Source organism: Microbacterium sp. Y356 (assembly GCF_059445355.1).
The window spans coordinates 279,294-335,549 of sequence record NZ_JCAIUE010000001.1; the positions used below are offsets into that span (position 1 = coordinate 279,294).

A 56,256-nucleotide genomic window follows, 5' to 3' on the forward strand; every position below is an offset into this window, starting at 1 on the left:
AATCTTGATTCGCACGGTGTACCTCGAGAACGGGCAATTGCGCGTCCCCGTCGGCGCGACGCTTGTTCGCCACTCCGATCCGCACGGTGAAGTCAGCGAGACGCATGGCAAGGCCGCCGGCGTGCTCGGGGCCATCGGCGCGATCGCCCATGACAGTGTCGCCGAGACGAAAGTCGACGGTGACGAGCCCGCGACGAAGACTTCGCTCGCTGACGACCCCGAAGTCGCCGAGTTGCTCGCCTCCCGGAATACGCGTCTCGCCGAGTTCTGGCTGAACCCGCAGGAAGACGGTACGACCGGCCCCTTCGCCGGCCGCAGCGCGCTCGTCATTGATGCCGAGGATCGGTTCACGACGATGCTCGCCCATCAGCTGCGTCATCTGGGGCTCGACGCGGAGATCATCCCGTGGGACAAGGTCACCGACGCAGATCTGGATGCCACAGAGCTGCTCGTCGCTGGCCCCGGCCCCGGCGATCCGCGTGACACCGCGATAACTCGAATCGCTCGGATGCGAGAGATTGTGGCGCGCCGACTGGAGCAGGGCGCCCCTCTGCTCGCTGTGTGCCTGAGTCACCAGATCCTCGCTGACCGATTCGGCATCGAACTGGCTCCGCTGGATACGCCGCACCAGGGCCTGCAGAAAGTCGTTCCGGTGTTCGGCGAAGACGCTTCGATCGGCTTCTACAACACGTTCACCGCACGAGTCTCCCCCGGCACAACCGCCGCCGGTTCCGCCGAGATCTCAGCGGATACGACCAATGGCGACGTCTATGCGCTCCGTGGTCCTGGCTTCGCCAGCGTGCAGGGACACCTGGAGTCGATCCTGTCCCGCGACGGCATCCACACGCTCGAGCGGCTGATCAGTTCAGCATTCGCCTGAGAATTACTCATCGCTGGCGCGATTGCTTTGACATGGAGTCAAAGCGTGCGAGCGCTCGAAGTCCGATGATCATCGCAAACGGCTTCACCAGAACGATTTCACCGAAGCGATAGTCCTCTGCGCGTCTGAGGCGCTCAGCAAGGTCAGGCCTCTGCTCCCACAGGTATGCGCGCCCCTTTTCGGCGTGCAAAGAGTTCGAGACGATCTTGATCGAGTCTGACGCTTCGATGTGAGGAATCGCGTTCTGAATGTTCTCCCACGTCGTCGCGCTTTCCACGTCACGTCGGATTTCGCCCGTGAACCCTCGCTCCCGTGCATAGGTAGCCATGAGCTCCGCCTCCGGTGTCATGCCGCGCACGCAGCCACCGCACAGAACGAGCACCTGTTCGCCGACGCCGGGATCGAACGATCGCAGACCTGCACGGACGCGGTAGCGATTGAGATAGTTGGCACGACGACTGCGGTTTCGGTATCCGAGGACGACGACCGTCTCCGAGTCCGGTGGGTCGATATCCAATCGCCCCAATCGCCGACCCGCCGCACGCGCATGCACAGATTCCGAGCAGATGAGCACACTCAAGGCAATTGCACTGGTGAGAACAAAGGTGTGCGCTCGCATCCGGCAAGCGTACCGACTTCGGGATTCTGTGTCGGGTGCGCCGCTACAGCTCCTCGCTCACCACGTGTTCCATGCGGTGTCGCGTTGGTGGCCGCGTTCGGTGTTGATGGCTTCGTCGATGGCGGTGTAGTTGTGGTGTGGTGATCGCCAGCGGGCGTAGGGGTCCCACCAGTGGGGGCCGCGGATTTCGGGCATGCCGTTGCGCATGCGGATGAGCCAGATGTTCTCGTCGAGGGTGCGGTGGTGGTGCCAGCACAGGGGTACCCCGTTGCTGGTGTGAGTCGGCCCACCCAGGGCGTGTTCGGTCACGTGGTGGATTTCGCACCATTCTGCACGGATGTCGCACCCGGGGATGAGGCATTGTCGGTCTCGGAGCACGATCGCCCGGCGTTGGCGGGCGTTGAAGATCCGCGCGGTGGTGCTGATCCCCACGATCGCACCGTGTTCATCGAACAGCACGCGTTCGATGCCGCCTGCGCATGCGGTGTGGTCGGCGGCGCCGAGGGGCACGTCGTATCCGGCGCCCTCGACCGTCGCGCGGCCGGTGCGGTGGGTGTAGTCGGCGGCGTTGACTGAGACGACGAGGGTTGGTGCGGCACCACCGAGGGTGGGCATGCCATCGGATGCCGCTGCGACCATGATGATGCTCGCGAACGCGTCGTGCCGTTTCTGCGCATGCGTGCGAAGATCAGCCGTCCCCGACGCGGGTGACGCGGCTTTGTGAGCAGGGAGACCGTCGGCACGGCCAGAGAGACCATCACTCTCACTCGCGGGCGCAGTTCCGGGTGCCGTGCTGTACTTGGCGGCAAAGCGATCACGGTCAGCAGTGGAACCCCCGTCGTCAGCACCGTCGCCGTCGACACTGTCGTCGCCGGCGTCGCCCCGGTCGCCCCCGTCGTCGTCGGAACCCCGGTCGTCGGCACGGTCGTCGGAACCCCCGCGGCCGGAACCCCCGTCGTCAGCACCGTCACCGTCGTCGTCGTCGCCGTCGTCGTCGTCGTCGGACGGACGGAATCGCACCGCGCCTCCCGCACTGGCCTCGTCATCGACTTTGGGGTTCATCAGACTATCGAAGAGTTTCTGCAACTGCGCCGCGACTTCCGGGAGGAGCTCACCACGCACAGGCACGGACCCGTCCCGGAGCCGCCCGATCGTGAAGAACCGGCGGCGCTTACCTGCCCGGTCTTTCGGCTCCGCACCATCCGGATCCAGGCGATCGATGATGTGCGCGGTCAGTCCCGCCAGCTCATCCGTTGTGGGAGCGGGTGCCCGCTCATCATCGGCGCCGTCAGTCGCCACATCATCGGCGGCATCCACCCCATCCAACGGCAGCCCACGCGCGAACCGTGCGAGCACGGCATCCGCAGCCAACCGATCCGCCGCCCCGAGGCGTCTGGCCTTCAGCAACGGTGATGTGCAGGCCAGGAACCCACTCAACGACATCACCCCATCGGCCAGCGCGGCCGACAACTCCGGGAACGCCGCCGGCAGCAACTCACCCGAGGTGATGTCCAGATCCCGGTGCACCGCCGCCACCGCCGAGACGTACCGCCGGGCGGCATGCCCATCCACCAGCAGTGTGCGTCGGAGAAGTTCGGCAGCGTCCCGGCATCCGAGTTGTGTCGTCAACCTCGCGTCACGTTCGCACTGATCCCGCTCAACCACACGGTCAGTGGCTTCAACGATCGCACCATCCACCCGACGTTGAATACTCCCGAGCGCCTGAACGATGCCCAAAAGCTCACCATCGCCGACGAACCGCACCCCACCGCGTGCCGCAGAAGCAGACATCGCATCGGCCAACTGCCGATCGATGCTCTCCAACTCCTGCACAAGCGATGTCATACCTCCATTCAACCGCAGGCCACAGACATTCCTCCACCAGATAAAACCCAGATCAGACGCTATTCACGAACCGTGGATAACTCCACAAAACGCCAAACCTGTGCAGAACAAGTGCCCCGTCTGAGACGCGAGCATTCGTCGGGTCAGCCAGCTGCCTTGCGGATATGCGCCGCGATAGTTTTCTCGGTCTCGGGCGTCAATGCGACGACAGCGAACGACGTAACCCAGAGGTCGCCGTCATCGAGCTTTGCTGATTCCTCGAACCCGAGAGTTGCATAGCGAGTGGTGAACTTCGAGGCAGCCTTGAAGAACACGACGATCTTGCCATCCTCATCGGCGTACGACGGGAACCCGTACCAGGTCTTCGGAACGAGTTGCGGGGCGACCTGGGAGACGATCCGATCGATTCCCTCGGCCAGAGCCCGATCATCATCCGGCATCGCGGCGATCGCCTCGCGGACCGCCTTCTCCCCAGCGGCTCGGGACTTTCCTGCCTTTTCCTGCGCACGCAATTCTGCGGCACGCTGCTTGACGGCGTCGCGCTCGTCCTTGGACAGTCCAGCGGTCTTCTCAGCCATGTCGTGCTCCTTATCGATGTGCGGCGGCCGTTTTCCGGGCCTACGACCACGATACGACTCACCATCCCGGCGCACTTCTCGATTCCTGATCGATGCCGCCAAGGCCCCGTCCTCGGCCCCTCACCACGGGAATCCCGCCTCGCCACGGCGCATCCCCGCCGCGGCACGGCATCCCGTCACGGCACGGCGCCGTCCAATTACTATTGGAAGAGGTTCACCGGGTTCACGACGTCGGCGACCATCAGCAGGGCGCCCATGGCGATCAGCACCACTGCGACGACCACGGTCAGCGGCACGAGACGCGTCGCGTCGACCGGTGCAGGCGGCGGACGCCGGAAGAGCTTTGCCCACGCTCGTCGGATGCCATCCCACAGCGCCACCGCGATGTGACCACCGTCCAGCGGAAGCAGTGGAATGAGGTTGAAGACGAAAAGGGCGATGTTCAGCGACCCCAGCAGGCTCAGTAGCACGACAAACCGGTTCAGCACCGGAGCATCCGTTGCTGCGACCTCACCGGCGAGCCGGCCGACGCCGACGACACTGAGTGGACCATTCGGGTCGCGCTCAGTCCCCGTCACCAGCGATACGCCGACATCCCAAAGCTTCACCGGCAACTGCACGATCAGATTCGCGACCCGCGCGGTGTTCTCACCTGCCATCTCGATACCGGTGCCGATCGGTTGCGGCACAAACCCCATCTGGGCCCCCATACCGACGTAACCGACCTCGGCGATGACCTGCTCACCCTCGGCATCGAGCAGCGGTTGTCCTGACGCATCAGTGAGCGCTCGCTCGGCCGCGATCGGCGTGATCGTCAGTGCGACATCTTCACCATCACGTGACACGACCATCTCGAGAGTTTCGCCCGGTGCTGCCTGCACGATCGAGGTCGCCTCCGCGAAATTCGATACCGACGTCCCGTCGATCGACACCAGCACATCGCCGGGAAGAATCCCTGCCTCTGCGGCGGGCGATGCCGGATCCGACGGCTCGCACTCGGTCTGCGTCGTACCGGCGGGAAGCACACACTCGGTGACGGATGCGATCGTCGTCGTACCCTGCTGTAGGCCGATACCCGACGCCAGCACCGTGAAGATGATGATCGCAAGGATCAGGTTCATCAGCGGGCCGCCGAGCATAACGATGATGCGCTTCCATACCGGCAGCTTGTAGAAGACTCGATCCTCTGCGCCGCCAGCAATCGTCTCGTCGTTCACGGATCGGGCATCCTGCACGAGAGTGCGGAACAGGCCACGCACCTGCTTGCCCTCGGATGCCGGATACATCCCCGACATTGATATGAAGCCGCCGACGGGCAGCACTTTGAACCCGTATTCAGTTTCACCGATCCGCTTCGACCACAGCCGCGGACCGAAGCCGATCATGTACTGTCCCACGCGTACGCCGAAGAGTTTTGCGGGCACGAGATGCCCGATCTCGTGCAGCCCGATCGACAGACCTAGGCCCACCAGCATGAACAGGATGCCAGCGACGTACAACAGGATTTCCACGTGCCCACGCTACTGCGCTAGAACTAGGAATCCGCCGCATAAGCTGAAGCTGTGAATTCTCGGCAGCTGCGACTCGTGCGTGGAGCCGCCGCCTCGTCGGTCGCCACGGTCATCGCCGCTGTCTCCCACACGATCGGAGGCGGCGCACTCCCGCACCCTCTGCTGGTGATCGCGCTGAGCATTTTCCTCACTCCCGTCGCAGCACTGCTGGTGGGACGAACCCTGAGCGCCAGCAAGCTGAGCGTCACGGTGGTGCTCTCGCAGACCATCTTCCACGTGCTGTTCGTCGCGCTGGGCGCGACCCTCACGACCACTGGCCTCACAGGGCATCAGCACGTCATGACGTTGGGTCCGCTGACGACGACGGTAGCTCCGGATGCCGGGATGCTCGGCGCCCACGTCCTCGCTGCAGCCTTGACGATCGTCCTGCTGTGGCGTGGCGAGCGGATGCTGCGCGGCATCGCGCGCTGGATGCGCGCTGTGCTCCGAACACGACTAACGCGCCCCCTGCACAGCAACTGGCCGGTTCCCGCATCCGTCCCGGACACAGCACGCGTCTTCATTGCCACGATCCGCACGAGCGACGTCTCCCGACGTGGCCCTCCGGTGTTCTCCTGCGGCTGAGGGCCGCACACGTCGACACATCCTCTCGCGGTTCCGCGCGCCATCGGCGCGCCCGCACACACACTGGAGAACACCCATGACCTCAACATCGAAATCCCGATTCACCCGACGCGGCGCCACCATCGCTGCCCTCGCAGCGGGGCTTGTCCTGATTGCGCCAGCTGCGGCGCAGGCACACGTAGGCGTCAGCCCCGACACTGTTCAGCCCGACGGCTCCGCCGTGATCACCTTCTCGTTCACGCACGGTTGCGACAACTCCCCCACGACGGCGCTGCGCATCACGATGCCAGAGGGGCTGAGTTCCGTCTCCCCCACGGTGGATGCGTCGTGGGACATCGCCGTCGAGCGGGCAGACAACGGCCTCGTCTCAGCGGTCACCTACACCGCTGTCGCTCCCATCCCCGGTGATCTACGGGGCGCTGCGAGCATGGCTATCCGCGTGGGAGAAAACGCTCCTGAATCACTCGCGTTTCCGGTGGAGCAGCAGTGCGAGGTCGGAGTCGCGGAATGGACGGAGATCGCCGAAGACGGCGCCGACCCGCACGATCTCGACGCCCCGGCACCCGTCGTGACCGTGACAGCGGATGATCAGAGCACAGCGGATGCCACCCACGGTGACCACGGCGACACACAATCTGCCAATACACAGGAGAACGGCGCCCAGGAGAACGACGCGGTCCTGGCAGAAGATTCTGCCGCTGGCTCGCTCGGTACGATCCTCGGCGCTGGCGGGCTGCTCGCCGGCGTTGCGGCACTGGTGGTCGCGGTACTCGCGTACCGCCGCGCTGCGTCGCGCTGAAGAACCTAGCGCTCAGGAGTCCTGTCAGGGGCGCGCCCGCCGCGTGTGCGAGCACGTCCCTGACAGCGGCTCATGAGATCATTAGGGTGCTATGTCGACCACTCAGCCCAGCCTTCCTCCCGTGCTCCGTCCCGTCGCTCCGCCACAGCGGGCACTGACGGAGCTCGCCTCGCGCTTTGCCACCGCCACCCGCGGTGAGATCGCCGATATCACCCTGACCGGAATCACTCTCGCCACCGCTGATCTGCGGGCCGGCGAAGCGTTCGTCGCCATCCAGGGAGTCAATAAACACGGCGCCGAGTTCGCCGTAGCCGCAGCAGAGAAGGGCGCCGTAGCGGTCATCACCGATGAAGCCGGCGCTGATATCGCCGCAGCGGCCGGACTTCCGATCGTGATCGTCGATGACCCACGCGGAATTCTGGGCGCGCTGAGCGCCTGGGTCTACGGCACCGGCGCGGATGATGACCTGCCATTGCTGTTCGCCACCACCGGCACGAACGGCAAGACCAGCGTCTCGCATCTACTCGAAGGCATCCTCGGCCAGCTTGACGTCGTGACCGGCTTGTCCTCCACAGCAGAGCGCCACATCGCGGGCGAGGTCATCGTCTCCAGGCTCACCACGCCAGAGGCATCCGAGATGCATGCACTGCTCGCGCTGATGCGCGAGCGCGACGTCGAAGCTGTCGCCGTAGAGGTCAGTGCACAGGCGCTTTCACGTCAGCGCGTGGACGGCATCGTCTTCGATGTCGCCGGCTTCACGAACCTCAGTCACGATCACCTCGACGACTACGTCGATATGCAGGAATACTTCGAAGCGAAGCTGCCACTGTTCCGACCAGACCGCGCACGTCGCGCGGTCATCTGCCTTGACTCAGCCTCCGGCGTCGACGTCGTGGTCGCCGCGGAGATCCCCGTGGTGACGGTCGGCACGCCGTCTATAGCCGCTGACGCCGACAGTGCGGCGCGAGCCGACTGGGTCGTCACGATCGATGAGGAGCGCCAGCGCGGTACCCGCTTCACGATGGTCGGTCCCGAAGGTCGCACACTCACCACGGTCGTTCCGGTCATCGGCCCCCACATGGCAGCCAACGCTGCCCTCGCGATCGTGATGCTGCTGGAAGGCGGCTATGCCTGGGAGCGGATCACCGCGGCGCTCGAGCGCGATGGCCGCATCAACGCGTACTTGCCTGGACGCACCGAGCTCGTCTCGGGTGACACAGGCCCCGCAGTGTTCGTCGACTTCGGGCATTCTCCCGACGCGTTCGAGAAGACACTCGCCGCCATCCGTCGTGTGACCCCCGGTCGCACCGTGATGCTGTTCGGCGCCGATGGAGACCGCGACGCGACGAAGCGCCACGACATGGGCCGCACTGCGGTCGAAGGCAGCGACATCCTCGTGGTGACCGATCACCATCCTCGTTTCGAGAATCCGGAATCGATCCGCGCAACCCTGATCGAGGGCGCTCGTCTGGCGCAACCGGATGCGGAGATCCACGAGTTCTCACCGCCCGAGAGAGCGATCATCGCCGCAGTCGGCATGGTCGGCGAGGGGGATGCGATCCTGTGGGCGGGTCCAGGGCACCAGGATTACCGCGACATCCGCGGGATGCGCACGCCGTACTCGGCCCGTGAGCTTGCTCGTCGTGCGCTCCGCGACGCCGGCTGGCCGGTGCCAGAGCCGCACTGGCCTGTGCCATACCCCGACTGAGCGTCAGCTCGCGGCGATCAGCTGATCTGCTGTCGCCCTGGCCCAGGCCTCAGCCTCGGCAAGAGACTCGACAGTCAGCTGGTCCGGTGAGTCGTGCGCATCGACCACTCGTGCGATCGTGTCAACGATGCCAAGGAACGGTAGCCGACCTTCGTGGAACGCGTCGACGGCCTGCTCGTTGGCCGCGTTGAACACCGCGGGGAACGTGCGGCCGGCACGACCAACACTCTTCGCAAGCGTAACGGCAGGGAATGCCTCGTCGTCAAGCGGCTCGAAGTCCCAGCTGCTCGCCTGAGTCCAATCCAGCGGCCGTCCGACGCCGCCGATGCGATGCGGCCAGTCCAGCGCGAGCGAGATCGGCAGTCGCATGTCGGGAGGTGAAGCCTGCGCGATCGTCGATCCGTCGATGAACTCAACCATCGAGTGCACGATCGACTGCGGGTGGACGACGACCTGGATGTCGTCATAGTCGACGTCGAACAGCAGGTGCGCTTCGATGACCTCGAGCCCTTTGTTCACGAGCGTCGCCGAATTCGTCGTGACGACGCGGCCCATGTCCCACGTCGGGTGCGCGAGCGCCTCAGCAGGTGTAACGGACGCCATCTGCTCACGGGTGCGTCCGCGGAATGGGCCACCGGATGCCGTGACGACGAGTCGACGGATCTCATCGTGCGTACCGGAGCGCAGCGCCTGCGCGAGCGCCGAGTGTTCGGAGTCAACGGGAACGATTTGCCCCTCGGCTGCTGCCGCGGTGACGAGAGCACCGCCGACGATCAGTGACTCCTTGTTAGCGAGGGCGAGCGTGCGTCCTGCCTTCAGCGCTGCCAGTGTCGAGCCGAGCCCGATCGATCCGGTGATCGCATTGAGAACGACATCTGCTTCCACATCCCGAACGAGTTGTTCTGCCTGCTCGGCCCCGAGCGCAGTGTCATCGACCTGGAACTGCTCGGCCTGCTGACTCAGGAGTTCTGCATTGCTGCCAGCGGCCAATCCCACCAGCTCGAAGCGACGAGGATTGGCACGGATGACGTCAAGCGCCTGGGTGCCGATGGAGCCGGTGGAGCCGAGAACAATGATGCGACGCATGTCGCCAGCCTATGCCCCGGCCCCGTCGCTCGACGTGCGGCGAACCTATTATCCGGCCACCGGGTGCATGGTCGCGAGGATGTCGATCACGAAGACGAGAGTCTGACCCTTCAGGTCAGCGTCGTTGACTTCGCCCTCGCCGTAACCCAGTGCCGGGGGGATGACGACGAGCACCTGCGAGCCGACCTTCTGCCCTGCGAGTGCCTGGACGAAGCCAGGAACGTAGCCGTTGCCTTCGCTCGAGATCGGCGCACCATTGGCCCAGGAGGAGTCGAAGACCTCGCCGCTGTCCCAGCCGACGCCGTGGTACTGGAGCAGAGTGGTGTCGCCGTCTTCAACGGCAATACCATCACCCTCCTTGAGTACAGCGATCTGCAGTTCGGCGGGGGCATCAGCATCGGGGATCTCGACGGTCGGAGCGCCATCCTCGTCGAGCGTGACGATCGGCATGCCGTCCACCGGCGCCTGCTCCTCACCCCATGCTGCAGAGACGATGTCGAGAACATCGAGGACGTAGAACTGTGCGGCTGCGTCCTCGGACGTGGGGAACACGATGGAGAGGCGCGAGCCAACGCTCGCGCAACCGATGAGCTGACCCAGCGGAGCATCCGCCGTCAACGCGGCGGGAAGGAGCTCGCCACCGACGTAGCCGGCATCGCCGATGCGCTCCCCGGTGTCACCGTCGAAGGCGCTCAACGCATAGCTGACGAAGTCGCCGTCGGCGATCGTGGCGCCATCGCCCTCGCTGAGCACGGTGCGCTGGGCTTCGTCAACCTGCTGCCCGAGTTCGAAAGTGGCGGTCGATGCAGTGCCGAAGTCACCATCGATGGTGACCTCCTCGGCTGCTGTACCCGACTCGACCGTTGATGAGCAGAGATCAGTCGCCTTGGGATCGGCTTCGTCTCCCGTCACGCCTTCGGTGCCAGCGCATCCAGCCAGAAGCAGGATTGCGGCGGCGATGGTGGACAGAGCGATAAGCGAGCGGTTGCGCACAGTGAGACCTCAAGATCGTAGGGAGAGACAACTCATGTTCTCGCATTCGCCTTTGCCCCTGCTGAGAGGCACCATTGATCGACATGGATGTCGGCGGCTGTTTGTCCATGCCATCGATGGCATGGATCGCGGAGTAGCCTAATCTGATGACCTCTGAGCAGTCCGGCACTCCCGAGCCGACCCCTGAGACGACTACGGAGCCGGAAGCAGAGGAGACCGACGTAGCGGAATCCGACGCAGAGGAGACCGCACCGCCACGCCATCCAGGGACAATCTATGCTTCAGGCCGCGCTCTGGCTCGCATCATGTACCGCCCGCACGTCGAGGGTCGCAGCAAGGTCCCGACAAATGGCCCCGTGATCTTCGCGAGCAACCATCTGTCTTTCATCGACTCGATCGCGATCCCGGTCGCCGCACCCCGCCCTGTGCATTTCCTAGCGAAGTCGACGTACTTCGAAGGAACCGGGTTCCGCGGCACGATGATGCGCAAGTTCTTCCAGTCCATCGGTGCCATCCCTGTTCGCCGCGGCGCGGGTCAGGCAGCGCTCAACGCGTTGGACCAGCAGCGACAGCTGCTGGATGAAGGGCTCGCCGTGGCGCTTTACCCGGAGGGCACCCGCTCCTCCGATGGGCGTCTGTACAAAGGACGCACCGGAGTGGCGTTCCTCGCTCTGCAGACGGGAGCCCCCGTCGTTCCGGTCGGCCTCATCGACACTGACACTGTGATGCCGAAGGATGCCAAGATGCCCTCGATGAAGAAGCGAGTCACCGTCCGATTCGGTGACCCGATCGATGTGTCAGTGCACGGACCTGCCACGAGCGGCAAAGCTCGCCGCCTCGCCACCGACGAGATCATGACAGCGATCCATGCCCTCAGCGGTCAGGAACTCGCCGGCGTCTACAACGAGCCTCCTGCACAGGGCGCGATCGAGAAGATCAAGCAGGCCCTGCCGCACGAGCGACGCTGACCTACGCGGCCGCCGTGACCGTCGCCTCGTGACGAACCGGAAAGTTCACTGAGTTCGCGATGAAGCACATGCGGTGTGCATCTTCGTGTGCGCGCTCTGCAGCCTCGATCATCGACGCATCTGCGACAACAACCTCTGGTCGGAGCAGAACGTCGGTGAAAGCGCCGCCGCTTCTGCCGTCTTCGGTCATCACACCGCTTGCATCGTCGCGGTACGAGACCACGACTACACCGGCAGTCACGCAGGCATGCAGGTAGGAAAGTAGGTGGCATTCCGAGAGCGCGGCCAACAGCAGATCCTCTGGGTTCCACCGCTCGGGATCGCCGCGAAACGGCTTGTCGGCAGATGCCAGCAGCTGCGGCTTGCCATCGACCTTGATGGTGACTTCTCGGGAATAGTCTCTGTACCCGCTGGTGCCGCTGCCGCGGTTGCCGTCCCACGTGGCTGTGAGTACGTAGTGGTGTTCACCGAGAGTCATGTCGTCAGTCTGACACGGAGCGCCGACACGGTGCCAGCGTCGTATGCCAACGCCGTGTGCCAACACGGTGCGCCAGACCGGTGGCGAAAGCCGACGGGGCTAGGCTTGTGAGGTGCTGGAGACTCTTACTGTCGCGGATGCTGTCGAACTTGCCGTCGTCGAACGAAGCGGATTCGTTGAATCCCGTCATTCGGGGGCGGCGATCGTGCTCTCCCCTGACGGAGAGGTCCTCCGAAAGCTCGGAAACCCCGATGCTCTGATCCTCCCCCGATCCAGCCTGAAGCCGTTGCAGGCCGTCGCATGCGTCACCGCGGGTGCAGATCTGGCCGGTGAGCAGCTCGCCCTCGCGACGGCAAGTCACGTCGGCACGGATCGGCATGCGGATGTCGTCCGTGACGTACTCATGGCCGGTGGACTCACTGAAGACGACCTGGCGTGCCCGTCGGCATGGCCCAGTGACAGCACCAGCCGCGACGAACTCGTCCGCGAACACGGCCAGCAGTCGCGCATCCGCATGAACTGCTCGGGCAAGCACGCCGCGATGCTACGTGCCTGCGTTGCAACCGGCTGGCCGGTCAAGGGATATCTCGACCCTTCGCACCCGTTGCAGTTGCACATCCGCGAAGTCATCGAGCGGCTGACCGGCGAGAAGATCGCACACACTTCCGTGGACGGCTGCGGTGCCCCAGTGCATGCCATGACGCTTTCTGGTCTCGCCCGTGGCATCCACCGCATCGGCACGGCATCAGAGCGTTCGCCATTTGCCCTGCACCGCGTTGCCGGCACCCTCGTTCGCGCTGTCAAAGAGAATCCGTGGACGATCGAAGGTCCTGGCAAGCCGGACACCGTCGCGATCGAGACCCTCGGGGTCTTCACCAAAGGCGGCGCCGAAGGAATCATGGTCATGGTCGCGCCGAACGGTGCCACCGTCGCATTGAAGATGCTCGACGGATCATCACGGGCATCAACGATCGTCGCGGCGACTCTGCTTGCACACGCCGGAGCTCTCAGCGACGCTGATGTGTCCGCCCTATCCAACGCACTTCCCCTCGCCGTACTCGGTGGCGGGAGCGACGTCGGGATGATCCGTCCCGGCGCCGCCATTTGATGCCCTGACCCAGGGCCATGATCCCCTCAAAGTCGAGGGTGGAGAGGAGCCACGATGAGGATCAGCGTCCCCGCCGAGGTGAAGAACAACGAGTACCGCGTCGCGCTGACGCCATCGGGTGTGCACGATCTGATCAGCGCAGGACACGAGGTGTTCGTGCAGTCCGGAGCAGGTGCGGGCTCATCTATGCCGGATGCGGAGTATGTCGAAGCTGGCGCGACGCTGGTGGATGAAGCGAGCGACGTCTGGGAACGCGCCGAGCTGCTCCTCAAAGTCAAAGAGCCGATCGCCTCGGAGTACGACTACTTCCGCGAGGATCTGACGCTCTTCACCTATCTGCACCTGGCAGCGAACCGCGCTCTGACCGAGCGGCTGATTGCCGATCGAGTCACCGCCATCGCCTATGAAACAGTGCAGCTACCTGGTGGCGGGCTGCCGCTGCTCGCCCCAATGAGTGAAGTCGCAGGACGCCTTGCTCCCCTGGTCGGCGCGAACACCCTGATGCGCTCTAACGGAGGACTCGGCCTGCTGATGTCTGGCGTGCCAGGGACGAGGCCTGCGACGGTTACCGTGATCGGCGGCGGCGTCGCCGGTGCGAATGCGGCCGTGATTGCCAGCGGCATGGGTGCAGACGTCACGATCTTCGACACGAACATCCCTCGCTTGCGGATGCTGGATGACCACTTCGGCGGACGAGTGAAGACTGCGGCATCCAACCCGCTGGACCTGCGAAGAGCCGTACTGGACTCCGATCTCGTCATCGGCTCTGTGCTCATCCCTGGTGCACGCGCACCCAAGCTCGTCACAAACGAAATGGTCGCGCAGATGCGGCCAGGCAGCGTTCTCGTCGACATCGCGGTTGATCAGGGCGGATGCTTCGAAGACACCACGCCCACCACGCACGATGACCCGACCTTCATTGTCCACGGCACGGTGTTCTACTGCGTGGCCAACATGCCAGGGGCCGTGCCCAACACGTCCACGTCCGCACTCACCAACGCGACCCTGCCGTACATCCGCCAGATTGCCGGTCGTGGGTGGAAGGATGCCCTGCGGGCGGATCCCGCGCTCGCTGCCGGTGTGAACACAGCGGGAGGAGCTGTGATCAACGCGGGCGTCGCAATGGCTCACGGGCTGGAGGCGCAGCCGCTCGCCGCCGCTCTCCAGTAACCGCCGCTCTCCAGTAGTCATCGCCGCCGAGAGTCATCGCCCACCGAGCCCTGGAACAATCACACGTTGTGGCGAGCCACCGTCGCGAAGCGACCAGGCACGCCCCATGTGCGTCTCAGCGTATGGCGGCAGCTCGCGGCAGCCGGCCAGGGACCGCAGTTCGCTCGGGCACTCGGCGAGGATCAGCATCTCCCCCTCAACGCGAATCCTTTGCCACAGAGTGAACTGCCGCTGCCAACTCTCGGCATCACCGACCAAGATCATCGGTGCTGCAGGTGATGAGAAAGTCAGGGTCGACGTCTGCTGCGCCGCCGCGGATGGATCCGGAGTGCGCTCGCCCACCGGCACCACTTCGCACTCTGGGAACGCGCTACGCAGCGCCTCGACGCTGCGACGAACCCCGGGCGCGATGACCCCGACGATGGCCGCGGCCGGCGCCCACGTGCGAGTGGCAGAATCTACTATTTCGCCGTTGACCACACTCATGTCATCCGCGCTCGTCGGGACAGATGTTGCGGCGTCCGCCTCGACCCACGCGATCTGCAGCTCGAGCTCGTCGATTCGCCCACGTCCTGCCGGACGATCACGACGGTAGCCATCGTTGTCGCCGCCAGCAGCAAGGTGCTCCATCTTGGTGCCCATCCTCAGCAGCATTCGCGCCGGCAGCGAGTCCACAACTCGAGCAATCTGTCCTGATGCACGCCCCGTTGTGATCACGACAGTGCATCCGCGCGCGGCGGCTGACCGCACCAATTTCTCGAAGCGATCGATGAACACCTGCGCGTGCTCGACCGGGAACGACGCTGTGAGCTGGTCGAGATCGTCACACAACACAAGATCTGCTCTCCCCTGGCCGCCCTCGGCCAACTCCGCCACAACATCCCAGGCGCGTTCCTGATCAGCAGGAATCAGAACCGCCCGGTCGCTCTGCGCCGCCAGCACCCGCAGCACGCTCGATCGGCCTGATCCACTGCCACCGATCACCGCTATGCCGCGGTCAACGCCGGGACGCAGCATTCTCAGCGTTTGACGCTGTCGATCCGGCTCGTCGACCAATCCGAGAAGCAATGCGTCCTCAAGGTCATGCGCGCTGCGCAGTTCGTTCAGGGTCACTAGGCCGGGAAGCGGTGGCATCCACGGGCTCAGGGGTTCCACTGAGCTTTCCCACCGTGACGCGGCTCCGCGCAGATCTGCCGCGCCCGTCAGCGCGATGCGAACGGCCACAGCTTCCGAGTCTTGCGGACGACGCACGAACGCGAGTCCACGTGAACCGGCGCCGCCCGGCAGATCTGCCGCATCATCCGATCCGATAACGAGACGGCTATCTGCCGCTTCCGTCACGCGCAGGCTCACTCGGAGCGGACAGTTCGCCGCCAGCGCGTCGCGGATCACGCCGGCTGCTCGCTGCGTGCCGAGGATCAGGTGCATACCCAGCGCTCGTCCCCGTGCCGCGATATCCGTGAACACGACCCCGAGATCAGAATGCTCCTGCAAGAGCGCGGCGAACTCATCGACCACGATCACGAGGCGTGGCAGCTGACCATTCGCTTCGGCGATGTTGCGGGCACCCAGGTCGGCGAGTACCGCCTCCCGCCGCCGCAGCTCGGCCGTGAGGCTCTGCACACCGCGCCTGGCACCCTCTTCATCAAGATCGGTCATCACCGCAGCGACATGCGGCAGCGCTCGCAACGGGTCGAAAGCCGTACCACCTTTGAAATCCGCGAGCACGAATGCCACTTCCTCCGGACCGTGTGACCTGGCCATCGCCGCGATCCACGTGACCAGAAGCTCGCTCTTTCCTGACCCCGTCATCCCGGTCACGATGGCGTGTGGGCCGTCCTCGACGAGATCGAGGAACACGTCCGCAGTCTCTGTGCGTCCGATCGCAGCACGAAGTCCCTGCGCGTCATCACTCGGAGTGGTCATCAGATCTGCCAGGGCGACGCTGTCCGGCAGCTGCGCGACATCACCCTCACGATCGACGCTGCTCGACGCGATGGCCACAGCCTGTGCACGTGAGAGGCACTCCATGACGATCTCCTCGACACCGGCGCTGGTTCGAAGCCGCGCATGCGTCGGATCAGTGCAGTCGACGACGGTCGTCACTCCCTCTGGCACATCACCATCACCGCGGCATACCCGCACCTGCGCCGAGGCATCCGAACCCTCATCTCCGTCGCCCATCACTACGGCGAGACGCCACGCACCACGACGAGGCCGGCCTGCATGCGGAAACCCACTCAGCCCCAGTGGTTCAAGCCCGTCACCCACCAGTGCGAGCTGCGCAGGGGCATGCCGCAGGCAGAGCTGCACGATGAGGGCGCGCGCAGCGGCCGCGGTTATCGGTGTCGGTCCACGGAAGCAGACACCTCGTCGCATCGGCACGATGATTGGAACATCAGTGACGTTCGCCGCGCGTTCCCGGAAGGTTCGGGCCCGTTCGCTCTCATCACCCGTCACCCGCAGTGCGCTGCGCTGAGATCCCGCGCCGATGACCAACGCTGTGGAGTCATCAATGGGCTGTAGATCGCGAAGCGGCGGATCTTGCACGCTCGCCGCGGCATCTGGATGGACCCGCCGCAACTCACGACGCTCGCGCTGGTGCCGCCGACGAAGCTCCTGCTCAGCACGACGCCATCCGGCAGACTCTTCCTCGGCCGCTACACGTCGATCTCGACGCTTGGTGCGCAGGCCATCCAGCAAGGAAGCGCCGATCATCAACGGGCCGAGAGCGGCGAAACACAGAGAGAAGATCGATCCGGTCACCAGCCACAACACCACACCCGCAGCGATAGGGACGACGGCAGCGAGCACAGGCACGGGCTGCTTGCGAGGTTCCGCGGCGACAACCGGAAGCGTGAGCGGTTCGAGGTCCATGCCCCTATTGCACGACGTCCGATATCGACGGATGCCGTTGTCCACAGCCCGATCGGACTATTGGTCAGTCTGCTCCGGTGTGGAGGAAGAGTCATCGACCGTGGAAATCACCGACGTGGCAACCGCGTCGGTGAGATGCGCTGTCCCGGTACGCTCAACCTTCAGGATGATCAGAGTCACGTTGTCACGCCCGCCGTTCTCCAACGCCGCCGCGAGCATCGCGTCCGCCGCTTTCGCTGGATCCGGCTGCTCCCGCAAAAAATGCTGGATGCCGTAATCGGTGAGTTCCTTGGTCAAACCGTCCGAGCAGATCACGAAACGGTCACCGTCGAGCACCTCAATACCGAGGTAATCAGGTGCGGTGAGCTCGCTGGCGCCCACCGCGCGAGTGATGACGTTGCTGTAGGGGTGGCTCTCTGCCTCTTCTGGGCTGAGCTTGCCGGAACTGATCAGCTCCTGAACCACGGAATGGTCTGTGGTGACCTGCACCAGACGCTCTTCGCGCAGTAGGTAAACCCGCGAGTCGCCGATGTTCAAAGACACCCACCGCGGTTCCTCGGTGGCCGTTTCAAGGAAAACACCGGTGAGCGTCGTTCCAGTGCCCTCATCGGTAGTCTCTGGATGAGCCGCAATGTCTTCGACTGCACGCTCGAGTGCGTTCTCGATTGCACCGGTCGTCACTGTGCCTGAATCGACGACTTCTTGCAGACGAGCGATGGTGTTCTGGCTGGCGATCTCGCCACCGGCATGCCCGCCCATGCCGTCCGCCACGACGAACAGCGGATACTGGGCGAGGAAAGCGTCCTGGTTGTTGTCACGGCGAAGGCCAGTGTCAGTAATACCGGCCCAGGTCAGAATGACGTCATCACCGTCGGCGACGACAACGCGTTGAGTCTGCGTGGTCGTGTCAGACAAAAGGGGCCTCCGGTGTGAATGCGGCGAATCGGGCAACCGCAGGGTACTCAGACATCGTAGTAGAACTGTGCGCGGTGTGCGCTAAGGCGCTGCGGCATGACCATGTGTCAACGCTATCGGAGTATGCGGGGCGACACGACGAAGGACCCCCGATCGAAATCGAGAGTCCTTCATCCAGCATGATGCCGAGTTCAGCTCATCACGCAGGCGGCTGCGTCGGGTCGACCGGCGGTGCGGGCGGAACCGGTGGTGCCGCGGGAGGAGCCGGGGGCGCCGTCGGTGCTGACGGAGGCGGTGTCACCGGGGGCACTGCCGGAGCTGCGGGCGCGGCGGGAGGCGTGGCCGGTCCAGCAGGCGGCTGGTAACCAGGCGCCGCAGGCTGCGGGTACCCGGGGGCTGCTGGCTGCTGGTATCCGGGTGCGGGCGGCTGATAGCCCTGCGGCGGAGCGTAGCCCTGCGGCGGGGCATAACCCTGAGGAGCTGCGCCGTAGCCGGGCGCTGCCTGCACCGAGGACTGAGCCGGAATCCCGTCCCAGACCGTGCGGTCGCCGAAGAACGCGTTGCCAGCCCACGGAGCGGGAGGAAGCTGGGTGTTCCAACGCGACTTGTCAAAGGCGTTGATGCCAAGCCAGATGATAGACAGGAAGATGTAGAGAACGACCCACGCGCCCTCCTTCTGAAGCTTCTGACCTACGCGGTATGCGGCGAGCACCATGAGCACACCAGCAGCAGCCGAGAACAGATAGCCGATGCCGATCCAGCTCAACAGGACCGCGCCACCGATGCTGTAGAGAATCAACCAGGGGCTCAGGTCACCGAGCTTGAGGAAGATCATTGAGTTGTAGACCGGAACCCACGCGCGCCATTTGCCCTGGACGCCAGCCTTTTCAAAGATCTTCATCAGGAACAGCGACGTCAGCACATAAGCGATGACCGCGAAAATAAAGCCGAACAGCAGCGCCACGATCAGTACGGCTGCCGCAGCGCCGCTGTCGTTATAGTAATAGTCCATTAGCCCCTCCATGGAATAAGCGACGCATTCCGCGTCGCGTGAAACACATTAGCGTGCCTGTGGGTCGACACACCATGCCAGCGTGCCGTGTCGAGTCACTGCTCCACGACAAGTTCGATCACGCCTGGCTGCTCACCCGGCCGAATGTCGATCCCTCGCGCACTCGCCCATTCCCGCAATGAGTTCACTCCCCGGACCCGCGGTCGGTCGTCAGACAGCGCACGTACCAACTCCCCTTTCGCCTTCTTATTGAAGTGATTGAGGGCGCGTCCGTGCTCGGTGACCACGCGCACATACGCAGACGGAACGGATGCCGGCAGCGGACCGAGCGCAACATAAGCCTCGCTGCGGAGGTCGAGAACGAAGGATGGAGCTTCCTGCGCGATAGCGGCGGATGTCGCATCCGCCCAGTGTCGGCGCAATGGCGCAACTCCTGGTAGCGATGCACCTGCGGCGAGCCGGTACGCGGGGATGCGGTCGAGCGCGCCGACCGGGCCGAACGGCGCCGAGTGGATCCACGCGTGCTGCCCGATCCATCGCCTTGCACTGGTACCAAGTTCGGCGGCATCCAGCGCGTCGTACAGCACTCCGGTGTAGCGATCGATCGCGGGCATCGTTGGCGCGGAGCGCAACGCCGCGTTGTGTTCGATGTCACCCAGCTGGCGATCACTCAGCTTGAGCACACGGCGCGCTTCGAGCGAATCCCCCGCCAAGGCGATGAGTGCGTCGACAACTGCCGTGCGCTGAGCGGCCAGCTCAGGTAAGGCGAGAGCGTCAAGGTCCAGCGGCCTTCCACGTCCGCCAACGCGCTTGGTCTCCGAAGGAGGAAGCAGAATCTTCATGGTCTCCACAGTGCCGACTCGGCTGAGCTGCGCCAGCAGGCGAGAACGCGCCCGCCCATCATCTCAAGGATGATGGGCGGACGCGTCCGCGATGAGTTGTTTCAGGCGATGAGCGCCGCGTTGCCCGCGACAACCGTCAGCTGGTTTCCCTCCATGGAGAGGAAACCATCCTGAGCGTTGGCAAGCACCTTGGTGCCGTCCAGCTGGGTGATGCGCACCTGGCCCTCAGCGAGGATGGCCAGGATCGGCTCGTGGCCGGTCATGATGCCGATTTCACCCTCGACGGTCTTCGCGACGACGAGAGTCGCTTGCCCCGTCCAGATCTCCGCGTCTGCAGAGACGAGGCTGACATTGAGCGCCATGATCAGCCGTTGTCCTTCTGGATCTGAGCCCACTTCTCTTCCACGTCGGAGAGACCACCGACGTTGAAGAAGGCCTGCTCAGCCACGTGGTCGAGGTCACCCTTGGCGATCGCGTCGAACGACTCGATGGTCTCCTTGAGCGGAACCGTCGAACCCTCGACACCGGTGAACTTCTTCGCCATGTAGGTGTTCTGCGAGAGGAACTGCTGGATGCGACGTGCACGAGACACGACGATCTTGTCTTCCTCGGAGAGCTCATCGACACCGAGGATGGCGATGATCTCCTGCAGTTCCTTGTTCTTCTGAAGGATCTGCTTGACCGTGGTTGCAACGCGGTAGTGGTCCTCGCCTAGGTAGCGGGGGTCCATAATGCGCGACGTCGAGGTCAGCGGGTCGATAGCGGGGTACAGACCCTTAGACGCGATCTCACGGCTGAGCTCGGTCGTCGCGTCAAGGTGCGCGAAGGTCGTAGCCGGAGCCGGGTCGGTGTAGTCGTCGGCCGGGACGTAGATCGCCTGCAGCGAGGTGATCGAGTGGCCACGCGTCGAGGTGATGCGCTCCTGGAGGAGGCCCATCTCGTCAGCGAGGTTCGGCTGGTAACCCACGGCGGAGGGCATGCGGCCGAGCAGCGTGGAAACCTCAGAGCCAGCCTGCGTGAAGCGGAAGATGTTGTCGATGAACAACAGCACGTCCTGCTTCTGCACGTCACGGAAGTACTCCGCCATCGTCAGAGCCGACAGGGCAACGCGCAGGCGCGTTCCCGGCGGCTCGTCCATCTGGCCGAAGACAAGGGCGGTCTTCTCGAAGACGCCTGCCTCTTCCATTTCGTGGATGAGGTCGTTGCCCTCACGGGTACGCTCACCGACACCGGCGAACACCGACACACCACCGTGGTCCTGCGCAACGCGCTGGATCATTTCCTGGATGAGGACGGTCTTGCCAACACCTGCACCGCCGAAGAGACCGATCTTTCCACCCAGCACGTAAGGCGTGAGAAGGTCGATCGACTTGATGCCGGTCTCGAACATCTGAGTCTTCGACTCAAGCTGGTCGAAGGGCGGGGCCTGCCGGTGGATCGGCCAGCGCTCGGTGATCTCGATCTGCTCGCCAGGCTCGGCGTTGAGCACCTCGCCGATCACGTTGAAGACCTTGCCCTTGGTGACGTCACCGACGGGAACCGAAATCGGCTCACCGGTGTCGCGCACCTCCTGGCCGCGGATGATGCCATCGGTGGGCTTCAGTGCGATGGCGCGGATCAGATCGTCACCGAGGTGCTGTGCAACCTCGAGGGTAATCTCGGTCGACTCCTCGCCGATGACGATGGTTGTCTTCAACGCGTTGTAGATGTCAGGAATCGAGTCGTGCGGGAACTCGATGTCGACGACCGGGCCCGTGACGCGTGCGACGCGCCCGACGACCGCGGTCCCAGCCTCAGCTGTGGCGGTGGGGGTCATATCTTCGTCTCTTTCTTGATGGTCTATTTGCTCGAGGAGAGGGCGTCGGCACCGCCGACGATCTCAGCGATCTGCTGCGTGATCTCCGCCTGACGCGCGTTGTTGCGCAGACGGGTGTAGTCGGTGATGAGCTTGTCAGCGTTATCGCTGGCAGACTTCATCGCCTTCTGCGTCGCGGCCTGCTTGGCGGCCGACGACTGCAACAGGGCGTTGAAGACCCTGCTCTGGATGTACACCGGCAGGATCGCGTCGAGCACCGTCTCGGCATCCGGTTCGAACTCGTAGAGCGGGTACACCGCTCCACTCGGTTCGGCCGCAGCCTCGTTCTCCACGATCTCCAGTGGAAGCAGGCGCACAGTCTCGGGCGTCTGCGTCATCATGCTGACGAAACGGTTATAGACGAGGTGAAGCTCGTCCACGCCGCCCTCGCCGCCGCCGCGGTTGAAAGCCTCGAGCAGCTTGGCCGAGATCTCCTCCGCCGTCTTGAACTTCGGGGTGTCGGTGTCGCCGGTCCACTCGGCATCCGCCTGGATGCCACGGAACTGGAAGTAACCGACAGCCTTGCGTCCGACGAGGAAGTACACCGGCTCGCTGCCCTGTGAGCGGATGAGCTCACCCAGTTCCATCGCCTCGCGAAGGATCTGCGAGTTGAAGGCACCGGCAAGGCCACGATCGGAGGAGAAGACGACGACGGCAGACCGCCTGATCGCCTCCGGCTCTCGCGTGAGCGGGTGGTCGACATTGGAGTACGTCGCGACGGCAGAGACAGCCTGAGTCACGGCGCGCGCGAAGGGCGACGACGCGCGTACACGCGCCATCGCCTTCTGAATACGCGAAGCCGCGATGAGTTCCATCGCCTTCGTGATCTTCTTGGTCGTCTGAGCAGAAGAGATCTTCTGCTTGTAGACCTTGAGTTGAGCGCCCATGTTTTTAGTTCCTCACGCGATTAAGCGCGACGACCCTTGACGATCTTCTCCTGATTGACGTCATCCACATCAGCAGAAGCGTGCTCCTCGTGGCCGACGGCACCGATGGACTGGCCCTTGCCACCCTGGAACTCAAGGATGAATGCGTCGACCTGCTTTTCGAGCTCGGCGACGGTGTCGTCAGTGAGAAGGTTCGTCTCGCGCAGGGTGTCGAGCACTGTGGAGTTACGACGCAGGTGGTCGAGTAGCTCGCGCTCGAACCGCAGCACGTCCGCGACCTCGATCGTGTCGAGCTTTCCGTTGGTGCCGGCCCAGATCGAGACGACCTGGTCCTCAACCGGGTACGGCGAGTACTGGGGCTGCTTGAGCAGCTCGGTCAGACGCGCACCGCGGTCGAGCTGACGACGCGAAGTCGCGTCGAGGTCGCTCGCGAACATTGCGAAGGCTTCGAGCGAGCGGTACTGCGCGAGCTCGAGCTTCAACGTTCCGGAGACCTTCTTGATCGACTTGACCTGAGCGTCACCGCCGACTCGCGAAACCGAGATTCCCACGTCGACCGCCGGACGCTGGTTCGAGTTGAAGAGGTCGGACTGCAGGAAGATCTGGCCGTCGGTGATCGAGATCACGTTGGTCGGGATGTACGCCGAGACGTCGTTCGCCTTGGTCTCGATGATGGGCAGGCCCGTCATCGAACCGGCGCCGAGCTCGTCGGACAGCTTCGCGCAACGCTCCAGCAGACGGGAGTGCAGGTAGAAGACGTCACCCGGGTATGCCTCGCGGCCCGGCGGACGACGCAGGAGAAGCGAAACGGCGCGGTAGGCCTCTGCCTGCTTCGACAGGTCATCGAAGATGATGAGGACGTGCTTGCCGCCGTACATCCAGTGCTGCCCGATGGCGGAACCTGTGTACGGAGCGATGTACTTGAAGCCGGCCGCGTCGGATGCCGGGGCAGCGACGATCGTCGTGTACTCCAGCGCACCGGCGTCCTCGAGCGCACCCTTGACGGAGGCGATCGTGGAGCCCTTCTGGCCGATTGCGACGTAGATGCAACGAACCTGCTTGTTCGTGTCGCCCGACTCCCAGTTGGCCTTCTGGTTGATGATCGTGTCGATCGCAATGGCCGTCTTGCCGGTCTGGCGGTCGCCGATGATCAGCTGGCGCTGACCACGACCAACGGGGATCATCGCGTCAATTGCCTTGATGCCGGTCTGCATCGGCTCGTGCACGCTCTTGCGCTGCATGACGCCTGGTGCCTGCAGTTCGAGCTCGCGACGACCTTCTGACGCGATGGTGCCGAGGCCGTCGATCGGGTTGCCGAGCGCATCGACGACGCGACCGAGGTAACCGTCACCGACGGGGACCGAGAGAACCTCGCCGGTACGGCGAACTTCCTGGCCTGCCTGGATACCGGAGAAGTCTCCGAGCACCACGGTACCGATCTGGTGTTCGTCAAGGTTCAGTGCGAGGCCCTGCGTGCCGTTGGCGAACGTGAGGAGCTCGTTCGCCATGACGCCGGGCAGGCCCTCGATGTGGGCGATGCCGTCAGCGGCATCCACGACTGTGCCGACCTCGGTCGCTGCGGCGCCTGAGGGCTCGTACGCAGCGGCGAAGTCCTTCAGCGCGTCGCGGATGACGTCGGGGCTGATCGATAGTTCTGCCATTGTCTTCCCTTTGTATTGAGAGAGTCTGCGCGGTTCCCCGCGCGAAATCGTATTAGCCCGCGAGCTTCTGTCGAAGTTCGGCGAGCCGCGCGGAGATGCTGCCGTCGATGACGTCGTCGGCGACCTGCACTCGCAGTCCGCCCACGACTGTGGGATCAATGACCTCGTTGATCGAGATCTGGCCGTCGTAGCGCTTCGCCAGCGACTCGCCGAGGCGAGTGCGCTGAGCAGCTGACAGCGGTGATGCGGTGTGCACAGTGGCAACGATGCGTCCACCCTGCGCCGAGACGATCTTCATCGCTCGGTTCAGGAGCTGACGCACGCGGCGGCCTCGTGGCTGGCGCACCAGCGATGAGACGATCAACGTGGTCGGTGCGCTCACCTTGCCACCGAGCAGCTTCTCTACGAGGCTGCCCTTCGCGGTGTCATCGCCTAGGCGTCCGCCGAGCGCGAGCTCGAGCTCTGCGTTGGCGGCGACAATGCGGAGGAAGGAGAACAGCTCCCCCTCGATGTCTGCCTTGGGCTCAGCGATGGCTGCAGCGCGAATCGCGAGCTCCTCGATGCCGGCGATGAGGCCGTCCTCATCGGACCACCTCTGACCGACAGCCGCGGTGACCAGCTGTCGCGTGACATCTGACGTGCCGCCGAATACCGACGTCACGACCTGCTCCCGAAGTCCTGCGGGAGCGGCCGGGTCCGCAAGCGCGCCGCTCAGCTGTCCGGATTCGCCCACCAGACGCGCCACAGTGAAAAGCTCACTGGCCGTGTCGAGGGTGACGCCCTTCGCCTGAGCGAGGGCCGCCATCGAAACCGCGAGAGCCTGAGTGGTCGCGCTGCCCATTACTTGGCCGCCTTTTCTGCTGCTTCGAGGTCAGCGAGGAAGCGGTCAACGACAGCAGTCGCACGAGCGTCGTCCGAGAGCGTTTCGCCGACCACGCCACCGGCGAGGTCGATGGCGAGCGTGCCTACCTCAGAGCGAAGCGCGACGAGCGTCGTCTGGCGCTCTGCTTCGATCTGCGCCTGAGCTGCGGCGGTGACGCGTGCAGCCTCGGTGGTCGCAGCATCCTTCGCCTCGGCGACGATCTTCTTGCTGTCCTCACGGGCAGCCTCACGGATCTCACCGGCCTCGGTGCGTGCCTCAGCGAGCTGACGGGTGTACTCCTCGAGAGCCGCCTCCGCCTGCTTCTGAGCTTCGTCAGCCTTGGCGATGTTGCCCTCGATCGCGGCGGACCGCTCGTCGAGCATCTTCGCTACGTTCGGAAGCGCGACCTTCCAGGCCACGACCAGGATGATGACGAAGCAGACCGCGGACCAGACGATGTCGTACATCGCCGGAAGAAGCGGGTTGTGCTCCGCTTCTTCGGCTGCGAGCGTGACAAGAGCGTTCAGCATCCTGTCTCCTTACGTGAGGTGGGAACGGATCAGTAGCCGAAGAGGAACGCTACGCCGATACCGACGAACGCGAGCGCCTCGGTGAAGGCGATACCGATCCACATGGTGCCCTGGAGCTTGCCGGACAGCTCAGGCTGGCGTGCGATGCCCTCGATCGTCTTGCCGACGACGATACCCACACCGATGGCCGGACCGATGGCCGCAAGACCATAACCGATGTTGGCGATCGAGCCGGTGATGTCGATGTTGATCTGGGCGAGAACAGAAACAGAATCCACGGATTCTTCCTTTCATTGAGGGGGCCGAAGCGCCCCGATATTAGTGTTCGTCCGCGACTGCGAGCTGAATGTAGACCGCGGTGAGGATGGTGAAGACGTATGCCTGGAGGAAAGCCACCAGGATCTCGAAGGCAGTGAAGGCGAAGCCGAAGGCGAGCGTGCCCGCACCCAGCACCGTCCAGAAGCCACCCATCGAGAAGATGAAGAACTGGGTCGCTGCGAAGAACAGCACCAGCATGAGGTGACCGACCATCATGTTCATCAGCAGTCGCAGCGTGAGTGTGACCGGTCGGACGATGAAGGTCGAGATGAACTCCAGCGGCGCGACGATGATGTACAGAGCCGGCGGAACTCCGGGCGGGAAGAGCGAGTTACGGATGAAGCCCATCGGGCTCTTGCGCAATCCGGCGTAGATGAATGTGACGTACGTGATCACCGCGAGCATCAGCGGCACTGCGATGATGCTCGTTCCCGCAATATTCAGGACCGGTATGACGCCCGTGATGTTGAAGAACAACACCATGAAGAAGATCGTCGTCAGCAGCGGCAGGAAGCGGTCGCCGTCCTTCTTGCCCATCATGTCGTGCGCAACGTTCACGCGAACAATGTCGAAGAGCATCTCGATGACACCCTGACCGCGGCCCGGGATCAGCTTGAGCTTGCGTGTGCCGAGCCAGAGGATGAGGACGACGGCAATGGTGGCAATGAACTGCACCACGTGGATGCGATGCACCGAGAGCGGGCCGATACTGAACAGGATCTCCGGGAAGAACTCTGCGATCGACGGTGGGTGGAATTCATCCGATGCGAATCGGACGAGGAGGCTCGTGGCGTGAGTCAACGTTGCTCCAGCTTCGGGGCGCCGATCAAGATCGAGGCGACGTTTGGGTGAGGAGGTCTAGCTGAGTCGGAGCATTCCGCACAACGCGAAAGCTTGCCCAGCGAACTCGTTTTTTAGACTATCAATATTTTTCCAGGCTCACGAATCGTTGCGGCCCTCGGGTGTGGCTTTGGGTCCCTCAGGTTCGGTTTCGGCATCCTCAGGGTTGGTCTCCGGCAGAGCAATGTCGGAAACGTAGGGCACCCGCAGCTTCGTGAAGGCGAACATATCGATCGCGAGGCTGACCACTACCCCCGCCATCAGCGAGAGGAAGATGATCAGCGGCACGACCCAGCTCTGCCCACGCAGGATCACAATCACGACGACGAACAGCACGAGCTTGAGCAGCCAGCCCCCCATCACGATGCCGAAGAACACCGTGGCGAACATCTCTTTGCCATACCAACGGTTGGCAATCAAGACGCTCAGCGGTGTGAGCGCAAGGAAGAAGATGGCGAGACCGACACCGGTCAGTCCGCTCCACAGGCCGTCTGTGCCAGCTGTGAGGTACCCGATACCGGCTCCGAGGATGACGAGCACGATCGCGGCAATCCCTGTCCAGATCAGGACCTTCCGCAGAATCGGATTGATCGCGGGGCTCTTGTGATCAGAATTGTCGCTGCTCATCGGGTCTCCAAGGAGGGTGTCGGCTCGGTGGGCGCGTTCTGCGCTCGGTGGGTGGGAAGAAGGGTGACAACGAGGCACGCGGCGATTCCGATCACGCCGAAGGCCACACCGGGTAGATACTGCCCCGGCCAGTCCTCGCTGGTGCCCACATACATCAGGAGGACAGCGAGCGAGATCACTGCAGTCCACGCGTAGAAGATAAGCACGGCGTCGCGGTCGCGGTGCCCGAGGTCGAGCATCCGATGATGCAGATGCTTACGGTCGGGCGAGAACGGTGATTTCCCCGCCCGCATGCGCCGGAACACCGCAAGCCCGAAGTCGAGCAGCGGCAGCATGACCACCACGAGCGGGAGCAGGATCGGGATGAAGGCTCCGAGCAGCTGCGAACGACCGAACTCCTCAGGATTCATCGCACTGGATGACATCTGACCGGTCAGCACGATCGCCGACGTCGCCATGAGCAGTCCCAGCACAAGTGCGCCTGAGTCGCCCATGAACAACTTCGCTGGGCTCCAGTTCAAGGGGAGGAACCCGATGCAGGCACCGATCACCACCGCGGCGAGGAATGTCGCCAGGTTGAAGTAGCTGCTCGCGCCGGTGTCACGGGTGAGGATGTACGAATAGGCGAAGAACACCCCGTTCGCGATCAGGCACACGCCCGCGACGAGACCGTCAAGTCCGTCGATGAAGTTGACCGCGTTCATGACGATCACGATCGCGAACATCGTGACTGCGATGCTCAGCCAGCTCGAGAAGATGATCATGTCACCCAGCGGAATCGCGAGGATCTGCAGACCTCCGACGACCGTGATGATGCCTGCGGCGAGGAACTGGGCGCCCAGCTTGATCATCCAGTCGAGATCCCACAGATCGTCGATCACACCGACGATGGCGATGAGCACCGCCGCGCCGAGCACGGCCCACATGGTCTGCGGCGGCACCCACATGATGCTGAAGAACGGGTTTGCTGCGGAGACAGCGATCGCGGCCGCGATGCCGAGCAGCATCGCCACACCGCCGAGTCGCGGCGTCGGCGTCGTGTGCACATCACGTTCCCGGATGCCTGGGTAGAGCTTGAAACGCAGACTAAGTTGCCAGACCACCCACGACATCACAAGCGTGACGGTCGCAGTGAAGATGATCGTGAAGAGGTACTGTTTCACGCCACGCCATCCGACGACGATTCCGACCTTGAAGCGGACTCGCCCTCCGGCTCCGGTGCAAGTTCCAGCAGATCGCCGAGGACTGCTTCCAGCTGCGGCCGGGAGATCGCACCCTCACGCAGCAGACGCACGCGCGGTTCGCCGGCGTCATCAGCACCACGACGAACGAGAGATGTCGCATCGATGATCGTCGAGGCGACGCCGGTCTCGCTGAAGCCCCCGTCGAGGTACACCGAGACACTGTCTTTCAGCATCGCTTCTGCGTCTGCAGCCGAGATCGCTGCAGCTTTGCCCGTAAGGTTCGCGCTCGAGACTGCCAGCGGGCCGGTCTCCTCGAGCAGCTCCAGCGCCAGCCGCAGATCCGGCATGCGCACCGCGACGGTGCCGAGCGTATCGCCAAGGTCCCACGACAGTGAGGGCTGGGCGGGCAGAATAATAGTGAGCCCGCCCGGCCAGAATTCGTCCACCAGACGCTGAACAGGCTCGGGAATCGACTCCACGAGGGCCGCCAACGCGGCCTGGTTAGCAACCAGCACTGGCGGCGGTTGATTGCGCCCGCGCCCCTTGGCCTCGAGCAGCCGCCGCACTGCCGCTGGCGCGAACGCATCCGCGGCGACACCGTAGACCGTGTCGGTGGGCATAACGATGAGCTCTCCCCGGGCGATCGCCTGACGAGCGTGGCGCATTCCGGCGAGAAGCTGTGCCTCATCGCGGCAATCAAAGACAGAGGACATGACCTCAACAGTCTACGTGCACGCGCGAGCGCGACACCGCTGAGCCATCAGGGACGCAGCGCCGTCGTCGCTCGATCCCGGCGGGTGAGGTCGGGGTGGGTGGTCGGAGCACGCCAGCCGTCAGTGGCGAGCAGGGTGCGGATGTCTTCGCCCTGCAACTCGCCATGCTCGATGACCAGAAGCCCGCCGGGGCGGAGCAGCCGCAGCGCCCTGGTGCTGAGCACACGCACGATGTCCAGGCCGTCCGGCCCGCCGTACAGCGCCACGGCCGGGTCGAACAGCCGTACCTCAGGGTCGCGTGGGATCGCCTCATCCGGAACATAGGGAGGGTTCGAAATCACGACTGCGGCCGTACCGTCGAGCTCTTCGAGGGTGTCCGCGAGATCACCGTGCACGAGCGTGAGATTCTCGGCATCCGCTGTGTTGCGTGCCGCCCATGCATGAGCGTCAGGGGAAAGTTCGACGGCGAAGATGCGCGAGTGCGGCACCTCGCTCGCCATCGCCAAGGCGATCGCTCCGCTTCCGGTACACAAGTCGACACCGATCGGCTCAGCATCAGGAGCGTTCAGCAGCGCATCGATCGCGAACTGCGCAACGATCTCGGTCTCTGGCCGCGGCACGAAGACGCCGGGGCCGACGGCCAGTTCAAGGTGGCGGAACGGAGCCACACCGGTGAGATGCTGCAGCGGCTCGCGCGCAGCGCGCCGAACGATCAGCACCTCAAGTGCCGCAGCATCCTGCTCCCCCATCGTGTCGCCGCGCACCACAGCGGCCTGCACTTCTCCACGACGCAGTCCACTCACGTGACCTGCGAGCAGTTCTGCGTCGACGAGTGGATCTGGCACACCGGATGCCGCAAGACGCTCTGCGGCAGAGCGCACGATGGCGGCGAGGGTCTGTTCGGGCATCCCTCCAGCGTAGGGTGTCTGCAAAGGCTCCGAGCGTCATAATGTCTCGCGTACGTATGCACTCCAATAGGCTTTGACACGCATCGCTCCCGAACGAAGGACCTGGAAAATGACCGGCATCCATTCCGACATCACCACAGCTTTCGGCAATACGCCGTTGGTTCGCCTGAACCACGTGACCGAGGGCCTTGGCGCCACGGTTCTGGCCAAGCTGGAGTCCTACAACCCGGCCGGCAGTGTGAAGGATCGCATTGGCATCGCCATGGTCAATGCCGCCGAGGCATCCGGTGAGCTGAAGCCGGGTGGAACGATCGTCGAATCCACCAGTGGAAATACCGGAATCGCACTCGCCATGGTCGGCGCCGCCCGCGGCTACAAGGTCATCCTGACCATGCCTGCGTCCATGTCGAAAGAGCGCCGCGTACTACTCAAGGCCTTCGGCGCGGAGATCGTGCTCACCGACCCGACCACGGGCATGAGTGGCGCCATCGAAGAGACCAAGAAGATCGTTGCTGCGACCCCGGGCGCTGTCTGGATCAAGCAGTTCGAGAACGCCGCGAACCCGCAGATCCACCGCGAGACCACCGCGCAGGAGATTCTGCGTGACACCGATGGCAATGTCGACATCTTCATCGCAGGCGTCGGCACTGGCGGCACCGTGACCGGCACCGGCCAGGCGCTCAAGGCAGCGAAGCCCGATGTGCAGGTCATCGCCGTCGAGCCCAAGGACTCCCCCGTCCTCACCGAGGGCCACCCCGGCCCGCACAAGATTCAGGGCATCGGCCCGAACTTCGTGCCCGCAGTGCTTGACCGTGAGGTTCTTGACGAGGTTATCGCTGTCGAATTCGACGAGTCGCTGCGTCTCGCTCGTGAACTTGCGGCGAAGGAAGGCCTGCTGGTCGGCATGTCGTCTGGAGCTGCACTTTCCGCTGCACTGCAGGTCGCCGCACGCCCCGAGAATGCAGGGAAGACGATCGTCGTGATCATGCCCGACACGGGTGAGCGTTACATCTCCACTGCCCTGTTCGAGGACCTGCGCGAGGTTTGAGCGCATGATCGGTCGAATGCGTGAGGACATTGCCGCCGCGCGCCTTCGCGACCCGGCAGCGCGCACCGGACTGGAAATCGGGCTGCTGTATCCCGGGATGCACGCCATTTGGGCGCATCGCGTCTCGCATGGGATGTGGCGGCGGAACCTGCGCTTCCTCGCACGCGCCAATTCACAGTTCGCGCGTTGGTTGACCGGAATCGAGATTCATCCTGGCGCCAAGATCGGCAGGCGCTTCTTCATCGACCACGGGATGGGCATCGTGATCGGCGAGACGGCAGAGATCGGTGATGACGTCATGCTTTATCACGGTGTCACGCTGGGTGGTCGCACGCAGGACGCCACCGGAAAGCGGCATCCGACGCTCGCCAATGGCGTAGTGGTGGGCTCGGGCGCGAAGGTGCTGGGGCCCATCCTGGTCGGACAAAACACGGTGATCGGGGCAAACGCTGTGGTCACGAAGGATGCACCAGAGGACAGCATCCTTGTCGGTGTGCCTGCGCGCGCGCGTCGACGCGATGGTCACGACGATTTCAGCGCTCTGCATCTCGCCGCCGACTACTCCATCTGAGACGCTCGGCGCGCTGCAACCTTAGGTGCTCAGCGCTTGGCGCGGCGCTCAGAGACCTTGCGCTTGAGGAAGATCAGCGGGAGCAGGATCGACCCGAGCGCTGTGATGATCCAGACGATGACCGCACCGAGAATCCATGCTGCGATGCCGCTGATGCGCAGACCGCCGATGGGGAGCAGTACGACCACGATCAGCGCGACGAGCGTCGAGAAGATGCCGATTCCACCCATCAGCACTGGCGCGTAACGGTCAGCAAGCTTGGCGATCCAAGGGCTGAGAACGCTCTGCAGCGCCGCGAAGATCACGATGCAGATAACGAATCCCCACCACTTGTCCCACTCGATCTGGAAGCCTTCGAGCACGAGGTCAGCGACGATGAGCCCAATCCCCGCCGAGACGAGGTAGGTGAGCGCGCGGAACAGAAGTGTGATCACGTCCTGAGCCTAGCGCTGCGGGCGCATCCGTTCAGGAAACAGAACCGATTGCGGCGAGCCGCGCCTCTTCGTCAGCCTGAATCGCGCTTTCGATGATCGGGTCGAGGGCCCCGTCCATCACCTGGTCGAGGTTGTACGACTTGAAACCGGTGCGATGATCCGCGATCCGGTTCTCCGGAAAGTTGTAAGTGCGGATGCGCTCAGAGCGATCCATGCCGCGGATCTGCGACTTGCGAGCATCGGATGCCGCGGCATCCAACTCCTCCTGCCGCTTGGCAAGGATGCGGGCGCGAAGCACTCGCATGCCTGCTTCACGGTTCTGCAGCTGCGACTTCTCGTTCTGCATCGACACGACGATGCCGGTCGGTAGGTGCGTGATGCGCACTGCTGAGTCCGTGGTGTTCACCGACTGACCACCGGGGCCGGACGAGCGGAACACGTCAATCTTCAGATCATTCGGACTGATCGAGACCTCTTCAGGCTCATCGACCTCAGGAAACACCAGCACACCGGTCGTTGAGGTGTGAATGCGGCCCTGCGACTCGGTCGCCGGCACCCGCTGCACTCGGTGCACGCCACCCTCATACTTCAAATGCGCCCAGACGCCCTGCGAGGGATCCGTAGATGACCCCTTGATAGCGATCTGAACATCCTTGTAGCCGCCGAGGTCGGACTCGTTGTGCTCCAGGAGCTCCGTCTTCCAGCCCTTGTGAGCCGCGTACTGGATGTACATGCGGAGCAGGTCAGCGGCGAAGAGTGCGCTCTCAGCGCCGCCCTCGCCGCCCTTGATCTCCAAAATCACGTCTCGAGCGTCGTCAGGGTCGCGCGGAATCAGCAGCCGACGCAGCTTCTCCTGAGATCGTGCGAGGCCTTCTTCCAGGACGGGTACCTCCGCAGCGAAGGCGTCGTCTTCCTTGGCGAATTCGCGCGCGGCAGCCAGATCGGCGGATGCTGCCGTCCACGCGTCGTACGCCGCCACAATCCGACTCAGCTCGGCGTAACGACGGTTGACACGCTTGGCGCGTGCTGCATCGGCGTGCACCGCCGGGTCAGAGAGTTCCTCCTGAACCTGGCGGTGTTCGTCGATCAGCGCTTGAACAGACTCGAACACGCCTATGCTCCGATCAGTGTCAGATCAGCGGATGTTGTTCTCATGGCTGTGGCTGGAGCCACCGGCCGCGGGAGCAGGCATCGACTTCTGCATCTGCACGAGGAACTCAACGTTCGACTGCGTCTCCTTGAGCTTGCCCAGCACGACCTCAAGGGCCTGCTGCTGGTCAAGGCCCGCGAGTGCGCGGCGAAGCTTCCAGGTGATCTTGACCTCATCGGCCGAGAGCAGCATCTCTTCACGGCGAGTCGACGACGCGTTGATGTCGACGGCCGGGAAGATGCGCTTGTCCGCGAGCTGACGCGACAGACGCAGCTCGCTGTTTCCGGTGCCCTTGAACTCCTCGAAGATGACGTCGTCCATCTTAGAACCGGTCTCCACAAGAGCCGTGGCCAGGATCGTGAGCGATCCACCGTTCTCGATGTTGCGAGCGGCACCGAAGAAGCGCTTCGGCGGGTACAGCGCCGCTGCGTCCACTCCACCGCTGAGAACACGCCCAGAAGTGGGCGTGGCGATGTTGTAGGCACGGCCGAGGCGGGTGATCGAGTCGAGCAGCACGACAACGTCGCGGCCCAGCTCGACGAGGCGCTTGGCACGCTCGATGGCGAGCTCCGCAACCGTGACGTGGTCTTCGGCCGGGCGATCGAAGGTCGAGGCGATGACCTCGCCCTTCACCGTACGCTCCATGTCGGTGACCTCTTCCGGGCGCTCATCGACAAGAACGACCATGAGGTGAACCTCAGGGTTGTTCTGCGCGATGGCGTTGGCGATCTGTTGCAGGACGATCGTCTTGCCTGCCTTGGGCGGCGCGACGATGAGGCCACGCTGGCCCTTGCCGATCGGGGCGACCAGGTCGATGATCCGCTGCGTCAGCTTCTCGGGTGCGGTCTCCAGGCGCAGGCGCTCCTGCGGGTACAGCGGTGTGAGCTCTCCGAACTCGACACGAGTGGCGGCGTCGTCAACAGACAGACCGTTGATCGAGTCGACCTTGACCAGGGCGTTGTACTTCTGACGACCCTGCTGCTCGTTCTCGCGCGGCTGCTTGATGGCGCCCACGATCGCGTCGCCCTTGCGCAGGTTGTACTTCTTCACCTGGCCGAGTGAGACGTAAACGTCGCTCGCGCCGGCGAGGTAGCCGGTGGTGCGCACGAACGCGTAGTTGTCGAGCACATCGAGGATGCCGGCGATCGGGATGAGGACGTCGTCCTCGCCGAACTCGGTGTCAAACTCGTCAGATGCTCCGCCCGTGCGGCGCTTGTTGTTGTTGTTGGTGCGCTGGCGGCCCCGGCCATTGCCGTTCTCATCATCGGCAGTGTTCTGCGGGGTGTCCTGGCCACCGTTCTGACTACGTCCCCGGTTGCGGTTGCGGTTACGGTTGCGGCTGCGGCTGGAGCCCTCTTCGCCGTCGTTCGAGTCGGCACCGTTATCGCCAGCGTCAGACTTCTCAGGCGTCGTGGTGTCGGCCTGCTTCGCGTCGGACGAGTCCGACTGCTCAGCCCTGGGCGTCTGCGCGCCCCTCCGGCCACGTCCAGACCTCTCGGCGGGCGCGTTGCCGACGGGCTTTTCAGCGACGGGCTTGTCGCCCGAGGCGCCTTCATTCGGCGCGCTGTCGGTTGACGCGCTGTCGGCGGACTTCTCGTCGGCCTTGTCTGCGGCCGGCGCAGTCTCAGCGGCGGGTTCTGCCTTCTTGCGACGACCGCGAGCAGGCGCCTTCGTCGCTACCGCGGCGGGTGCTTCGGCCGCGCTGTCGGATGTCGCGTTGTCGGCTGTCGGCTTTTCAGATGCCGCGCTGTCGGCTGTCGGCTTGTCGGATACCGGAGCGTTGGGTGCCGAGAGCGAAGCGTCAGCGTCGGCCGCAGGTGCGGCGTCAACCTTCTTCGCCCGACTGCGTCGTGGTGCCTTCGCCTTCGGCGCCGCTTCAGCAGCCGAAGCCGGAGCATCGGCGGGCGCGGCTGCGGCAGCCGGTGCCTCGGTCGTCGCCTGCTCGGCCTTGGCCGCGGCGCTGGCGGTCGTAGCACGGCGCGGAGCGCGCTTGCGTGCCGGTGCAGCAGTGGTCTCAGCGGCTGCGGATGCAGCGGCCGGAGCAGTAGTGGGGGCCTCGGCTGCGGTTGCTGCCTGGTCGTTCTGGGTCTCGGAGAAATTCTCCACGAGTACTCCCTTATATGTCGTGGGAAATGAGCATGTACCGCGCACAACGGGTGCTGCGCGCGATCGCACGGGCAGACACTCGGTGCCTGACAGCCAGAACAAGAAAAACGGTTCTGGGGATTCCGTGCGGATCTCGCAGAATTGCGATGGGGGCCAGATTCACGAAATTACGTGGAGCCCTCCGCTCGATCCCTTACTGTACCACCACGCACGTCAACGGCCAGCATGAGCGCCTCCCACGGGGTGTCCGTTACGGAATCGGCAAGTTCCACTGCGTGCTGACGATTGCCTGGCCCATCCGCGAGGACGAGAACGCTGGGGCCCGCCCCCGAGACGACCGCAGCGAACCCGGCAGCGCGCAACGCCGTGACCAGTCGGTGTGTCTCTGGCATGGCTTCGGCGCGGTAGTCCTGATGCAACCGGTCTGCGGTCGCATCAAGCAGCAACTCTGGACTCTGTGTGAGGGCGGCGATCAACAGCGCGGAGCGCGACACGTTGAATACGGCATCCTCTCTGGAAACGTGCGGAGGCTGGAGTGAACGTGCCAATGTCGTCGACATCGTCCGCTCTGGCACGAAGACGAGCGGTGCGACACCACGGTGCACGAGCAGCTTCTTGTGCTGCGGGCCGCGTTCTCCGGTCCATGCGATCGTGAGACCCCCGAACAGCGCTGGAGCGACGTTGTCAGGGTGGCCTTCCAGTTCTGTCGCCAGACGCAGCAGATCAGCATCCGAGAACTCGACTTCGCCCTCAAGAAGTCCCTTCGCCGCAAGCACGCCCGCAGTCACGGCAGCGCCGGAGGATCCGAGGCCCCGCCCATGCGGCACGCCGTTGTGCGCAACGATCCGCAAACCAGGCATCACACGCCCCACGTCTGTGTAGACGTGATCGATCGAACGAACGATGAGATTCGACTCATCACGTGCGATCTCGGATGCACCGGTGCCGGTGACCTCGATCTCGAGTCGATCATTCGACAGTGCAGATACCGTCAGCTCGTCATAGACGCTGAGCGCCAGACCGAGTGTGTCAAAGCCAGGGCCGAGGTTCGCGCTCGTGGCCGGCACCTGCACCTGCACGGTGCGAAGGACATCACTTGCCATCACTCACCTTCCACGCGCAGCACAGATACGACTCGGTCAACGACAGCGCTCGATGACAGTCGCTCGACCGCGTCACTCAACGACTGCTCGGTCGCCCGGTGTGTGCCGATGATGAGGCGCGCCGTCGGGTCGTCTTCCGACTCGATCGTCTGCACAAGGGTTGCGACCGAGACGCCGCCGTCGCTGAGAATGCCAGCGATCGCAGCGAGCACGCCAGGCTGGTCGGATACCTCGAGTGTGATCTGATAGCGGGTGATCACGTGTCCGATCGGCACGGTCGGGAGGTTTGCCCTGGTGGACTCCCCCACTCCGACGCCGCCTGCGATGTGCCGGCGCGCTGCCGAGACGACATCGCCAAGGACTGCGGATGCGGTCTGCACTCCACCGGCTCCGGCGCCATAGAACATCAGCGATCCAGCCGCTTCAGCTTCGACGAACACGGCGTTGTTCGCACCGTGCACTGAGGCCAGCGGGTGCGTGCGTGAGACCAGTGCCGGGTACACGCGCACCGAGATCGATTCCGCGCCGCTCACGTCGACGCGCTCACACACGGCGAGCAATTTGATGACGAAACCAGCCGCCCGAGCCTCTTCGATCATCGAGGGCGTGATCGCGGTGATGCCTTCACGATGGACGGCGTCGAGCGGAACGGCAGTGTGGAAGGCGAGGGATGCCAGGATCGCAGCCTTCTGCGCGGCGTCAAAGCCCTCGACATCGGCGGTCGGGTCAGATTCTGCGTACCCCAGACGCTGCGCGTCAGCGAGCACCTCCGCGAAGTCGGCACCCTCAGTGTCCATGCGGTCGAGGATGTAGTTCGTGGTGCCGTTCACGATGCCCATCAAGCGCACCACCCGGTCGCCTGCGAGCGAATCGCGCAGCGGCCGAATGATCGGGATGGCTCCCGCCGCGGCGGCTTCGTAGTGGACCGAGGCGCCCACTTGATCGGCCGCTTCGAACAGCTCGGTGCCGTGCGTAGCGAGCAGTGCCTTGTTGGCTGTCACGACGTCGGCGCCGGAGCTCAGTGCCAACAGCAGATTCTCCCGAGCAGGCTCGATGCCACCCATCAGCTCGATCACGATGTCGCTGCCGACGATCAGGCTCTCGGCATCTGTCGTGAACAGCTCCTTCGGGAGGTCCACATCACGCGTGGCGTTGACATCGCGTACGGCGATACCCGCGAGTTCGAGGATCGCACCGGCTCGATCTGCCAGCTCATCGCCGTGGCGAAGCAGCAGATCGGCGACCTGCGACCCCACAGCTCCAGCGCCGAGAAGCGCCACCCGAAGTCGTCGGTACTGTGGCACATTGCTCCCTTGGAGGTGGGTCACATTGCTCCCTTGGGTGTAGGTCATCGTGTTCCTTCGTTCGTACGGATCCCGGTATCCCGTGCCAGCAGGTCTTCAAGGCTCTCGCCGCGCACGATGACGCGAGAAATACCGCCTGAGACCGCGACGATCGCGGGACGAGGGACATGGTTGTAGTTGCTGGCCAGTGAGGCGCAGTAAGCGCCGGTCGCCGGAACCGCCAGCAAATCGCCTGGGGCAACATCGCCAGGAAGGTATTCATGATCGACGACGATGTCGCCGGACTCGCAGTGCTTGCCGACGACGCGACTCAGAACCGGAGCGCCGACGCCAAGTCGTGAGGCGATACGTGCAGAATACTGGGCACCATAAAGCGCGGTCCGGGCGTTGTCGCTCATTCCACCATCGACGCTCACATACAGCCGGTTTGCACCGGAGTCGAGACGCACTTCCTTGGTGGTGCCCACGTCGTACAGCGTGACGCCAGCGGTGCCGACGATCGCCCGGCCAGGTTCGAACGAGAGGATCGGCAGCGGGATGCCGCGTGCTGCGCACCCTTCCGCGACGGACGCGACGATCTCTTCGGCGAGCTGCTCGATCGGCGTCGGGTGATCGACTCTCGTGTACGCGATTCCGAAACCACCGCCGAGATTCAGCATCGGAATCTCGCCGCCGGCAAGCAACTTCTCGTGAAGCTCGAGCACCCTCGACGCGGATTCGCGGAATCCTGCGACGCCGAAGATCTGCGAACCGATGTGACAGTGCAGCCCGAGGAACGCCAGGCTGGGCAGTTCTCGCACGCGTGCGACGGCGACCTCGGCATCCGAGAAAGTCATGCCGAACTTCTGATCTTCGTGGGCCGTCGCAAGGAAGTCGTGCGTCTCGGCGTGCACGCCGCTATTCACTCGAAGAAGCACGCGCTGCACGACACCCAGTCGGCTTGCTGCGGCAGCGATCCGTTCGATCTCAATCGCACTGTCGATGATGATGGTGCCGATGCCGACCGACACCGCACGCTCTATCTCGCTGACGGACTTGTTGTTGCCGTGGAAGCCGATACGCGCAGGGTCGACTTCAGCTGCGAGAGCCACTTCGAGCTCGCCGCGTGTGCACACATCGACGTTGAGACCTTCTTCGGTCACCCAACGCGCGATGGCGGTCGAAAGGAATGCTTTGCCTGCGTAATACACGCGGGCTGTTGTCCCGTGCGCGGCGGCGGCGGCCGTGAAGGAGTCACGGAATGCGCGAGCCCTGGCACGGATCTCGTCTTCGTCCAGCACGAGCAGCGGAGTGCCGTGGTCGCGAACCAGCTCCACGGCAGTCACCCCGGCGACGGTGAGAATCCCGTCAGCATCGCGCCTCGCGGATGCCGGCCACACGCCGGCTACGAGGTCATTTGCATCGTCAGGTTCGATCAGCCATTCCGGGGCGAGCGAGTCTGCATCAGAAAGCACAGAGCACCAATCGTGGGAGGGAGCCTCGGGCCAGATCACGCCATACGAGGTTGCCCCGATTCTATGGCACCACGCAGAAGCCGCCCGCATCCGCAAGCCGCTCGACGATCCGTGGGTCCAATCATTACGTTGAGGTCATGGACTCCACGCCGAACAGCGATTCTGAGCAGCCGAACAAGCCTGGCGGAATCGCGAGATTGATCAAGTCTGTGATCGCCTGGGCGCTCACCCGCCGAATCGTGCGCGCTTTTCTGCTGCACACCGAGCGACATGGCGCGATGCTCGCCGACAGCGTCACCTATCGCGCGCTGTTCAGCGTGTTCGCGGGAGTATTACTCGGGTTTTCCATTGCGGGGATCTGGCTATCCGGAAACGCTCCCGCGTGGGAAGCGATCATCAAAGCCGTCGATACTGCAGTTCCTGGACTACTGGGACCGGGTGGTGTCGTCGAGGATCCGACATCCATCGACGCTCTGACCACCGGATTCTCCATCGCGGGGATCGTCTCGTTGGTCGCGCTGATCGGCGCCGCGCTCGGTGCGATCGGTTCGCTGCGCACGGCAGTCCGCACGATCGGCGGAGTCGTGCTCGACGACACGTTCTGGCTTTGGGTGATTCTGCGAAACCTTGCACTCGCGATCGGAATCGGGCTGTCCTTCATCGTGGCCGCAGCCGTCACGTTCGCGGTCGGGTTGGCGATCGAATTCGTTACAGACTTGTTCGGCCTCTCCGCAGATGCCGCCGGGGCAGTGTGGGGCATCAAGCTCGTGTCACTGCTCATCGTCTTCGCGTTGGACACTGGGCTGATCTTCGGCGTGTTCCGCTTGCTCTCCGGCCAGCGGGCCTCGGCGCGAGCGGTGTGGTCGGGCTCGCTGCTGGGCGCCGTCGGTCTGCTCGTGTTGCAGGAGCTCTCGAGCCTGTTTGTCGGAGGCGCGACTTCCAATCCGCTGCTCGCGTCGTTCGCCTCGCTGTTGGCATTGCTGATCTGGCTCAACCTCAGCGCACAGGTCATCCTCATCGCGTGTGCCTACATCACCACCTGTGCGGAAGAGGAGCAAGACCGGGTATCCGCCCGCGAGGGAGCACGCAGCTTCACTCAGCGGCGCGTGCAGCGAGCCCGGCAAGACGTGATGATCGCGACAAAGGCACTGCGCGCTGCCGAAGCAGCCGAAGCCGAGGAGCGGAACGGCTAGTCGCAGACACCGTTCTGCTGTAGGGACTCATCAGTCACGATTGCACCGTCGACATCCACGTCAATAACGGCTTCGGAACCGTCAATGCTGAGCCCTGTGACCGTGAGGCCCGCCGGCAGCTGATTTGCGATGCAGATCCGTTGCGGCTGGGTGAGCTGCGCGGCGACATCGCCGAACCGCTCCGCGATTTGCGTCGCATTCAGCGTGAGGCCGGCGACCTGAAGCTCGACCGGGGTCAACAGCAGCTCACCGGCATCCGCCCCTGGCGTCACAGTAAGCGCCACTGGGATCGGAAGACCGAGAACGCTGAAACTTCCGGATGCCGTGACATCGGGCTCGGCGAACGCGATCTCATCGATCGGCAGGTCGGATGCCACGACAAGCGTGGTGAATTCAACTTCGTCGATGCGTACCGTGCCGCTCGCAGCGGCGAGGTCACCCCCGTGCAGCGGGACGCCGGTCGCCGTGACATCCACAGCGCCTGTGATGCCTCCGATCGTCGCGGAATCCGTCGAGAGGTGCAGCTCATCAAGGCGCCCCCTGATGAGCTGCGGCAGCAGAACGCCGGATGCATCGACCTCGAGCTGCTGATCGGCAGGAAGGTCGAGCTGCTCGATGACGATGCCCCGCACGATTCCGGGCAGGACGGCGCGGGCGATGAGCTCGGCAGCAACGACGAGTACGGCGATCACGACGACGACGATCAAGAGCACCCACGGCCAGCGACGACGGTGCTTCTTCGGCAGCGCAGGCAGGTCGCTGTCGGGGATCACGAGCGTTGGGTGTTCCACCGAGGTGTTCGGATACGGCAGGGTGGGGTTCTCATCGCTCATGAGTCCATCCTGGCCGCTCGCGAGCTACTCGTGCTACACCCGCTTAGTGTTACATCCGCTCCGGGGCGGAGACACCAAGCAGGTCGAGGCCGTTGCGCAGCACTTGACCCGCGGCGTCGTTCAGCCACAGGCGGGTGCGGTGCACGCTCTCGATCGGATCCTCGCTGAGCGGCGTGACCCGGCAGCTGTCATACCAGCGGTGGTAAAGGCCTGCGAGCTCTTCCAGGTAGCGCGCGACGCGGTGCGGCTCACGTACCTCGGCCGCGAAGGCGACGATGCGTGGGAACTCCTGCAGGACGCCGAGCAACGCAGACTCGCTCTCGTGCGTCAGCGTTTCGGGGGCGAACTCTGATCGGTCGACTCCGGAGTCTGCGGCATTGCGGCCCACGTTGTGGGTGCGCGCGTGGGCGTACTGCACGTAGAAGACCGGGTTGTCGCTCGTGCGCTTCTGCAGCAATTCAGGATCGAGGTCGAGGGGCGAGTCGGCAGGAGAACGCTCCAGCGAGTAACGCAGCGCGTCGGTGCCAAGCCAGTCGAGCAGGTCGTCCATCTCGATGATGTTGCCGGCGCGCTTGGAGAGACGGGCACCGTTGATCGACACCATCTGGCCGATCAGCACCTCAACGTTCTTCTCCGGGTCTTGGCCTGCAGCGCCGGCGACGGCTTTGAGACGGTGCACGTAGCCGTGGTGGTCGGCACCCAGAAGGTAGATCTTGTTCTCGAAGCCGCGGTCACCCTTGTTCAGGTAGTAGGCGGCATCCGCAGCGAAATACGTGTATTCGCCGTTCGAGCGGCGGATGACGCGATCCTTGTCGTCTCCGAAGTCGGTGGTGCGTACCCAGACGGCGCCCTCGTCGTCGAAAACGTGTCCTTGCTCGCGCAGGCGATCGACGGCCTGGTCGATCAGGCTCGTGCCAGAGGCATCCTTCGCGTGCAGCGAGCGCTCGGAGAACCACACGTCAAATGGCACGTTGAACCGGTCGAGCGAGTTCTTGATCTCAGCGAGCTGGAACTCGTACGCGATGTCCTCCGCGACGGTCAGCTGCTCGGCATCCGGCAGGTCGAGCAGATCGGGGCGCGCCTCAAGCACGCGGCCGGCGAGGGTGGCGATGTACTCCCCCGGGTATCCGTCCTCTGGCGTCGGCTCCCCCTTAGCCGCGGCGACGATTGATGACGCGAAGCGCTGCATTTGGGCACCAGCGTCATTGATGTAGTACTCACGCACCGCGTTGGCGCCGCTGGCAAGCAGCAGGCGCACGATCGAATCGCCGAGCGCCGCCCAGCGGGTGTGGCCGAGGTGCAACGGGCCGGTGGGGTTCGCGGAGACGAACTCGACGTTCACGCTGACGCCCTGCTGCGAGCTGTTGGTGCCGTAAGCGGTGCCGGCCTCGACGATCGTCTTGGCGAGGACGCCCGCGGCCGCAGCGTCGAGTCGGAAGTTGATGAATCCGGGGCCAGCCACTTCGGCGCTTGCCACGCCCTCGACGGAAGCGACCTCGTCAGCGATCCGCTGGGCGAGCTCACGCGGGTTCGTACCAAGCTTCTTGGCGAGACGCATCGCGATGTTCGATGCCCAGTCGCCGTGGTCACGGTTGCGGGGTCGCTCCAGCACGACGTCGGTCACATCGAGGTCGAGAGCTTCGTCGGGTCGCAGCGAAGCCGCGATCGGCGTGACGACGGCAAAGATGGCTGCGGCGAGAGTATCGGGGTTCATAGCCCATCAAGTCTACGGCGCGGCCGGGGCACGTTCTTTCCTCGCTGAGTTGGTGATACACGATCAATCGCTTACCCTCATGCCATGGCTCTGGGGAAGACGCGACGCAGGGCGCGCGCAGCAGTGCTGGTCGTGGTGCTTGCGACGGCCGTCTCCGCGGTCGCGCTGGGTGTCTGGCGGCCGTGGATTCCGGCACCGATTGACGCCCCCATACTCGCCGCCGAAGAAGTTGTGGCCATCGCTCCTGTGCCGCTGACGGTTCCCGAACATCCGGACGTGCTCGTCTTCGGTGATTCGTGGACATACGGCTCCGCCGCGAGCGCGCGAACCCTCGGCTATGCCTACCAGCTCGCAGACTTGCTGGAGGGCACCACGACCGTCGATGGCGTGCGTGGCAGCGGATATCTCAAGCCGGGGTGGGACGGGCCGGACTTCGGTCAACGCATCGCGGCACTCGACCCGACTCTCGATCCGGACCTCGTGATTATCCAGGGTTCGATCAATGACCGCGAACAGGGCGCGGAGGGATATCGCGAGGCGGTCACCGCGGCCTGGGATGCTCTGGCGGCCACATATCCAGACGCCCCGATCGTGGTGCTCGGACCTGCACCGCACGAGCTGCCCGTTGGCGTTGGCACTGCGCGGATCGATCAGGATCTCTCCGCCCTCGCCGCTGCACGCGGATGGTGGTACATCTCCCCTGTGCAGGAGGAATGGATCACTGAGAAGAACTACCTCGACGTCATCGACGTCGGGCTCGGCAATATGCATCCATCGACCGACGGCCACCGTTATCTCGCCAAAAAGGTCGCTGCGGCGCTTGCGGAGATGGTCGCAGCTCCCGTGACCGAGGCCGGTGGTGCGGAGCGCGACGCCGACCAGTGATATTCTCGATCGGTACGCCTCCGTAGCTCAGTGGATAGAGCGCCGGTTTCCGGTACCGTAGGTCGCTGGTTCGATTCCAGTCGGGGGCACCAAAAGTACGATTCTCGAAACTGCGACACATTTTACTGTGTCGCAGTTTCAGTTTTTCCGTCCAGGCGATTACTTCGGGCCTCACTTCGGGGAGGCCGTCAGCAAAGTGCGGCTTACCGCGAACTCGTGCGATCTCGCTTGTGCCCACGGCAGACTTCCACGAGTGACTTGCGGTGGAGCAATAGACTGACGGAGCCATGCGATGCGTGGCACGAATTGCGATCCAGGGGGGGGCTCGGCGAATGACAGACACGCGGAGCACGACGTGACGGACGCCGAGACGAGCACTGGCCGCCGGACCGCCGTGTCCTTGTGTCGACAATTCCTCGACGCGCTCCCTGTGACCGGGGTGTCTATAGCGGTATTCGACGACTCGGGACGTCAATCGACGATCGGTGCTACCGACCAGATTTCTGCCCGGCTCGACGAACTCCAGTTCGAGTTGGGCGAGGGTCCGCGCTGGGACGTGGTCCGAACGGCGAGACCGGTACTGATCTCTGATGTGCGAGCGGCGGGCCACGCCAACTGGCCGATCTTCGGGGCGGCGGTCCGCGAACTTGATGTGGGCGCCCTGTTCGTTCTGCCACTCGTGATGGGCGCGGTGACAGTGGGAGCTGTCGGCATGTACCGCACCAATCCCGGCACGCTCAGTGAATTCGATGTGGCGCGAGCGACCTCGCTGGCCATCAGCGTCACCACCTCGGCGGTGACGCTTGCGGTCCGGTCGGCAGATGATGACAACCATGCAGAATCACCCGCCGCCCCTGCGATGAGACGCGAGGTGCATCAGGCGACAGGAATGATCATCGCGCAGCTCGGCACGAGCGCAACAGATGCGTTTTCGCGGCTCAAAGCGCATGCCTTCAGCAGTGGCCTATCCGTGCAGGAAGTCGCCCACGATGTTGTCAACCGCAAGGTCGATTTCAGTCAGTTGAACGAGTGATCGGAGTACGATAATGACCGATGCCCTATGCGGTGAGACCACGGGAGGTCACTCATGATTGAGTCTTTGCGAGAGTCGCGACTCAGCGCCGCGTTCGTCAAGCTCGCGGACACTCTGATCGACGACTTCGACATGGTCGATCTGCTACATACCCTCGTGCAGGAATGCACTCATCTGCTCGATGCCCAGGCAGGTGGCCTCCTCCTCGCCGATTCGACAGGGGTCCTGCACCTCATGACGTCGACCAGCGAAGAGAGCGAGTTCGTCGAGATCATGCAGATCAACGCCGGAGTCGGCCCGTGCGTAGATTGCTTCAAGACGGGTACCCCCGTCACGGTGGGAGACATCGCTCGAGACGGAGCGCAGTGGCCGGACTTCCAGGCCGCGGCGGCGGAGAAGGGCTATCGCTCCGTGCACGCCACGCCAATGCGGCTACGTCGTCAAGTGATAGGCACGATGAATCTCTTCAGCACGTCCGTCGGCGCGCTGAAGGCGGAAGACATCGCCCTCGCACAGGCGCTCACCGATGTCGCGACGATCGGCATTCTGCAGGAGCGGAACATCCGCGATACGAGCGTTCTGACTGAACAGTTGCAACGCGCGCTTGACAGCCGGGTCCTCATCGAGCAGGCGAAGGGAGTCGTCTCGCACACGGGATCGATGGGCATGGATGAGGCATTCACCGCCATTCGGAAGTTTGCTCGGAGCAACAACCTCAGCCTTCGACTAGTTGCTGAGGGAATCACGAAACGAACCATCGACGTCTTGCCGATAGCATGCCTCGCGGCGTCTGGACCCGCTGGTTCTATCAGCGAGCGCTCACCCCGTTGATGCGGCGTGAGTCTCGGGGCTTTGCTTGACACGCTGAACCTTATCGCCGAGACTCGGGGAACACCTGATCGTTCTCTCCAGACCTCGGAGTACGCATGGTTAGGAACTCACTTGAGTTCCACCAAGCGCGGAGGCTCAAAATGGAGATTGAACCAGATGTATCGCGACCGGTCGATTCGGTCGATTCGGTCGATTCGGCAGAGGAACTCAGCAACCATCAGCTCTACCAGCCGCGCGCAGCGTTCGGCTCAGAAAGGGCAAACGCGGTTGTGTCGACGCGTTCCCCGGCTGGCTCGCAAGAATTCGATGACGAGACGGACATCAATCTTCCCACCACGCAACCAATCGACATCAGCAGTTTGATCAAGGGGGATGAAGGAGCATGACTGGCCCTGCATCGGCACGGGCCATCCTCCTACCCCCAACAACGAGCTGGTCGTAGCAAGCACGAGGACTGGTTGGCTAGTGGTGGCCATGGGCAGTAGACGCCGGATGCTGCTCCTTCGCATAGACCTCAGCGGATTGTCCCACCAACGCCCAGGTCTTCGAATGCATCAAGAATCAGCGGTGGGGCGGCCCGCCTTCGCGGACCGACCCACCGTTCATCTGTCGTTGTAGCGCATTCCTCATCTGGAGCTCAGCCACGATCGCTGCGTTGTCGTCAGCGATGAAGACGAGATTGCTGAGGTTCGGGATGTCGACATCCAGGACGAACGCGGACTCTCCGTAGCGGTAGCACCACCATGAGCGTCCCTTCGTGCCACGCATATAACCCGCAAGGGACCTGAGCGTCCCAAGTCCCCCGACACGGAGCCGCACCGGTACTTCTCCTTCTGGACGCTGTGACACATGAGATGAAAGAATCGCCCGCCGAGGGATGCGCCGCTCCCTGCAGAGACTCCAGACTTTCCACATGCCGCGAGGACTGATGATCAGGTCATTTTCCGGTGATGGTGACTGAGACCAGCCCCGAGCCGTGAGCGCTCACGAGTTGTCCGGGTCAAGGATGTAGAGCCCGGCAATCGTGCGATCGTCCCTGAAGGAGATCCGGGCAGTGAATTCACCAGCCTCAAAGCTCAACGGCGTGTTGGTGATCGTCACATCGGCAGCTCGGATCACGACTGGCTCGCCGGAACTCTCGAAGGCACCGACCTGCCCAGCGATCTGTGCCCAGGCCGCAGCAAGCGAGTCTTCCGAAAGACCCGCCTTCATGGCGGTGTCGAAGCGTGACGTGACGCCCGACCAGTTCGCCGCAGCGAGATCATCGATCACAGCGATGGCGAGCGTGTTGGCGTCGGAGAGAGGTGTGGTTTTCATGGGTTCTCCTGTTCTCGGGTCTAAGGGTCGTCCGTAACGCTGGAACGCCGCTTGTCGCGACACTCCTAACGCGTCGCCAATCGTCTGCCAGGATGCACCAGCCTCACGTGCTGTCTGAATGGCCGCCGCGATGACTCGCTCAGCGCCGTCGCGGAGCCTTGCCGCATCCATGATGAATCGTCCCGGAGTGTTTGGGTCTGACAGCACAGGTGCCGCAAGCAACGAGTCGAGCTGATCACGATGCTGACGAATTGCATCTGTAAATGATTCCTGCACATGTAAAGAGTAGGTTTACAGTGAGGTCAAGTCAAGCCGTGCAGAATGACAAGACTCCTTGACGCAAGAATGGTCGACGTGAGACGTTTAGTCCATGTCAAGACTCCTTGTCACCTCGGCATTTCTCCGCCTGGCTGTGATGAGCGGAAAGGACATGCTGCGAAACCCGCTGAGCGGGCTGTCGATGCTGGTTATGTTCATGATCATCCTGGCTGTGTATGTATCGATGTGGCTGACCTTCACCGTGCTCGGGACAGCTCCGACGGCGATCGCTACCCCGGCTGATCAGAGGGTGTCCACAGCGTTGCAGCAGGCCGGCGTCACGGTGGTCAATGCGGATGCTCCTGGGGCAAACACCGCAATCACACTGAGCGAGAATGGCGCGCTCGTCGTACTCGATGCATTCGAAAAACCTGCATGGAACCCGATCTGGGTCGGACTTCGTGATGCGGGACTCCCCGCCGACTCGATCACAATTATGAATGGCGACGGCGATGTCATGCTCGATCCGCTTCGTGCCTTCCTCGGCGTCGTGGCACTCACCGGCTTCGCGAGTGTCGCCTTCATCGGGACAACTGTGCCGCTCGTCGGCATGCGCGAACGCGGGCTGCTCCGGATGTTCGGCACAACGCCGCTTCGCCGTTCGACCTTTCTTCTCGCGCAAGCGCCCGCCCGAATCGCGATCGTATTGATCGAAGCAGCGATCGTCGTCGCCATTGCTGCGTGGCGCAGATACGTCGACGGAATCGACCTACTGAGTTTGGGCGTCACCCTTGCACTGGGAAGCGCGATGCTCTTCGCCTTCTCGCTCGTGCTTGCTGCACGATCCCGAAGCTCCGAGGCCGCTCAGCAGAGTATGGCCACGCTCGTGATCCTTCTTGTGTTCACATCGGGCGGGATCTTGCCGTCGAAGATACTCCCGAGTTTCCTCCAGGGCATCATGAACGCCCTGCCGACAACATGGTTCGCGGTAGCGGTGAACGCCGACCTGACCGGCGTGGCCCCGTTCGTGCCCGTCCCGTTGTTATGGGCTCTCATGAGTGTGTGTGCATTCGTAGCACTCGTGGTTGCCGCGCGATTGTTCGAGTGGGATCAATCAGAGCCCTCACAGCGGTGGAGCGTCAGCTTACGAAGGAAGGTTTCGTCATGAGCGAAGTAGATGAGTCGAGCGGACGCACCCCCTCCGAACGGCGGGTCGGAAAGCACTATATGTGGGAGTTCTCCACCGGTGTTGTCGCCTATCTGGTGCTCTTTCTCGGGCTGCCAAGGATCGTCCACTCGGAGCCCAGCACAGCATTGAGTGTTGTCGTCGCGCTCGCGCCGCTACTTCCCGTCCTGTGGATGATCATTGCCATCGGACGGCATCTTCGTCGTATCGACGAGCTTCAGCGTCTGCTGTTCCTGCGCAGCTTCGCTATCGGCTTCAGCGTCTCGATGCTGATCGCGTTGACAGTCGCGCTGCTGAGCGGAGCCGGCGTTGACATGCAATACGCCGAATGGGTCATCTTCATGGGTGGGATGACCTCATGGGGAATCTCCCTTGCGGTGCTCTCCATCCGGGCATCCCGATGAACAACGATGTGCGCCGGCTCCGGACCGAGCACGGGTGGACCCAGGTGCAGTTTGCCGAAGCGCTAGGGGTATCCCGTCAGACGGTCAACGCGTTGGAGACCGGGAAATACGACCCTTCACTGCCCCTCGCATTTCGCGTTTCCCACCTGTTCTCCATCCCGCTCGAAGCAATCTTCTTCCCTGAAGAGCACGACACTCCCCCAACCGGAGGTAAGCGATGAGCCGCGACACAGCAGACGTGATCGTCGTCGATGACCTGCTAAAGGTCTACGACGGAACGGTCGCTGTCGCTGGCATCACGTTCGCTGTGCACAAGGGAGAGGTATTCGGGCTCCTCGGGCCGAACGGCTCAGGCAAGACCACGACCCTGGAGACGATCGCCGGGCTTCGCCGCCTGACATCTGGCAGCGTCACCGTTCTCGGAATGGACCCCGCGAAAGATCGTGACCGGATCACCGAGCGCGTCGCGCTACAGCCGCAGTCAGCGACGTTATTCCCAACGCTGACCGTGTGGGAGACGGTGCAGCTGTTCGCGTCGTTCTACAAAGCATCACGTGACCCCTCAGATCTTCTCGAAGACGTGGGGTTAAATGATGCGCGCAAGGTGCGAGTGAAGCATCTCTCCGGCGGGCAGGAGCGTCGGCTACTCCTTGGCATCGCGCTCGTAGGAAACCCCGAGATCCTCGTGCTCGACGAGCCATCGGCGGGCCTAGATCCGATCGCGCGACGCGGTCTCTGGGATGTGATCGAGCGACAGCGCGAACGTGGCACCACAGTTCTGCTTTCCACTCACCACATGGATGAAGCCACCCAAGTGTGCAATCGACTCGCAATACTTGTTCGCGGCGAGATCGCCGCAGAGGGCGAACCCGGCGCGCTTATCCGTGAGCACACGTCGAAAGCGACCGTCTCGTTCACGATCATTTCACCTCACACACCGTCAGATCTCAGCGACCTCGGCATCGCGGGCGCGATGACGAGCGTCAAGACACCTGATGGTCTCCGCGTGGCAGTGGTGACCGATGATCCGGATGCGGTTCTGCGCCGGCTGTCCTTCGCTCCTGGCGTGCAAGCGTCCGGCTACTCCATCACCCACGGCTCGCTCGAGGATGTCTTCATCGAAGTGTCGAGCTCCACCGAAACGCCATGAGCTCCCCGACGTGGACGCTCACAAGAGAGCTCCGCGAGTTCACCAGGGCTCACGCACGCGAGCTCATCAGAAGTAGGGGTGCCGTTGTTGCGATCCTGGTCAGCTTCGTGGTCATCCTCGCACTCCTGAGCGGGTTCGATCTGCTCCTCTCAACGGCGACGAACTCGTCAGTGCAACTCTTACGAACCAGCCTTGGCCTGGTGAGTGCGTCCGGATTCATGGCTGTCGCGTTCGTCGCGACCACCGTTCCGATGGTCAAATATCGAAGTATCGGTGCGCTACGTCAGCTATCGACCACTCCTGCCCGCAGAGCGACATTTCTCCTCGGTCACGTTCCGATTCGAGGCGTGATCATCGGTCTTCAAAGCGTGATCATCGTCGCCGTCGCCGTCGGGTACGGCGCACCCGTCGTAGATTCAATGCCGTTGGCGCTCACCCTGCTGATCGGGGGCGCGATGCTGCTGTCCTTCGGGTATCTCCTCGCGTCAAGGATGACGAACATCGACCTCGCGCTCCAGCTCGCCTACGTCATCCCTTTGATCGTCCTCGTCACCTCTGGCGCGCTTTTCCCACTGGCCACGTATCCGGATGCCGTTGAGAAACTATTTCAGACGCTGCCGACCACCTGGTTCGTAAACCTTCTCAATGCGCAGGTCAACGGCGGCCAACCGATGCTTCCGGTCGGTGTGATCTGGGCGATGATGGCGCTCACAAGCATTGGCGCTGGCTATCTGGCGTGGCGCACGTTCCGTTGGGAAAGAGCAACGTGAGATCCGTCGTTTTAGACGGCAGATTCAGGGACGTCCAGTGGTGAACGTGCCGATCTCACTAGGGGTTCTCCTGTAACCAGGCAAGAACTTCCTGGGCGTGTGTGTTCGGCGGAAAGATCGGATAGAACGTGTGCTCGGTCCGTCCGTCCCGGATGATGAGGGTCAGTCGCGAGTAAAGCCGCTCGTGTCCTGGCGCCGTGAATGTGGGGAGCCCCATCGCCTTCGCGAACAGGAACTGCGTGTCAGAGAGCATCACGAAAGGCAGCCGCAGTCGTTCGACTACCTCTGCCTGATATGCGGTGTCTTGACTGGATAGTCCGTATACCGCACTCGCGCCCGCGTCGAGCAAATCGGCGTGATGGTCCCGGAAGTCACACGCCTCCGTGGTGCACCCGCGAGCGCCCGGGATCGAATCCCATCCCTCAGGCATCTCGGTACCGGGCCGCCCCGTGAGCGGATACACATAAACCACAGTGCGCCCTGGCATTCTCCTTGGGGATCTTGCTAGCGATGCCGCAGCGATCAGATGGGTGCAACGATCAGGTGACAGTGCCCAACGCTATGCGGTACTTCGCGCTGTCATCACGCGTCGAGGCCGTCACGAGGAGTGCATTTTCGGTGATCCTGCGCGTGAACTCGCCCTCGCACGGAATCGTGACGATCTTCGTCACCCCTGTACGCCACGCCGCGATGAGAGCGGGCAGATCGCGCCATTCAGGGCTGTTCTCGAGTTTCTCCCGCACGTTGGCCATATGGGCGTTGATTCCCCGTTGCACCCACGTGTCGTAGGAGGGGTTGTCGAAAGCCTCACTACCGAACTCTTCTTGCCAGGTCGGACCGATGATCCGTCGAAGCAACTCGGCGCGCTGCGCAGATCCATCCGCAGTCCTCTGCAGGTCCTCGAAGAGTCCGTGATCGACCTCGGCGCCGGTGTGCGCGGCGACTGCGTGCCACACGCGCGGCCATGCCTCTTCCCATTCGGCACGTACCTCGGCGCTGACCAATGCATCCGCCACCGCCGGAGTGTCCACCAACCGTGGCGGCAGGTCATCACCGCGAGGCTGCAACTCATACGCTTCTCGCAGCCAGAGCAGATCCAGGAGATCAGTCGGTCTGTCGTCGACCGTGAAAGTCATGTCGTGCGGCCACGGATTGTCCGGAATCGGTTCAGTTGAACGCATGCTCTCCCCTGCTTTAACCTCATCCATGTTCGCCGACCCGCAGTCGCGAAGCAAGTGACACTCTTGTGCGCCCCGTCTGACCAGAGGCCTCAGGGCCTCGCCCAAGGCTCAGCGTAGGCTGAACCACATGGCCTATCGCCGGACAGATTCGACGGAGTTCGATCTGCGTCGTCGCCTCCCGCGGTGGGCGTTGCGGATGTTGGGCATCCCCGGCTCATCCTCATTGCATCGGTCACCGGCCGACGAAGATCAGCTCACGAAGATCAACGGCGCGGTCTCCCGGGCTCTCGGCTATACACCGTTCGAGGAGCAGGGCACCGCGGCATCCGCATTGCATAGCGGCCACGCCGTCGAGATGGACACCGGCGAAGGCAAGACCCTCGCCGGTGCAATGGCCGCCGCGATGTTCGCGCTGGAGGGCAGGCGCGTTCATGTGCTGTCGGTCAATGACTACTTGGCGCGACGAGATGCCGAATGGATGCGGCCGGTGTTCCATCTGCTCGGCCTGGAAGTCTCCTCAGTCGAGCAGTCCGCAAGCGCTGAAGAGCGACGCGCGGCGTATCGTGCGGACGTCGTGTACGCGTCATTCTCCGTGCTCGGATACGACGTACTGCGTGATCGTCAGGTGGAAGTTCTAGGGGATCGCGTCGATCCGCAGTTCGACGTCGGCATCGTTGACGAAGCTGATGCGGTGATGATCGACGAGGGTATGACACCGCTGGTGCTGGCCGGTTCCGATGAAGCGGCGTCTGGGACGCTGATCGAGGCCACCGCACTCGTGTCGCACCTGCAGCGAGGCATCCATTTCGAGGTCGATGCGGATCATGCGACCGTCTCGCTCACTGATGCAGGCATCGATCTCGTCGAGCAACATGCCGGAGGCGTGAATCTCTTCGATGAAGAGCACAGCGACCTGCTTACACGGGTGAATCTCGCCCTGCATGCGCAGGAACTCGTCCAGCGCGACGTCGACTACCTCGTCTCAGACGACGGCATCCGTCTGATCAACACGGCGCGGGGTCGCGTCGCACAGTTGCAGCGCTGGCCGGACGGTCTGCACGCTGCTGTTGAAGCGAAAGAGAACCTGCCGATCACACCGCCGGGGATCATCCTCGATCAGATCACAGTGCAGGATCTGCTGTTGCGCTTCCGCTCACTCGCGGGGATGAGCGGCACCATCCTGCCCGTCGCCGAAGAGCTGAAGGAGTTCTATCAGCTCGATTCAGGTCGCATCGAGCGGCACCGGCCGAACATCCGGCAGGATCTGCCCGCGCGCGTGTTCGTGACCGAAGACGACAAGACTGCGGCCGCCGTGGTTGAGATTCTGCGCCGGCACGGCGAGGGCCAACCCGTCCTCGTCGGAACTCAGAGCGTTTCAGAGTCCGAGGCACTCGCCGCACTGTTGCCGCGATCGCTCGGGGTACGTGTGCTGAATGCGCGCAACGATGCGCAGGAAGCGTCGATAATCGCACGCGCGGGCGAATATGGAGCGGTGACGATCTCGACACAAATGTCCGGTCGCGGAACAGACATCCGACTCGGTGGAGCAGACGAACGTGATCGTGAGCGAGTCGTGAAATCCGGTGGCCTGGCAGTGATCTCGACCGCGCTGTACCCGTCGGCTCGGCTAGATCTACAGCTTCGTGGGCGCGCCGGCAGGCAAGGGGATCCTGGGACGACTGTGGTCTTCGCGTCCCTGGAAGACCATTTCGTACAGGCGAATGCCACCGAGGGGACGCTGCGCCGCATCGAACGAGGCTCGACCGACGCTCCCACACGAGAACGAATCGCAAAGCAGGCACAGACGATCGCTGAGTCGGTGCGATTGGATCGGCATCGCAGCACGTGGCAGTACACGCGCGCGATCAGCCAGCAGCGCGAGAAGGTACTGCGCGTGCGTGAGGAGGCTTTGGTCGAATCTGATCAGACGCGCCGACTTGTGACTCTGTTCTCCCTTGACGAGCAATGGCAACAGCATCTGGCGCTGCTCAGCGAGATTCGCGACGGCATTCACCTTCGCAAGCTCGCGGGACAGAATCCGGTCGATGAGTTCCACCGCATCGCGCTACGCGAATTCGACGGCTTCTTCGCGGCAGTGGACGGCGCTGTGCACGATCGGATGCTGCAACTCGGCGACGGGACAGATGCTCTCGCCGAACTCGGGCTCCGCCGCCCCTCGGCGACATGGACGTACATGCTGCGAGACGACCCGATCGATGACGCGATGGGCCGTGCCGCCAGTGCAATTCGTCGTCGGTTTCGTGGGGCCGAGTCACGTAACACCACTGACCGAGGAAGAGCCACATGACGAATCCCTCACTAGCGGTCTGGCCTTCAAAAAGGGATCGATACCGTCGCTCGGAAATCACCGCTGTCATCGGACACGGCAACGCAGCATGGGAGCGAGCCACTCGCGATGTCATGAGCTGGCGGGTGAAGACGGCGAGCGGGTTCGAAGTGGATTCCAGCGGTCCCGTATCGGAAGGCGACCGTGTCCTGGTGACCACACGGCTGCTTGGCGTGACGATCGCCGAACCGGTGGAAGTCGTGACTGTCGTCCAGGAACCTGATCGAGCCGGTTTCGCATATCTGACCTTGCCCGGACACCCTGTCAGCGGCGAAGAAGCATTCATCGTGCACCGACATGGAGACAAGGTTTACCTCACGGTCCGCTCGCTCACCCGCGCCGCGCCACAACAGCCCTGGCGCGGCCTCTACCCGCTGTTACGGATCGCCCAACTGGTCGCCCGCAGGCGCTACCTGCGGGCACTTCAATGAACTAGCGGGCCAGGCGCACGTTGCGCAGTTCGCACAGCCCCTTGACCTTCAGCCCGGGTGAACGTTGATCATGGGTCTATGACGCAGTCTCGCGAATCTGACGGCCTCCAACGGCAGGTGAGCGCACAACCACCGCTTCAGACGATCACCACATTCGCACGAGCGGTCGGGCTGAGCGCGAGCGCGCTGCGCCAATACGGAGACAGCGGGCTGCTCTCACCCGCCGATGTCGAAGAACGCACCGGCTATCGGTACTACTCGCTCGATCAGCAGCAGCGTGCGATCTGGATTCGCCGCCTGCGGGACGCCGGGCTTCGCTTGGAACGAATCAGAGCGGTGTTCGAGAGCGATGCGGCGAGCGCCGAATCGATACTGGATGAGTGGCTTGCCGAAGCACATGGTCGAGCCGAATCGGCCGAAGCCCTGGTCGATGATCTGAAGCTCAGCCTACGAGCGCAAGTCGACACGAACCCCACGCGTCGCACGACGATCCGATTCGACGGGATAGTGCTTGCATCCGCGATCCGGCAGGTGATGCCTGCCAGCATGGATGCCGGAGATGAAAGCGGGCTCGACGATGTTCTTCTTGAGATCGAACCGGACTCTGTGGCGATCGTGGCAACTGACCGATACATCCTACTGACGCGAACCAATGTCCCCGCTGGCGTCGGTGGCCCGTCCGCCCGAGTGCGCGTCTCACCGTCGGCGGTAGTGGAATGGCTTCGAAATCGGCAAGAGGTCGACCTCGTCATCGACGTCCCGACGGGACGAGACCCTTATACGATCGGCGAGCTCAGCCGATTCCGCGATTTAGAGGGCGAGGAGCTAGTCCTGAGCGCGAAGCCCGACCGATTCCCCAGCGTGCACCGAGTTCTCGCCACGGAGGCGGTGGCGCCTACCCGGGCGCTGTTCCAACGGGACGACGTTCTGTGCCTTGCCGAGCAGTCTGAGGATCGAAGCGTTCTCCTTACTGCTGAGAGCGGATGCGCAAGACTCTCTTCCGGGGCGCTGATGGTGTCGGGATATGTGGTTGGCCCACTTCCCTCCCTCGAGATCTCTACGCACGCTTTGAGACGCATCGTTAGTGCGACCCTCGGCCACGAACTCGTGTGTGAGGCACGCGGACCAGACCAAGCTCTGATCTGGCGCTCCCCC

The 56,256-nt window shown here is 63.5% G+C and carries 57 protein-coding genes and 1 tRNA gene (2 of these 58 running past the window's edge); 23 read left to right on the plus strand and 35 right to left on the minus strand.

The genetic code is table 11. The features are described 5' to 3' along the window. Nucleotides 1–880, plus strand: the end of a protein-coding gene (locus tag AC1C2Q_RS01445; protein WP_495448726.1) for a chorismate-binding protein. Its footprint begins 1,010 nt before the window's first position; 880 of the gene's 1,890 nt are visible here — the last part of the coding sequence; the start codon falls outside the window, past its left edge; it ends in the stop codon at nt 878–880. A 7-nt stretch (nt 881–887) separates the two neighbouring features. On the opposite strand, the gene AC1C2Q_RS01450 is transcribed toward AC1C2Q_RS01445, so the two are convergent. The 4 genes from AC1C2Q_RS01450 to AC1C2Q_RS01465 form a co-directional block, all read right to left on the minus strand. Continuing rightward, complete coding sequence (locus AC1C2Q_RS01450) at nt 888–1,499, minus strand: YdcF family protein (protein ID WP_495448727.1); 612 nt, start codon at nt 1,497–1,499, stop codon at nt 888–890. A gap of 57 nt (nt 1,500–1,556) precedes the next feature. After that, complete coding sequence (locus AC1C2Q_RS01455) at nt 1,557–3,344, minus strand: HNH endonuclease signature motif containing protein (protein ID WP_495448728.1); 1,788 nt, start codon at nt 3,342–3,344, stop codon at nt 1,557–1,559. A gap of 143 nt (nt 3,345–3,487) precedes the next feature. Then, nucleotides 3,488–3,922: a hypothetical protein gene (locus AC1C2Q_RS01460; RefSeq protein ID WP_495429288.1), complete on the minus strand. Its 435-nt coding sequence runs from the start codon at nt 3,920–3,922 to the stop codon at nt 3,488–3,490. A 200-nt stretch (nt 3,923–4,122) separates the two neighbouring features. Continuing rightward, entirely contained in the window at nt 4,123–5,433 is a 1,311-nt protein-coding gene (locus AC1C2Q_RS01465) for a M50 family metallopeptidase (protein WP_495448729.1), read from the minus strand. A gap of 51 nt (nt 5,434–5,484) precedes the next feature. Between AC1C2Q_RS01465 and AC1C2Q_RS01470 the strand changes: the two genes are divergently transcribed. From AC1C2Q_RS01470 to AC1C2Q_RS01480, 3 genes are all read left to right on the plus strand, one after another. Further along, complete coding sequence (locus AC1C2Q_RS01470; protein WP_495448730.1) at nt 5,485–6,057, plus strand: hypothetical protein; 573 nt, start codon at nt 5,485–5,487, stop codon at nt 6,055–6,057. A gap of 76 nt (nt 6,058–6,133) precedes the next feature. Beyond that, the gene (locus tag AC1C2Q_RS01475) at nt 6,134–6,856 is read left to right on the plus strand and encodes a YcnI family copper-binding membrane protein (protein WP_495448731.1); all 723 of its coding nucleotides are present in this window, start codon (nt 6,134–6,136) and stop codon (nt 6,854–6,856) included. 91 nt (nt 6,857–6,947) lie between these two features. Beyond that, a complete protein-coding gene (locus AC1C2Q_RS01480) occupies nt 6,948–8,564 on the plus strand; it encodes a Mur ligase family protein (RefSeq protein WP_495448732.1) in 1,617 nt (538 codons plus the stop codon). A 3-nt stretch (nt 8,565–8,567) separates the two neighbouring features. Here the strand turns inward: AC1C2Q_RS01480 and dxr are convergent, their stop codons facing one another. Then, nucleotides 8,568–9,650, minus strand: a complete 1,083-nt coding sequence (dxr, locus tag AC1C2Q_RS01485) for a 1-deoxy-D-xylulose-5-phosphate reductoisomerase (RefSeq protein WP_495448733.1) — start codon at nt 9,648–9,650, stop codon at nt 8,568–8,570. Nucleotides 9,651–9,698: 48 nt separating this feature from the next. Further along, nucleotides 9,699–10,643, minus strand: coding sequence for an FKBP-type peptidyl-prolyl cis-trans isomerase (locus AC1C2Q_RS01490; RefSeq protein WP_495448734.1), 945 nt, complete (start codon nt 10,641–10,643; stop codon nt 9,699–9,701). Between the two features lie 146 nt (nt 10,644–10,789). On the opposite strand from AC1C2Q_RS01490, the gene AC1C2Q_RS01495 reads away from it, so the two are divergent. Beyond that, complete coding sequence (locus AC1C2Q_RS01495; RefSeq protein WP_495448735.1) at nt 10,790–11,611, plus strand: lysophospholipid acyltransferase family protein; 822 nt, start codon at nt 10,790–10,792, stop codon at nt 11,609–11,611. A gap of 1 nt (nt 11,612) precedes the next feature. Here AC1C2Q_RS01495 and AC1C2Q_RS01500 read toward each other — a convergent pair whose 3' ends face one another. Next, a complete protein-coding gene (locus AC1C2Q_RS01500; RefSeq protein WP_495448736.1) occupies nt 11,613–12,089 on the minus strand; it encodes an OsmC family protein in 477 nt (158 codons plus the stop codon). Nucleotides 12,090–12,201: 112 nt separating this feature from the next. On the opposite strand from AC1C2Q_RS01500, the gene AC1C2Q_RS01505 reads away from it, so the two are divergent. Together AC1C2Q_RS01505 and ald are read left to right on the plus strand one after the other, a co-directional pair. Beyond that, entirely contained in the window at nt 12,202–13,197 is a 996-nt protein-coding gene (locus tag AC1C2Q_RS01505) for an asparaginase (RefSeq protein ID WP_495448737.1), read from the plus strand. A 54-nt stretch (nt 13,198–13,251) separates the two neighbouring features. After that, complete coding sequence (gene ald, locus AC1C2Q_RS01510) at nt 13,252–14,367, plus strand: alanine dehydrogenase (protein ID WP_495448738.1); 1,116 nt, start codon at nt 13,252–13,254, stop codon at nt 14,365–14,367. A 33-nt stretch (nt 14,368–14,400) separates the two neighbouring features. Here the strand turns inward: ald and AC1C2Q_RS01515 are convergent, their stop codons facing one another. From AC1C2Q_RS01515 to prmC, 16 genes are all read right to left on the minus strand, one after another. Then, the gene (locus AC1C2Q_RS01515) at nt 14,401–17,244 is read right to left on the minus strand and encodes an FtsK/SpoIIIE domain-containing protein (RefSeq protein WP_495448739.1); all 2,844 of its coding nucleotides are present in this window, start codon (nt 17,242–17,244) and stop codon (nt 14,401–14,403) included. A gap of 57 nt (nt 17,245–17,301) precedes the next feature. Continuing rightward, a complete protein-coding gene (locus AC1C2Q_RS01520) occupies nt 17,302–18,159 on the minus strand; it encodes a PP2C family protein-serine/threonine phosphatase (RefSeq protein WP_495429300.1) in 858 nt (285 codons plus the stop codon). Between the two features lie 199 nt (nt 18,160–18,358). Further along, nucleotides 18,359–19,171, minus strand: a complete 813-nt coding sequence (locus AC1C2Q_RS01525; RefSeq protein WP_495448740.1) for a large exoprotein — start codon at nt 19,169–19,171, stop codon at nt 18,359–18,361. Nucleotides 19,172–19,266: 95 nt separating this feature from the next. Continuing rightward, the gene (locus AC1C2Q_RS01530) at nt 19,267–20,013 is read right to left on the minus strand and encodes a YaaA family protein (protein WP_495448741.1); all 747 of its coding nucleotides are present in this window, start codon (nt 20,011–20,013) and stop codon (nt 19,267–19,269) included. Between the two features lie 101 nt (nt 20,014–20,114). Next, nucleotides 20,115–20,375 (minus strand): F0F1 ATP synthase subunit epsilon, encoded by a 261-nt coding sequence (locus tag AC1C2Q_RS01535; RefSeq protein ID WP_439278533.1) that lies wholly within the window; start codon nt 20,373–20,375, stop codon nt 20,115–20,117. Between the two features lie 2 nt (nt 20,376–20,377). Further along, nucleotides 20,378–21,829 carry a F0F1 ATP synthase subunit beta gene (atpD, locus tag AC1C2Q_RS01540; RefSeq protein ID WP_495448742.1) on the minus strand — a complete coding sequence of 484 codons (1,452 nt, stop codon included), beginning with the start codon at nt 21,827–21,829 and terminating at the stop codon, nt 20,378–20,380. A gap of 23 nt (nt 21,830–21,852) precedes the next feature. Then, entirely contained in the window at nt 21,853–22,755 is a 903-nt protein-coding gene (locus AC1C2Q_RS01545) for a F0F1 ATP synthase subunit gamma (RefSeq protein WP_495429304.1), read from the minus strand. 20 nt (nt 22,756–22,775) lie between these two features. Then, nucleotides 22,776–24,416, minus strand: a complete 1,641-nt coding sequence (gene atpA / locus AC1C2Q_RS01550; protein WP_495429305.1) for a F0F1 ATP synthase subunit alpha — start codon at nt 24,414–24,416, stop codon at nt 22,776–22,778. A 52-nt stretch (nt 24,417–24,468) separates the two neighbouring features. Beyond that, nucleotides 24,469–25,257, minus strand: coding sequence for a F0F1 ATP synthase subunit delta (locus tag AC1C2Q_RS01555; protein WP_495429306.1), 789 nt, complete (start codon nt 25,255–25,257; stop codon nt 24,469–24,471). After that, nucleotides 25,257–25,808: a F0F1 ATP synthase subunit B gene (locus AC1C2Q_RS01560; protein WP_495429307.1), complete on the minus strand. Its 552-nt coding sequence runs from the start codon at nt 25,806–25,808 to the stop codon at nt 25,257–25,259. The genes AC1C2Q_RS01555 and AC1C2Q_RS01560 overlap by 1 nt, the downstream gene beginning before the upstream one ends. Nucleotides 25,809–25,837: 29 nt before the next feature. After that, on the minus strand, nt 25,838–26,086 hold the full coding sequence (atpE, locus tag AC1C2Q_RS01565) for a F0F1 ATP synthase subunit C (RefSeq protein ID WP_495429308.1): 249 nt from the start codon (nt 26,084–26,086) through the stop codon (nt 25,838–25,840). Nucleotides 26,087–26,126: 40 nt separating this feature from the next. Continuing rightward, nucleotides 26,127–26,927: a F0F1 ATP synthase subunit A gene (atpB, locus tag AC1C2Q_RS01570; RefSeq protein WP_495448743.1), complete on the minus strand. Its 801-nt coding sequence runs from the start codon at nt 26,925–26,927 to the stop codon at nt 26,127–26,129. A 138-nt stretch (nt 26,928–27,065) separates the two neighbouring features. Then, on the minus strand, nt 27,066–27,593 hold the full coding sequence (locus AC1C2Q_RS01575; protein WP_495448744.1) for a Cg1360 family ATP-synthase-associated protein: 528 nt from the start codon (nt 27,591–27,593) through the stop codon (nt 27,066–27,068). Then, a complete protein-coding gene (locus AC1C2Q_RS01580; RefSeq protein ID WP_495429311.1) occupies nt 27,590–28,756 on the minus strand; it encodes an MraY family glycosyltransferase in 1,167 nt (388 codons plus the stop codon). The genes AC1C2Q_RS01575 and AC1C2Q_RS01580 overlap by 4 nt, the downstream gene beginning before the upstream one ends. Beyond that, complete coding sequence (locus AC1C2Q_RS01585) at nt 28,753–29,490, minus strand: L-threonylcarbamoyladenylate synthase (RefSeq protein WP_495448745.1); 738 nt, start codon at nt 29,488–29,490, stop codon at nt 28,753–28,755. Before AC1C2Q_RS01585 ends, AC1C2Q_RS01580 begins: the two co-directional genes overlap by 4 nt. Before the next feature lie 47 nt (nt 29,491–29,537). Then, on the minus strand, nt 29,538–30,398 hold the full coding sequence (gene prmC / locus AC1C2Q_RS01590; protein ID WP_495448746.1) for a peptide chain release factor N(5)-glutamine methyltransferase: 861 nt from the start codon (nt 30,396–30,398) through the stop codon (nt 29,538–29,540). Nucleotides 30,399–30,507: 109 nt separating this feature from the next. On the opposite strand from prmC, the gene cysK reads away from it, so the two are divergent. Next, nucleotides 30,508–31,446 (plus strand): cysteine synthase A, encoded by a 939-nt coding sequence (gene cysK / locus AC1C2Q_RS01595; protein WP_495429314.1) that lies wholly within the window; start codon nt 30,508–30,510, stop codon nt 31,444–31,446. Nucleotides 31,447–31,462: 16 nt separating this feature from the next. Next, nucleotides 31,463–32,017 (plus strand): serine O-acetyltransferase EpsC, encoded by a 555-nt coding sequence (epsC, locus tag AC1C2Q_RS01600; RefSeq protein WP_495448747.1) that lies wholly within the window; start codon nt 31,463–31,465, stop codon nt 32,015–32,017. A gap of 29 nt (nt 32,018–32,046) precedes the next feature. Here epsC and AC1C2Q_RS01605 read toward each other — a convergent pair whose 3' ends face one another. From AC1C2Q_RS01605 to lysA, 6 genes are all read right to left on the minus strand, one after another. Continuing rightward, complete coding sequence (locus AC1C2Q_RS01605) at nt 32,047–32,451, minus strand: hypothetical protein (RefSeq protein ID WP_495429316.1); 405 nt, start codon at nt 32,449–32,451, stop codon at nt 32,047–32,049. A 31-nt stretch (nt 32,452–32,482) separates the two neighbouring features. Continuing rightward, on the minus strand, nt 32,483–33,562 hold the full coding sequence (prfA, locus tag AC1C2Q_RS01610; protein WP_495429317.1) for a peptide chain release factor 1: 1,080 nt from the start codon (nt 33,560–33,562) through the stop codon (nt 32,483–32,485). Between the two features lie 24 nt (nt 33,563–33,586). Then, nucleotides 33,587–35,707, minus strand: coding sequence for a transcription termination factor Rho (rho, locus tag AC1C2Q_RS01615; protein WP_495448748.1), 2,121 nt, complete (start codon nt 35,705–35,707; stop codon nt 33,587–33,589). A 167-nt stretch (nt 35,708–35,874) separates the two neighbouring features. Beyond that, nucleotides 35,875–36,810, minus strand: a complete 936-nt coding sequence (gene thrB / locus AC1C2Q_RS01620; protein ID WP_495429319.1) for a homoserine kinase — start codon at nt 36,808–36,810, stop codon at nt 35,875–35,877. Further along, nucleotides 36,810–38,114 carry a homoserine dehydrogenase gene (locus tag AC1C2Q_RS01625; protein ID WP_495450524.1) on the minus strand — a complete coding sequence of 435 codons (1,305 nt, stop codon included), beginning with the start codon at nt 38,112–38,114 and terminating at the stop codon, nt 36,810–36,812. Before AC1C2Q_RS01625 ends, thrB begins: the two co-directional genes overlap by 1 nt. Nucleotides 38,115–38,158: 44 nt before the next feature. Further along, on the minus strand, nt 38,159–39,568 hold the full coding sequence (gene lysA, locus AC1C2Q_RS01630; protein ID WP_495448749.1) for a diaminopimelate decarboxylase: 1,410 nt from the start codon (nt 39,566–39,568) through the stop codon (nt 38,159–38,161). 137 nt (nt 39,569–39,705) lie between these two features. Between lysA and AC1C2Q_RS01635 the strand changes: the two genes are divergently transcribed. Further along, nucleotides 39,706–40,761 carry a YihY/virulence factor BrkB family protein gene (locus AC1C2Q_RS01635; RefSeq protein WP_495448750.1) on the plus strand — a complete coding sequence of 352 codons (1,056 nt, stop codon included), beginning with the start codon at nt 39,706–39,708 and terminating at the stop codon, nt 40,759–40,761. On the opposite strand, the gene AC1C2Q_RS01640 is transcribed toward AC1C2Q_RS01635, so the two are convergent. Both AC1C2Q_RS01640 and argS read right to left on the minus strand, forming a co-directional pair. Next, entirely contained in the window at nt 40,758–41,594 is an 837-nt protein-coding gene (locus AC1C2Q_RS01640) for an LmeA family phospholipid-binding protein (RefSeq protein ID WP_495448751.1), read from the minus strand. The two genes, AC1C2Q_RS01635 and AC1C2Q_RS01640, sit on opposite strands and share 4 nt — an antisense overlap. A gap of 49 nt (nt 41,595–41,643) precedes the next feature. Next, nucleotides 41,644–43,308: an arginine--tRNA ligase gene (gene argS / locus AC1C2Q_RS01645; protein ID WP_495429323.1), complete on the minus strand. Its 1,665-nt coding sequence runs from the start codon at nt 43,306–43,308 to the stop codon at nt 41,644–41,646. Nucleotides 43,309–43,392: 84 nt separating this feature from the next. Between argS and AC1C2Q_RS01650 the strand changes: the two genes are divergently transcribed. The 5 genes from AC1C2Q_RS01650 (at nt 43,393) to AC1C2Q_RS01670 (ending at nt 46,443) form a co-directional block, all read left to right on the plus strand. Continuing rightward, entirely contained in the window at nt 43,393–44,193 is an 801-nt protein-coding gene (locus tag AC1C2Q_RS01650; RefSeq protein ID WP_495448752.1) for an SGNH/GDSL hydrolase family protein, read from the plus strand. A 16-nt stretch (nt 44,194–44,209) separates the two neighbouring features. Continuing rightward, nucleotides 44,210–44,285, plus strand: a tRNA-Arg gene (locus tag AC1C2Q_RS01655). A 263-nt stretch (nt 44,286–44,548) separates the two neighbouring features. Beyond that, nucleotides 44,549–45,226: a GAF and ANTAR domain-containing protein gene (locus tag AC1C2Q_RS01660; protein ID WP_495448753.1), complete on the plus strand. Its 678-nt coding sequence runs from the start codon at nt 44,549–44,551 to the stop codon at nt 45,224–45,226. 54 nt (nt 45,227–45,280) lie between these two features. Next, nucleotides 45,281–46,057 (plus strand): ANTAR domain-containing protein, encoded by a 777-nt coding sequence (locus tag AC1C2Q_RS01665; RefSeq protein ID WP_495429326.1) that lies wholly within the window; start codon nt 45,281–45,283, stop codon nt 46,055–46,057. A 140-nt stretch (nt 46,058–46,197) separates the two neighbouring features. Further along, nucleotides 46,198–46,443, plus strand: coding sequence for a hypothetical protein (locus AC1C2Q_RS01670; protein WP_495448754.1), 246 nt, complete (start codon nt 46,198–46,200; stop codon nt 46,441–46,443). A 175-nt stretch (nt 46,444–46,618) separates the two neighbouring features. Here AC1C2Q_RS01670 and AC1C2Q_RS01675 read toward each other — a convergent pair whose 3' ends face one another. Further along, on the minus strand, nt 46,619–46,825 hold the full coding sequence (locus tag AC1C2Q_RS01675; protein ID WP_495448755.1) for a hypothetical protein: 207 nt from the start codon (nt 46,823–46,825) through the stop codon (nt 46,619–46,621). Nucleotides 46,826–47,041: 216 nt separating this feature from the next. Then, on the minus strand, nt 47,042–47,374 hold the full coding sequence (locus AC1C2Q_RS01680; protein ID WP_495429329.1) for a DUF3887 domain-containing protein: 333 nt from the start codon (nt 47,372–47,374) through the stop codon (nt 47,042–47,044). Nucleotides 47,375–47,744: 370 nt separating this feature from the next. Between AC1C2Q_RS01680 and AC1C2Q_RS01685 the strand changes: the two genes are divergently transcribed. The 5 genes from AC1C2Q_RS01685 to AC1C2Q_RS01705 are packed head-to-tail and all read left to right on the plus strand — an operon-like array spanning nt 47,745 to nt 51,142. Beyond that, entirely contained in the window at nt 47,745–48,800 is a 1,056-nt protein-coding gene (locus AC1C2Q_RS01685) for an ABC transporter permease (protein ID WP_495448756.1), read from the plus strand. Further along, nucleotides 48,797–49,222 carry a hypothetical protein gene (locus AC1C2Q_RS01690; protein ID WP_495448757.1) on the plus strand — a complete coding sequence of 142 codons (426 nt, stop codon included), beginning with the start codon at nt 48,797–48,799 and terminating at the stop codon, nt 49,220–49,222. The genes AC1C2Q_RS01685 and AC1C2Q_RS01690 overlap by 4 nt, the downstream gene beginning before the upstream one ends. Then, a complete protein-coding gene (locus AC1C2Q_RS01695; protein ID WP_495429332.1) occupies nt 49,219–49,443 on the plus strand; it encodes a helix-turn-helix transcriptional regulator in 225 nt (74 codons plus the stop codon). Before AC1C2Q_RS01690 ends, AC1C2Q_RS01695 begins: the two co-directional genes overlap by 4 nt. Then, entirely contained in the window at nt 49,440–50,372 is a 933-nt protein-coding gene (locus tag AC1C2Q_RS01700; RefSeq protein ID WP_495448758.1) for an ABC transporter ATP-binding protein, read from the plus strand. Before AC1C2Q_RS01695 ends, AC1C2Q_RS01700 begins: the two co-directional genes overlap by 4 nt. After that, nucleotides 50,369–51,142: an ABC transporter permease gene (locus tag AC1C2Q_RS01705; protein ID WP_495448759.1), complete on the plus strand. Its 774-nt coding sequence runs from the start codon at nt 50,369–50,371 to the stop codon at nt 51,140–51,142. Before AC1C2Q_RS01700 ends, AC1C2Q_RS01705 begins: the two co-directional genes overlap by 4 nt. A gap of 58 nt (nt 51,143–51,200) precedes the next feature. Here AC1C2Q_RS01705 and AC1C2Q_RS01710 read toward each other — a convergent pair whose 3' ends face one another. Then, nucleotides 51,201–51,629 (minus strand): peroxiredoxin, encoded by a 429-nt coding sequence (locus AC1C2Q_RS01710; RefSeq protein ID WP_495448760.1) that lies wholly within the window; start codon nt 51,627–51,629, stop codon nt 51,201–51,203. A 52-nt stretch (nt 51,630–51,681) separates the two neighbouring features. Continuing rightward, nucleotides 51,682–52,323, minus strand: a complete 642-nt coding sequence (locus AC1C2Q_RS01715; protein WP_495448761.1) for a hypothetical protein — start codon at nt 52,321–52,323, stop codon at nt 51,682–51,684. A 127-nt stretch (nt 52,324–52,450) separates the two neighbouring features. Between AC1C2Q_RS01715 and AC1C2Q_RS01720 the strand changes: the two genes are divergently transcribed. The 3 genes from AC1C2Q_RS01720 to AC1C2Q_RS01730 form a co-directional block, all read left to right on the plus strand. Beyond that, nucleotides 52,451–54,631, plus strand: coding sequence for a preprotein translocase subunit SecA (locus AC1C2Q_RS01720; protein WP_495448762.1), 2,181 nt, complete (start codon nt 52,451–52,453; stop codon nt 54,629–54,631). Beyond that, the gene (locus AC1C2Q_RS01725) at nt 54,628–55,101 is read left to right on the plus strand and encodes a DUF1990 domain-containing protein (RefSeq protein WP_495448763.1); all 474 of its coding nucleotides are present in this window, start codon (nt 54,628–54,630) and stop codon (nt 55,099–55,101) included. The genes AC1C2Q_RS01720 and AC1C2Q_RS01725 overlap by 4 nt, the downstream gene beginning before the upstream one ends. A gap of 78 nt (nt 55,102–55,179) precedes the next feature. Continuing rightward, nucleotides 55,180–56,256, plus strand: partial view of a MerR family transcriptional regulator gene (locus tag AC1C2Q_RS01730; RefSeq protein ID WP_495448764.1) — the 5' portion only. It continues 45 nt past the right edge of the window; 1,077 of the gene's 1,122 nt are visible here — the first part of the coding sequence; the start codon lies at nt 55,180–55,182; its stop codon lies off the right edge, out of view.

Excerpts from the sequence above, each read along its gene's own strand:
- AC1C2Q_RS01450 (WP_495448727.1), bottom strand. The coding sequence starts at position 1,499 with ATGCGAGCGCACACCTTTGTTCTCACCAGTGCAATTGCCTTGAGTGTG.
- AC1C2Q_RS01495 (WP_495448735.1), top strand. The coding sequence starts at position 10,790 with ATGACCTCTGAGCAGTCCGGCACTCCCGAGCCGACCCCTGAGACGACT.
- AC1C2Q_RS01545 (WP_495429304.1), bottom strand. The coding sequence starts at position 22,755 with ATGGGCGCTCAACTCAAGGTCTACAAGCAGAAGATCTCTTCTGCTCAG.
- AC1C2Q_RS01560 (WP_495429307.1), bottom strand. The coding sequence starts at position 25,808 with ATGCTGAACGCTCTTGTCACGCTCGCAGCCGAAGAAGCGGAGCACAAC.
- AC1C2Q_RS01690 (WP_495448757.1), top strand. The coding sequence starts at position 48,797 with ATGAGCGAAGTAGATGAGTCGAGCGGACGCACCCCCTCCGAACGGCGG.
- AC1C2Q_RS01670 (WP_495448754.1), top strand. The coding sequence starts at position 46,198 with ATGGAGATTGAACCAGATGTATCGCGACCGGTCGATTCGGTCGATTCG.
- AC1C2Q_RS01585 (WP_495448745.1), bottom strand. The coding sequence starts at position 29,490 with ATGTCCTCTGTCTTTGATTGCCGCGATGAGGCACAGCTTCTCGCCGGA.
- AC1C2Q_RS01535 (WP_439278533.1), bottom strand. The coding sequence starts at position 20,375 with ATGGCGCTCAATGTCAGCCTCGTCTCTGCAGACGCGGAGATCTGGACG.
- epsC (WP_495448747.1), top strand. The coding sequence starts at position 31,463 with ATGCGTGAGGACATTGCCGCCGCGCGCCTTCGCGACCCGGCAGCGCGC.
- ald (WP_495448738.1), top strand. The coding sequence starts at position 13,252 with ATGAGGATCAGCGTCCCCGCCGAGGTGAAGAACAACGAGTACCGCGTC.
- AC1C2Q_RS01530 (WP_495448741.1), bottom strand. The coding sequence starts at position 20,013 with ATGAAGATTCTGCTTCCTCCTTCGGAGACCAAGCGCGTTGGCGGACGT.
- AC1C2Q_RS01720 (WP_495448762.1), top strand. The coding sequence starts at position 52,451 with ATGGCCTATCGCCGGACAGATTCGACGGAGTTCGATCTGCGTCGTCGC.
- AC1C2Q_RS01650 (WP_495448752.1), top strand. The coding sequence starts at position 43,393 with ATGGCTCTGGGGAAGACGCGACGCAGGGCGCGCGCAGCAGTGCTGGTC.
- AC1C2Q_RS01525 (WP_495448740.1), bottom strand. The coding sequence starts at position 19,171 with ATGGACTATTACTATAACGACAGCGGCGCTGCGGCAGCCGTACTGATC.
- AC1C2Q_RS01515 (WP_495448739.1), bottom strand. The coding sequence starts at position 17,244 with ATGGACCTCGAACCGCTCACGCTTCCGGTTGTCGCCGCGGAACCTCGC.
- AC1C2Q_RS01725 (WP_495448763.1), top strand. The coding sequence starts at position 54,628 with ATGACGAATCCCTCACTAGCGGTCTGGCCTTCAAAAAGGGATCGATAC.
- AC1C2Q_RS01710 (WP_495448760.1), bottom strand. The coding sequence starts at position 51,629 with ATGCCAGGGCGCACTGTGGTTTATGTGTATCCGCTCACGGGGCGGCCC.
- AC1C2Q_RS01685 (WP_495448756.1), top strand. The coding sequence starts at position 47,745 with ATGTCAAGACTCCTTGTCACCTCGGCATTTCTCCGCCTGGCTGTGATG.
- AC1C2Q_RS01680 (WP_495429329.1), bottom strand. The coding sequence starts at position 47,374 with ATGAAAACCACACCTCTCTCCGACGCCAACACGCTCGCCATCGCTGTG.
- AC1C2Q_RS01555 (WP_495429306.1), bottom strand. The coding sequence starts at position 25,257 with ATGGGCAGCGCGACCACTCAGGCTCTCGCGGTTTCGATGGCGGCCCTC.
- AC1C2Q_RS01640 (WP_495448751.1), bottom strand. The coding sequence starts at position 41,594 with ATGAGCGATGAGAACCCCACCCTGCCGTATCCGAACACCTCGGTGGAA.
- atpD (WP_495448742.1), bottom strand. The coding sequence starts at position 21,829 with ATGACCCCCACCGCCACAGCTGAGGCTGGGACCGCGGTCGTCGGGCGC.
- AC1C2Q_RS01500 (WP_495448736.1), bottom strand. The coding sequence starts at position 12,089 with ATGACTCTCGGTGAACACCACTACGTACTCACAGCCACGTGGGACGGC.
- AC1C2Q_RS01635 (WP_495448750.1), top strand. The coding sequence starts at position 39,706 with ATGGACTCCACGCCGAACAGCGATTCTGAGCAGCCGAACAAGCCTGGC.
- AC1C2Q_RS01475 (WP_495448731.1), top strand. The coding sequence starts at position 6,134 with ATGACCTCAACATCGAAATCCCGATTCACCCGACGCGGCGCCACCATC.
- AC1C2Q_RS01695 (WP_495429332.1), top strand. The coding sequence starts at position 49,219 with ATGAACAACGATGTGCGCCGGCTCCGGACCGAGCACGGGTGGACCCAG.
- AC1C2Q_RS01700 (WP_495448758.1), top strand. The coding sequence starts at position 49,440 with ATGAGCCGCGACACAGCAGACGTGATCGTCGTCGATGACCTGCTAAAG.
- AC1C2Q_RS01460 (WP_495429288.1), bottom strand. The coding sequence starts at position 3,922 with ATGGCTGAGAAGACCGCTGGACTGTCCAAGGACGAGCGCGACGCCGTC.
- AC1C2Q_RS01455 (WP_495448728.1), bottom strand. The coding sequence starts at position 3,344 with ATGACATCGCTTGTGCAGGAGTTGGAGAGCATCGATCGGCAGTTGGCC.
- thrB (WP_495429319.1), bottom strand. The coding sequence starts at position 36,810 with ATGGCAAGTGATGTCCTTCGCACCGTGCAGGTGCAGGTGCCGGCCACG.
- AC1C2Q_RS01705 (WP_495448759.1), top strand. The coding sequence starts at position 50,369 with ATGAGCTCCCCGACGTGGACGCTCACAAGAGAGCTCCGCGAGTTCACC.
- AC1C2Q_RS01480 (WP_495448732.1), top strand. The coding sequence starts at position 6,948 with ATGTCGACCACTCAGCCCAGCCTTCCTCCCGTGCTCCGTCCCGTCGCT.
- AC1C2Q_RS01665 (WP_495429326.1), top strand. The coding sequence starts at position 45,281 with ATGATTGAGTCTTTGCGAGAGTCGCGACTCAGCGCCGCGTTCGTCAAG.
- prmC (WP_495448746.1), bottom strand. The coding sequence starts at position 30,398 with ATGCCCGAACAGACCCTCGCCGCCATCGTGCGCTCTGCCGCAGAGCGT.
- dxr (WP_495448733.1), bottom strand. The coding sequence starts at position 9,650 with ATGCGTCGCATCATTGTTCTCGGCTCCACCGGCTCCATCGGCACCCAG.
- cysK (WP_495429314.1), top strand. The coding sequence starts at position 30,508 with ATGACCGGCATCCATTCCGACATCACCACAGCTTTCGGCAATACGCCG.
- AC1C2Q_RS01715 (WP_495448761.1), bottom strand. The coding sequence starts at position 52,323 with ATGCGTTCAACTGAACCGATTCCGGACAATCCGTGGCCGCACGACATG.
- AC1C2Q_RS01675 (WP_495448755.1), bottom strand. The coding sequence starts at position 46,825 with ATGCGTGGCACGAAGGGACGCTCATGGTGGTGCTACCGCTACGGAGAG.
- argS (WP_495429323.1), bottom strand. The coding sequence starts at position 43,308 with ATGAACCCCGATACTCTCGCCGCAGCCATCTTTGCCGTCGTCACGCCG.
- atpA (WP_495429305.1), bottom strand. The coding sequence starts at position 24,416 with ATGGCAGAACTATCGATCAGCCCCGACGTCATCCGCGACGCGCTGAAG.
- AC1C2Q_RS01575 (WP_495448744.1), bottom strand. The coding sequence starts at position 27,593 with ATGAGCAGCGACAATTCTGATCACAAGAGCCCCGCGATCAATCCGATT.